Source organism: Kaistella solincola (assembly GCF_000812875.1).
GTDB classification, from domain to species: Bacteria; Bacteroidota; Bacteroidia; order Flavobacteriales; family Weeksellaceae; genus Kaistella; species Kaistella solincola.
On record NZ_JSYK01000002.1, the window covers coordinates 1 to 57,671 of the forward strand.

Annotated in this window: 49 protein-coding genes, 2 tRNA genes and 2 rRNA genes (1 of these 53 running past the window's edge); 16 read left to right on the forward strand and 37 right to left on the reverse strand. The window is 39.8% G+C overall.

Features of this window, described 5'->3' with window-relative positions:
• The 6 genes from OA84_RS00875 to gcvH all read right to left on the reverse strand — a co-directional run.
• Positions 1-2,743: ribosomal RNA gene (locus OA84_RS00875) — 23S ribosomal RNA — on the reverse strand; the annotation flags it as partial.
• 327 nt (positions 2,744-3,070) lie between these two features.
• A tRNA-Ala gene (locus OA84_RS00880) sits at positions 3,071-3,147 on the reverse strand.
• Positions 3,148-3,228: 81 nt separating this feature from the next.
• Positions 3,229-3,302, reverse strand: a tRNA-Ile gene (locus OA84_RS00885).
• A gap of 184 nt (positions 3,303-3,486) precedes the next feature.
• Positions 3,487-5,003, reverse strand: a 16S ribosomal RNA gene (locus tag OA84_RS00890).
• A 1,052-nt stretch (positions 5,004-6,055) separates the two neighbouring features.
• Positions 6,056-6,382: a VanZ family protein gene (locus OA84_RS00895; protein ID WP_039342570.1), complete on the reverse strand. Its 327-nt coding sequence runs from the start codon at positions 6,380-6,382 to the stop codon at positions 6,056-6,058.
• Between the two features lie 25 nt (positions 6,383-6,407).
• On the reverse strand, positions 6,408-6,785 hold the full coding sequence (gene gcvH / locus OA84_RS00900) for a glycine cleavage system protein GcvH (RefSeq protein ID WP_039341062.1): 378 nt from the start codon (positions 6,783-6,785) through the stop codon (positions 6,408-6,410).
• Between the two features lie 234 nt (positions 6,786-7,019).
• On the opposite strand from gcvH, the gene OA84_RS00905 reads away from it, so the two are divergent.
• Positions 7,020-8,306 (forward strand): aldehyde dehydrogenase family protein, encoded by a 1,287-nt coding sequence (locus OA84_RS00905; RefSeq protein WP_039341067.1) that lies wholly within the window; start codon positions 7,020-7,022, stop codon positions 8,304-8,306.
• A gap of 80 nt (positions 8,307-8,386) precedes the next feature.
• Here OA84_RS00905 and OA84_RS00910 read toward each other — a convergent pair whose 3' ends face one another.
• Positions 8,387-10,129, reverse strand: a complete 1,743-nt coding sequence (locus tag OA84_RS00910) for an ABC transporter ATP-binding protein (RefSeq protein ID WP_039341070.1) — start codon at positions 10,127-10,129, stop codon at positions 8,387-8,389.
• Between the two features lie 176 nt (positions 10,130-10,305).
• Positions 10,306-11,040 carry a tRNA pseudouridine(38-40) synthase TruA gene (gene truA, locus OA84_RS00915; RefSeq protein WP_039341072.1) on the reverse strand — a complete coding sequence of 245 codons (735 nt, stop codon included), beginning with the start codon at positions 11,038-11,040 and terminating at the stop codon, positions 10,306-10,308.
• Positions 11,041-11,338: 298 nt separating this feature from the next.
• Here truA and OA84_RS00925 point away from each other — a divergent pair, with 298 nt between their 5' ends.
• Positions 11,339-11,830, forward strand: a complete 492-nt coding sequence (locus OA84_RS00925) for a metallophosphoesterase family protein (protein ID WP_039341078.1) — start codon at positions 11,339-11,341, stop codon at positions 11,828-11,830.
• 11 nt (positions 11,831-11,841) lie between these two features.
• Here OA84_RS00925 and OA84_RS00930 read toward each other — a convergent pair whose 3' ends face one another.
• Together OA84_RS00930 and cdd are read right to left on the reverse strand one after the other, a co-directional pair.
• The gene (locus tag OA84_RS00930) at positions 11,842-12,726 is read right to left on the reverse strand and encodes a Ppx/GppA phosphatase family protein (protein WP_039341080.1); all 885 of its coding nucleotides are present in this window, start codon (positions 12,724-12,726) and stop codon (positions 11,842-11,844) included.
• Positions 12,727-12,735: 9 nt separating this feature from the next.
• The gene (gene cdd / locus OA84_RS00935) at positions 12,736-13,215 is read right to left on the reverse strand and encodes a cytidine deaminase (protein WP_039341083.1); all 480 of its coding nucleotides are present in this window, start codon (positions 13,213-13,215) and stop codon (positions 12,736-12,738) included.
• Between the two features lie 242 nt (positions 13,216-13,457).
• Here cdd and OA84_RS00940 point away from each other — a divergent pair, with 242 nt between their 5' ends.
• Together OA84_RS00940 and OA84_RS00945 are read left to right on the forward strand one after the other, a co-directional pair.
• Positions 13,458-14,015 (forward strand): YciE/YciF ferroxidase family protein, encoded by a 558-nt coding sequence (locus tag OA84_RS00940; RefSeq protein WP_169743472.1) that lies wholly within the window; start codon positions 13,458-13,460, stop codon positions 14,013-14,015.
• Between the two features lie 135 nt (positions 14,016-14,150).
• A complete protein-coding gene (locus tag OA84_RS00945) occupies positions 14,151-15,197 on the forward strand; it encodes an NADH:flavin oxidoreductase/NADH oxidase (RefSeq protein ID WP_039342571.1) in 1,047 nt (348 codons plus the stop codon).
• A 137-nt stretch (positions 15,198-15,334) separates the two neighbouring features.
• On the opposite strand, the gene hemL is transcribed toward OA84_RS00945, so the two are convergent.
• The 5 genes from hemL to OA84_RS00975 form a co-directional block, all read right to left on the reverse strand.
• Positions 15,335-16,618 carry a glutamate-1-semialdehyde 2,1-aminomutase gene (gene hemL, locus OA84_RS00950; RefSeq protein WP_039341089.1) on the reverse strand — a complete coding sequence of 428 codons (1,284 nt, stop codon included), beginning with the start codon at positions 16,616-16,618 and terminating at the stop codon, positions 15,335-15,337.
• A gap of 56 nt (positions 16,619-16,674) precedes the next feature.
• Entirely contained in the window at positions 16,675-17,724 is a 1,050-nt protein-coding gene (locus OA84_RS00955) for a glucosaminidase domain-containing protein (RefSeq protein WP_039341092.1), read from the reverse strand.
• A 103-nt stretch (positions 17,725-17,827) separates the two neighbouring features.
• Complete coding sequence (locus OA84_RS00960; protein ID WP_039341095.1) at positions 17,828-18,736, reverse strand: 1-aminocyclopropane-1-carboxylate deaminase/D-cysteine desulfhydrase; 909 nt, start codon at positions 18,734-18,736, stop codon at positions 17,828-17,830.
• A gap of 20 nt (positions 18,737-18,756) precedes the next feature.
• Complete coding sequence (locus OA84_RS00965) at positions 18,757-19,533, reverse strand: hypothetical protein (RefSeq protein ID WP_039341097.1); 777 nt, start codon at positions 19,531-19,533, stop codon at positions 18,757-18,759.
• Between the two features lie 183 nt (positions 19,534-19,716).
• Entirely contained in the window at positions 19,717-20,052 is a 336-nt protein-coding gene (locus tag OA84_RS00975; RefSeq protein WP_039341101.1) for a hypothetical protein, read from the reverse strand.
• 38 nt (positions 20,053-20,090) lie between these two features.
• Here OA84_RS00975 and OA84_RS00980 point away from each other — a divergent pair, with 38 nt between their 5' ends.
• Entirely contained in the window at positions 20,091-20,279 is a 189-nt protein-coding gene (locus OA84_RS00980; protein WP_039341103.1) for a DUF5522 domain-containing protein, read from the forward strand.
• A gap of 45 nt (positions 20,280-20,324) precedes the next feature.
• Entirely contained in the window at positions 20,325-20,858 is a 534-nt protein-coding gene (locus OA84_RS00985) for a DUF4136 domain-containing protein (protein WP_039341105.1), read from the forward strand.
• Between the two features lie 255 nt (positions 20,859-21,113).
• Here the strand turns inward: OA84_RS00985 and pafA are convergent, their stop codons facing one another.
• Both pafA and OA84_RS00995 read right to left on the reverse strand, forming a co-directional pair.
• Entirely contained in the window at positions 21,114-22,754 is a 1,641-nt protein-coding gene (gene pafA, locus OA84_RS00990) for an alkaline phosphatase PafA (protein WP_052252052.1), read from the reverse strand.
• Between the two features lie 171 nt (positions 22,755-22,925).
• Positions 22,926-23,852 carry a malate dehydrogenase gene (locus OA84_RS00995; protein WP_039341107.1) on the reverse strand — a complete coding sequence of 309 codons (927 nt, stop codon included), beginning with the start codon at positions 23,850-23,852 and terminating at the stop codon, positions 22,926-22,928.
• 279 nt (positions 23,853-24,131) lie between these two features.
• Between OA84_RS00995 and epsC the strand changes: the two genes are divergently transcribed.
• Both epsC and cysK read left to right on the forward strand, forming a co-directional pair.
• Complete coding sequence (gene epsC, locus OA84_RS01000; protein WP_039341110.1) at positions 24,132-24,953, forward strand: serine O-acetyltransferase EpsC; 822 nt, start codon at positions 24,132-24,134, stop codon at positions 24,951-24,953.
• Positions 24,954-25,012: 59 nt separating this feature from the next.
• A complete protein-coding gene (gene cysK, locus OA84_RS01005; protein WP_039341113.1) occupies positions 25,013-25,942 on the forward strand; it encodes a cysteine synthase A in 930 nt (309 codons plus the stop codon).
• 38 nt (positions 25,943-25,980) lie between these two features.
• Here cysK and OA84_RS01010 read toward each other — a convergent pair whose 3' ends face one another.
• The 9 genes from OA84_RS01010 to OA84_RS01050 form a co-directional block, all read right to left on the reverse strand.
• Positions 25,981-26,733 (reverse strand): DNA-formamidopyrimidine glycosylase family protein, encoded by a 753-nt coding sequence (locus OA84_RS01010; RefSeq protein ID WP_039341114.1) that lies wholly within the window; start codon positions 26,731-26,733, stop codon positions 25,981-25,983.
• A gap of 199 nt (positions 26,734-26,932) precedes the next feature.
• A complete protein-coding gene (locus tag OA84_RS01015; protein ID WP_039341116.1) occupies positions 26,933-29,593 on the reverse strand; it encodes a T9SS type A sorting domain-containing protein in 2,661 nt (886 codons plus the stop codon).
• A gap of 659 nt (positions 29,594-30,252) precedes the next feature.
• Positions 30,253-30,915: a phosphatase PAP2 family protein gene (locus OA84_RS01020; protein ID WP_052252053.1), complete on the reverse strand. Its 663-nt coding sequence runs from the start codon at positions 30,913-30,915 to the stop codon at positions 30,253-30,255.
• A gap of 71 nt (positions 30,916-30,986) precedes the next feature.
• Positions 30,987-31,541, reverse strand: a complete 555-nt coding sequence (locus OA84_RS01025; RefSeq protein ID WP_039341118.1) for a biliverdin-producing heme oxygenase — start codon at positions 31,539-31,541, stop codon at positions 30,987-30,989.
• Positions 31,541-33,739, reverse strand: a complete 2,199-nt coding sequence (locus OA84_RS01030; protein WP_039341121.1) for an ATP-binding protein — start codon at positions 33,737-33,739, stop codon at positions 31,541-31,543. Before OA84_RS01030 ends, OA84_RS01025 begins: the two co-directional genes overlap by 1 nt.
• A gap of 46 nt (positions 33,740-33,785) precedes the next feature.
• On the reverse strand, positions 33,786-34,799 hold the full coding sequence (locus tag OA84_RS01035; RefSeq protein ID WP_039341123.1) for a nucleoid-associated protein: 1,014 nt from the start codon (positions 34,797-34,799) through the stop codon (positions 33,786-33,788).
• 713 nt (positions 34,800-35,512) lie between these two features.
• Complete coding sequence (locus OA84_RS01040; protein ID WP_039341126.1) at positions 35,513-38,659, reverse strand: alpha/beta hydrolase; 3,147 nt, start codon at positions 38,657-38,659, stop codon at positions 35,513-35,515.
• 7 nt (positions 38,660-38,666) lie between these two features.
• Complete coding sequence (locus OA84_RS01045; protein WP_039341128.1) at positions 38,667-39,212, reverse strand: hypothetical protein; 546 nt, start codon at positions 39,210-39,212, stop codon at positions 38,667-38,669.
• Between the two features lie 2 nt (positions 39,213-39,214).
• Positions 39,215-39,811: a hypothetical protein gene (locus OA84_RS01050; RefSeq protein ID WP_039341131.1), complete on the reverse strand. Its 597-nt coding sequence runs from the start codon at positions 39,809-39,811 to the stop codon at positions 39,215-39,217.
• A 110-nt stretch (positions 39,812-39,921) separates the two neighbouring features.
• Here OA84_RS01050 and OA84_RS01055 point away from each other — a divergent pair, with 110 nt between their 5' ends.
• Entirely contained in the window at positions 39,922-40,536 is a 615-nt protein-coding gene (locus tag OA84_RS01055; protein WP_156965016.1) for a Crp/Fnr family transcriptional regulator, read from the forward strand.
• 100 nt (positions 40,537-40,636) lie between these two features.
• Here OA84_RS01055 and OA84_RS11115 read toward each other — a convergent pair whose 3' ends face one another.
• The 11 genes from OA84_RS11115 to OA84_RS01110 all read right to left on the reverse strand — a co-directional run bounded on the left by OA84_RS11115 (position 40,637) and on the right by OA84_RS01110 (position 50,980).
• Positions 40,637-41,221, reverse strand: coding sequence for a hypothetical protein (locus OA84_RS11115; protein WP_052252054.1), 585 nt, complete (start codon positions 41,219-41,221; stop codon positions 40,637-40,639).
• Position 41,222: 1 nt separating this feature from the next.
• A complete protein-coding gene (locus tag OA84_RS01065) occupies positions 41,223-42,134 on the reverse strand; it encodes a relaxase/mobilization nuclease domain-containing protein (RefSeq protein WP_039341135.1) in 912 nt (303 codons plus the stop codon).
• Positions 42,127-42,600, reverse strand: a complete 474-nt coding sequence (locus tag OA84_RS01070) for a plasmid mobilization protein (RefSeq protein ID WP_039341140.1) — start codon at positions 42,598-42,600, stop codon at positions 42,127-42,129. Before OA84_RS01070 ends, OA84_RS01065 begins: the two co-directional genes overlap by 8 nt.
• Before the next feature lie 266 nt (positions 42,601-42,866).
• Positions 42,867-43,748 carry a toprim domain-containing protein gene (locus OA84_RS01075; protein WP_052252055.1) on the reverse strand — a complete coding sequence of 294 codons (882 nt, stop codon included), beginning with the start codon at positions 43,746-43,748 and terminating at the stop codon, positions 42,867-42,869.
• Between the two features lie 221 nt (positions 43,749-43,969).
• Positions 43,970-45,208, reverse strand: a complete 1,239-nt coding sequence (locus OA84_RS01080; protein ID WP_039341143.1) for a primase-helicase family protein — start codon at positions 45,206-45,208, stop codon at positions 43,970-43,972.
• Positions 45,205-45,582 (reverse strand): helix-turn-helix domain-containing protein, encoded by a 378-nt coding sequence (locus OA84_RS01085; RefSeq protein ID WP_052252056.1) that lies wholly within the window; start codon positions 45,580-45,582, stop codon positions 45,205-45,207. Before OA84_RS01085 ends, OA84_RS01080 begins: the two co-directional genes overlap by 4 nt.
• Before the next feature lie 112 nt (positions 45,583-45,694).
• Positions 45,695-46,486, reverse strand: a complete 792-nt coding sequence (locus tag OA84_RS01090; protein ID WP_039341146.1) for a hypothetical protein — start codon at positions 46,484-46,486, stop codon at positions 45,695-45,697.
• A complete protein-coding gene (locus OA84_RS01095; RefSeq protein ID WP_039341150.1) occupies positions 46,483-47,730 on the reverse strand; it encodes a site-specific integrase in 1,248 nt (415 codons plus the stop codon). The genes OA84_RS01090 and OA84_RS01095 overlap by 4 nt, the downstream gene beginning before the upstream one ends.
• Complete coding sequence (locus tag OA84_RS01100; RefSeq protein ID WP_233701807.1) at positions 47,727-48,356, reverse strand: helix-turn-helix domain-containing protein; 630 nt, start codon at positions 48,354-48,356, stop codon at positions 47,727-47,729. Before OA84_RS01100 ends, OA84_RS01095 begins: the two co-directional genes overlap by 4 nt.
• A gap of 178 nt (positions 48,357-48,534) precedes the next feature.
• Complete coding sequence (gene dnaK / locus OA84_RS01105; RefSeq protein WP_039341155.1) at positions 48,535-50,433, reverse strand: molecular chaperone DnaK; 1,899 nt, start codon at positions 50,431-50,433, stop codon at positions 48,535-48,537.
• Between the two features lie 160 nt (positions 50,434-50,593).
• On the reverse strand, positions 50,594-50,980 hold the full coding sequence (locus OA84_RS01110; protein WP_039341158.1) for a c-type cytochrome: 387 nt from the start codon (positions 50,978-50,980) through the stop codon (positions 50,594-50,596).
• Positions 50,981-51,115: 135 nt separating this feature from the next.
• Here OA84_RS01110 and OA84_RS01115 point away from each other — a divergent pair, with 135 nt between their 5' ends.
• The 7 genes from OA84_RS01115 to OA84_RS01145 all read left to right on the forward strand — a co-directional run.
• Positions 51,116-51,619, forward strand: coding sequence for a c-type cytochrome (locus OA84_RS01115; RefSeq protein WP_039342588.1), 504 nt, complete (start codon positions 51,116-51,118; stop codon positions 51,617-51,619).
• A gap of 89 nt (positions 51,620-51,708) precedes the next feature.
• The gene (gene nosZ / locus OA84_RS01120; RefSeq protein ID WP_039341161.1) at positions 51,709-53,703 is read left to right on the forward strand and encodes a Sec-dependent nitrous-oxide reductase; all 1,995 of its coding nucleotides are present in this window, start codon (positions 51,709-51,711) and stop codon (positions 53,701-53,703) included.
• 149 nt (positions 53,704-53,852) lie between these two features.
• Positions 53,853-54,440 (forward strand): hypothetical protein, encoded by a 588-nt coding sequence (locus OA84_RS01125; RefSeq protein WP_039341164.1) that lies wholly within the window; start codon positions 53,853-53,855, stop codon positions 54,438-54,440.
• Positions 54,441-54,482: 42 nt separating this feature from the next.
• Entirely contained in the window at positions 54,483-54,896 is a 414-nt protein-coding gene (locus tag OA84_RS01130) for a nitrous oxide reductase accessory protein NosL (RefSeq protein ID WP_039341165.1), read from the forward strand.
• Positions 54,897-54,934: 38 nt separating this feature from the next.
• Positions 54,935-56,173 carry a nitrous oxide reductase family maturation protein NosD gene (nosD, locus tag OA84_RS01135; RefSeq protein ID WP_316930470.1) on the forward strand — a complete coding sequence of 413 codons (1,239 nt, stop codon included), beginning with the start codon at positions 54,935-54,937 and terminating at the stop codon, positions 56,171-56,173.
• A gap of 50 nt (positions 56,174-56,223) precedes the next feature.
• Positions 56,224-56,937: an ABC transporter ATP-binding protein gene (locus OA84_RS01140; RefSeq protein ID WP_039341171.1), complete on the forward strand. Its 714-nt coding sequence runs from the start codon at positions 56,224-56,226 to the stop codon at positions 56,935-56,937.
• Positions 56,934-57,671: the 5' portion of an ABC transporter permease subunit gene (locus OA84_RS01145; protein WP_039341173.1), read on the forward strand. The gene runs 30 nt beyond the window's last position; only the first 738 of its 768 coding nucleotides appear in the window; the start codon lies at positions 56,934-56,936; its stop codon lies beyond the right edge, outside the window. Before OA84_RS01140 ends, OA84_RS01145 begins: the two co-directional genes overlap by 4 nt.

Here is a 57,671-nt window from a genome sequence, read left to right on the forward strand (position 1 = left end):
TAGTACTACTCGGCTATGACATTGCTGCCTTTACACCTATAGCCTATCAACGTTGTCATCTCCAACGACCCTTAAAAGATGTCTCATCTTGAGGCAGGTTTCGCACTTATATGCTTTCAGTGCTTATCCTTTCCAAACGTAGCTACTCAGCGGTGCTCCTGGCGGAACAACTGATACACCAGAGGTTTGTTCAAATCGGTCCTCTCGTACTAGATTCAAGCCCTCTCAAACATCTAACGCCCGCAATAGATAGAGACCGAACTGTCTCACGACGTTCTGAACCCAGCTCGCGTGCCACTTTAATGGGCGAACAGCCCAACCCTTGGGACCTTCTCCAGCCCCAGGATGTGACGAGCCGACATCGAGGTGCCGAACCTCCCCGTCGATATGAGCTCTTGGGGGAGACTAGCCTGTTATCCCCGGAGTACCTTTTATCCTATGAGCGATGGCCCTTCCATACGGAACCACCGGATCACTATGTCCTGCTTTCGCACCTGATCGACTTGTAGGTCTCACAGTCAAGCACCCTTATGCCATTACACTCTACGCACGGTTACCAAGCGTGCTGAGGGTACCTTTGAAAGCCTCCGTTACTCTTTTGGAGGCGACCACCCCAGTCAAACTACCCACCACGCAGTGTCCTTCCGTTAAGAAGTTAGGCTCCAAATAAACAAAGGGTGGTATTTCAACGTTGACTCCACCGACACTAGCGTGCCAGCTTCAAAGTCTCCCACCTATCCTACACATTGTTTATTCAAAGTCAATACGAAGTTATAGTAAAGGTTCACAGGGTCTTTTCGTCCCATTGCGGGTACTCGGCATCTTCACCGAGACTACAATTTCACAGAGCTCATGGTTGAGACAGTGCCCAGATCGTTACACCATTCGTGCAGGTCGGAACTTACCCGACAAGGAATTTCGCTACCTTAGGACCGTTATAGTTACGGCCGCCGTTTACTGGGGCTTCAGTTAATTGCTTCGCTTGCGCTAACAACCTTCCTTAACCTTCCAGCACCGGGCAGGTGTCAGACCCTATACAGCATCTTTCGATTTAGCAGAGTCCTGTGTTTTTGATAAACAGTCGCCTGGGCCTCTTTACTGAGGCCAGCATTGCTGCTGGCGTCCCTTCTTCCGAAGTTACGAGACTATTTTGCCTAGTTCCTTAACCATGATTCACTCTAGCACCTTAGGATTCTCTCCTCGACTACCTGTGTCGGTTTTGGTACGGGTTGCTTCACTTCGGCTTTTCTTGGAAGCACTTTCCCTACAACAACTTCGCCCGAAGGCTAGGTCTTGACTATTCCGTCAGTCTTCAGTAAGTACGGCACTCCGTCCCCTTTTTAGTGTGAGCAAGTATGGGAATATTAACCCATTGTCCATCCACTTCCCCTTTCGGGTTCGCGTTAGGTCCCGACTAACCCTCAGCTGATTAGCATGGCTGAGGAAACCTTAGTCTTTCGGTGAGCGGGTTTCTCGCCCGCTTTATCGTTACTTATGCCTACATTTTCTTTTCTGTCCGCTCCACAAGGCCTCACGACCCTGCTTCTGTGCAAACAGAATGCTCCCCTACCAGATATAACTCAAAAGTTATAAATCCATAGCTTCGGTACTATACTTATGCCCGATTATTATCCATGCCGAACCGCTCGACTAGTGAGCTGTTACGCACTCTTTAAATGAATGGCTGCTTCCAAGCCAACATCCTAGCTGTCAATGCAGTTCAACCGCGTTATTTCAACTTAGTATAGATTTGGGGACCTTAGCTGTTGGTCCGGGTTCTTTCCCTCTCGGACATGGACCTTAGCACCCATGCCCTCACTGCTGCAGAACATTTATTAGCATTCGGAGTTTGTCAGGAATTGGTAGGCGATGAAACCCCCGCATCCAATCAGTAGCTCTACCTCTAATAAACTATATTGCAACGCTGCACCTAAATGCATTTCGGGGAGTACGAGCTATCTCCCAGTTTGATTGGCCTTTCACCCCTACCCACAAGTCATCCGAAGACTTTTCAACGTCAACCGGTTCGGTCCTCCACTTTGTGTTACCAAAGCTTCAACCTGCCCATGGGTAGATCACAAGGTTTCGCGTCTAATCCTACTAACTAAGCGCCCTATTCAGACTCGCTTTCGCTCCGCCTCCGTACCTGAAGTACTTAAGCTCGCTAGTAAAATTAACTCGTAGGCTCATTATGCAAAAGGCACGCCGTCACCCAACTTGTGGGCTCCGACCGCTTGTAGGCGTACGGTTTCAGGTTCTCTTTCACCCTTCTATTCGAAGTGCTTTTCACCTTTCCTTCACAGTACTTGTTCACTATCGGTCTTTCAGGAGTATTTAGCCTTGGAGGATGGTCCCCCCATATTCAGACAGGATTTCACGTGTCCCGCCCTACTCATTTATCATCCAAATATGCCTTTCAATTACGGGGCTATCACCCTCTATGGCTGTTCTTTCCAGAACATTCTTCTAAACATATAAAGACTTTTGGGCTAATCCGCTTTCGCTCGCCACTACTTACGGAATCTCTTCGATTTCTTTTCCTCCGGGTACTTAGATGTTTCAGTTCTCCGGGTTTGCTCTCTAATAAATTAGAGTGACTGATCTTCAACCAGCCGGGTTGCCCCATTCGGACATCTGCGGATCAATTCGTGTGTGCCGATCCCCGCAGCTTTTCGCAGCTTACCACGTCCTTCTTCGCCTCTGAAAGCCTAGGCATCCGCCATACGCCCTTAACGATTTCTTTCCTAATAATATATTAGTTCAGTTTTTTTGTCTAACACAACCGTGTTAAACTAGTTTTATTTAAACTCGGCACTCGAAAGTGCTCGGTTTTCTCTTTGTGATGTTCTTATCGTTAATGTCAATGATCATATATCTTACTACTTCCTTAGTAAACAGAAATTGTTTTTGGCTCTTTCCGTCACTTTGAAACTAAAGTTGTAATACGTGAATAATATAGGTCTCGATCCTATCAAATAACCCGATTACTCAGTTTATTTCGCCTCCTAGCGGCATAATTCTTAAATCTGTAAGTAAATATCTTCTGTTCTTGTTACTTTTTACTGTAACCTGGTGGAGAATAAGGGAGTCGAACCCTTGACCTCCTGCGTGCAAGGCAGGCGCTCTAGCCAACTGAGCTAATTCCCCTCTAGTTGCTGTATGCTTTAAGCCATAAGCCATAAGCTTTATGCTTACTGCCTAAGAAATATTGCCTACCGCTTCAATCAGTAGTCTCGGGCAGGCTCGAACTGCCGACCTCTACATTATCAGTGTAGCGCTCTAACCAGCTGAGCTACGAGACTCTCTCTAATTAATAATTATTAATTAATAACCGTTAATTATCTCTCCTCCCTAATACTAATTTCTAGTGGGTATATTTTATAAATAGCAACCAAATAAAGAAAAACTAAAGCATAACTTCGAGCAAGTGCTCTGGTACTAAAGTACCGTTTTGTTTGTTTATACTCCCCTAACGAAGAGTCTCAAAAATGAGATGTTCCAGCCGCACCTTCCGGTACGGCTACCTTGTTACGACTTAGCCCTAGTTACCTGTTTTACCCTAGGCAGCTCCTTTTACGGTCACCGACTTCAGGTACCCCAGACTTCCATGGCTTGACGGGCGGTGTGTACAAGGCCCGGGAACGTATTCACCGCGCCATGGCTGATGCGCGATTACTAGCGATTCCAGCTTCATAGAGTCGAGTTGCAGACTCCAATCCGAACTGAGACCGGCTTTCGAGATTTGCATCCTATCGCTAGGTAGCTGCCCTCTGTACCGGCCATTGTATTACGTGTGTGGCCCAAGACGTAAGGGCCGTGATGATTTGACGTCATCCCCACCTTCCTCTCTACTTGCGTAGGCAGTCTCACTAGAGTCCTCAACTGAATGTTAGCAACTAGTGACAGGGGTTGCGCTCGTTGCAGGACTTAACCTAACACCTCACGGCACGAGCTGACGACAACCATGCAGCACCTTGGAAAATGTCCGAAGAAGGGTCTATTTCTAAACCTGTCATTTCCCATTTAAGTCTTGGTAAGGTTCCTCGCGTATCATCGAATTAAACCACATAATCCACCGCTTGTGCGGGCCCCCGTCAATTCCTTTGAGTTTCATCCTTGCGGACGTACTCCCCAGGTGGCTAACTTATCACTTTCGCTTGGTCTCTGAAGCTTGCGCCCCAAAAACGAGTTAGCATCGTTTACGGCGTGGACTACCAGGGTATCTAATCCTGTTCGCTCCCCACGCTTTCGTCCCTCAGCGTCAGTTAAATCTTAGTGACCTGCCTTCGCAATTGGTGTTCTAAGTAATATCTATGCATTTCACCGCTACACTACTTATTCCAGCCACTTCAAATTTACTCAAGACCGACAGTATCAACGGCAGTTTCATAGTTAAGCTATGAGATTTCACCACTGACTTATCGGTCCGCCTACGGACCCTTTAAACCCAATAAATCCGGATAACGCTTGCACCCTCCGTATTACCGCGGCTGCTGGCACGGAGTTAGCCGGTGCTTATTCGTATAGTACCTTCAGCTACTCTCACGAGAGTAGGTTTATTCCTATACAAAAGAAGTTTACAATCCATAGGACCGTCATCCTTCACGCGGGATGGCTGGATCAGGCTCTCACCCATTGTCCAATATTCCTCACTGCTGCCTCCCGTAGGAGTCTGGTCCGTGTCTCAGTACCAGTGTGGGGGATCTCCCTCTCAGGACCCCTAAAGATCATTGACTTGGTGAGCCGTTACCTCACCAACTATCTAATCTTGCGCGTGCCCATCTCTATCCACCGGAGTTTTCAATATCAAATGATGCCATTCAATATATTATGGAGTATTAATCTTCCTTTCGAAAGGCTATTCTCCTGATAAAGGTAGGTTGCACACGTGTTACGCACCCGTACGCCGCTCTCAAAGTCCCGAAGGACTTCTACCGCTCGGCTTGCATGTGTTAGGCCTCCCGCTAGCGTTCATCCTGAGCCAGGATCAAACTCTCCATTGTATGTTTGTCTGACTCACTCAAAGTTATTGACGCTTTAGTTTTTCCTTACTTTTTTGGTTGTTATTTGTATGTCAATGATCTCTCTTCTTTTCGCTTTATTTCCAGTCACATCTTCTGTCGTTGTGCGTCTGAATTGCGAGTGCAAAAGTATAAAGTTTATTTTAAATGACCAAATCTTTTTGAAGAAAATTTAAAAGTTTTTTTAACCCCTAATCTCAACTCCTAAAATTCAATCCCGCTCCAACTTCGCTCCCCATCTCTCTCGATTTGGGACTGCAAAGATAAGAACATTTTTTTAATCTGCAAGCTTTTTTTTAAATAAAATAAAAAAACTTTTCGTCTCTTCATTTACTCTCTATCTTCCTGCCCTTCTACTTCGCTACTCTGTTTTAGAGTGGTGCAAATATACAGACACCTTACATACCATGCAACCCTTCCCTAAAACTTTTTTCATAAAGTTTACAAACTTCTTCCTAACTTCCTACTCCACAATAATTTATTCAAACTTCAAAGTTATCCACTTTATCTGTTCCCATAAGTTTGAGCATCCTTTTCTACTATTTCTAGACTTGAACCTGCAATCTAAACCCAAAAAAACCGCCTCTTTAGCACCGTATTTTTCCGGATCAAACCTAAATATGAAATTTTGCCGGCGTCTAAAGCCAGAAAATTGCCGCAAATAGCAGGAATTTTTTTGAACTTAATTCCGAAGCTTATATAAAACGAAAAAGTAACTTAGAATATTGTGAGAAAATTGCCAAAATAACCGGCAAAATTTAAAATGATAAACGAGGAAAAAATTTCACTTCAGCTACACTATTATATATAGAAGCAAAGGACCTCAACACAACCGGCAGAAAAATTAAATAATGTGAAAAATTTTAAATCAAAGATTCCACCACACTATTATACAGAGAAGAAAAAAAACACCAAAACAACCGGCAATAAATAAATTGGGAAAATGAAAGATTAAATCAAAGGATATTTCACCACTGTCTATTACATATGTATAGTATAAAAAAGGTGGATATTACCGGTAAAAATTTACCCGCTTAAAAAGAAACTTTTTTCAGCTGCTGGAAAACCCAATAGCCCATAAGCACGCCAACAGTATCGGCAATAAGATCCAAAAATTCCAGCGAGCGGCCAAAACCCATCTCGTCCTGCAGAATTTCGGTTAAAAGACCATAAATAATCATGATCTGTAAGAAGTAAGAAAACTTAATCCGCGGAAACGCGCACATAAAGCAAAAGCCCAACAACGCGAAAATACTCAGGTGTAAAATTTTATCAATTCCGCTGAACATGAAAGGAAATTCCATGTTTTCCACACCCGGACGCAAAAGCATATAAGTAAGAAATGCCCAGTAAATGGGCAAAATCTTACTAAATATTTTTGAAATTTTATCCAAGTGAAGCCTGGTATTCTTCAGCACTCAACAATTCCGAACGGTCGGCATCGTCTTTCAGCTCCAGCTTTATAATCCAGCCAGCTCCATACGGATCGGTATTTAATAGCTCCGGCTGATCTTCCAGCTCGCTGTTGAACTCAGAAACAGTTCCCGAAAGCGGCAAGAAAAGATCGGAAACCGTTTTCACAGCTTCTACGCTTCCGAAAACGTCGCCCGCGGATAATTCATCGTCAACCGAGTCTACATCCACGAAAACAATATCGCCCAATTCGCCCTGCGCAAAATCGGTAATCCCGATGGTTGCTGTGTTACCTTCAATCCTAACCCACTCGTGGTCTTTGGTGTACTTTAATTCGGCCGGTGCATTCATTCTGTTAATTTTTATTGCTCAAAAATAATTAAAATATTGCGATCCTCAAAGTATTACAGCCATTTAATACTGTTTCTAAATTATGACTAATGAAACCGGCTTTAAATGATGAATTTCAAAATAATCACCATTGCCGCACTCGATGAATTTTTCCCTCTCAATTCCTTAAATTTGTGAATAGCTGATTTACAAAAATCACATCCAAAAAATTCACTCTCTATATATAACAGAAAAATGGACATCAATAATAAATTACAGACCGCGCAGGAAACTTTCGAAACCTGGAAAAAGGTCCCGTTTCCCGAAAAGCAAAAATTGCTTGCTGAAATGGCAAAAATTCTGGATTTGGAAGCGGAAAATTTCGGAAAAATTATCACCACCGAAATGAACAAACCCATCACGCAGTCCATCGCGGAAATTCACAAATGCGCTTTGATGATTCGCTATTACGCGGAAGCGGAAAATATTCTTCAACCTGATAAAGTGGAAACAGAATTCCGCGTTTCGGAAATTCAATTTGTGCCTAAAGGTGTAATTTTAGGCATAATGCCGTGGAATTTTCCATTCTGGCAGGCACTACGTTTCGCTATTCCCGCAATTTTAGCCGGAAATACAGTGGTTTTAAAGCATGCTTCCATTTGTTTCGGCAGCGGAAATGCTATCGAAGATTTATTTTTAAAAGCCGGTTTTCCCGAAGGCGTTTTTCAGAATCTTGAAATTGGTCATGCCGAAGTGAAAAAAGTGCTCGAAAATCCCATTGTTAAAGGCGTCAGTTTAACCGGAAGCGAAAAAGCCGGTGGCGAAGTTGCCGCGATCGCCGGAAAATACATTAAAAAATCTTTGCTGGAACTGGGCGGCAGCGATGCATTTATCGTTTTAGATGACGCCGATTTTCAGAAAGCCGCAGAAAGCGGCGCCAATTCCCGACTCGCAAATTGCGGACAAGCCTGCAATGCCGCGAAACGTTTTATTATTCAAGAAAATATTGAAGAAGAATTTCTGCCGATTTTCATTAATGAATATCAGAAATATGTTGCTAGTAATCCTTTCAATAAAGAAACCAATCTCGCGGGAATGGCGCGCCCAGATCTTGCCGATGATTTGGAAAAACAATATGAAAAAGCCCTGAAAAACGGTGCTGAAATTATTTTGCCACTCAAGCGCATTTCGGAAAACGAATTTATTCCGGGCTTAATCAAGGTAAATTCCGGAAATCCAATTTTGCAGGAAGAACTTTTCGGGCCGGTTGGAATGGTGATGATCGCCGATGATGATCAGCACGCGGTGACTTTGGCGAATGATATTACGTTCGGTTTATCAGATTCTGTCTGGACGAACGACAAAATAAGGCAGCAGTTTTTCATCGATAACTTGGAAGCCGGAACCATCAGCGTGAATAAAAGCTCGAGTTCTGATCCGCGCTTACCTTTTGGCGGCACAAAATCTTCCGGCTACGGAACGGAACTTTCGCTCGTTGCACTGAAAGAATTTGTAAACGTGCGCACAGTAGTTGGAAATTAAAATATTTCTATAACAGAAAAATCCGGTCATTTAGCCGGATATTTTTTTGATTAAATTTTAAAAATTTCTGCTGAAAACTTCTATTCCGCTTCAACTTCAACTTTTAGCTGCGCGCGGTACAATGTGGAATAATAGCCGTTTTGCGCCAATAATTCGTCATGTTTTCCTTCTTCCACAATTTTACCCTGATCCATGACAATAATTTTGTCCGCTTTTTCGATGGTAGAAAGTCGGTGCGCAATGATTATCGAAGTTCTGTTTTTGGTGATTTTCTCCGTAGCGCGCTGAATCAATTTCTCGCTTTCATGATCGATTGAAGAAGTAGCTTCATCCAAGATTAAAATTTTCGGGTCCGAAAGATAAGCGCGCAGGAATGACAGCAATTGTCTTTGTCCTAATGAAATCGAAGAACCACGCTCGCGCACGACATAATCGTAACCGCCGGGCAAACTTTCGATGAACTCGTCAACCTCGATATCTTTAGCAACCTTTTTTATTTTTTCCAACGTCACCGACTCATCACCGAAAGCCAGATTTTCGTAAATACTGCCGTGGAAAAGAAAAACATCCTGCAAAACAACACCAATGTGGCTGCGCAAATTATAAAGTTCGTAATTCTTTAGATCGACATCATCCAGGCAAATCTGTCCCGAATTTACATCATACAATCTGGTGATTAAGCTTATAATGGTAGATTTTCCGGCGCCGGTCGCGCCCACAATAGCCACGGTTTCACCCGGATTTACCTTAAAACTAATTCCCTTTAAAACTTCCTGTTTTTCATCATAGGAGAAATGAACATCTCTAAATTCAATTTTTCCTTCAAAATGCGACTTTGCAATTGTTCCGGTATTCGGCATGGCAAAATCTTCATCCATCACACCCAAAACCCGTTCAGCACCCACAATTCCGCGCTGAATATTGTTAAATCTGTCCGCGATCTGGCGAAGCGGACGAATAAGCATTGAAATATATTGAATAAATGCGATCACCGCGCCGGCTTTTATGGTAATAAAACCGCCGTAAAGCAAGATGAATCCTATAAAAAGCGAAGAAATAAGCTCTACAACCGGGAAAAAAAGTGAAAATATAAAAACCGTTTTCAGCAATGCGCTTTTCAGCGTGATATTAATATCATCAAATTTTTTAAATTCAGCTTCTTCTCGGTTAAAAACCTGCACAATTGACATTCCGGAAAGTCTTTCCTGAACAAAAGAATTCTGGTTTGCAGTCCACGTTCTTTCATCACCGAAAGCTTTTTTCAGCCGTTTCTGGAAAAACCGCGTAATCACGACCATTAAAGGTAAAATCACAAGCGAAATATAACTCAGGTGAACATCCACCTGGAACATCATCACCAACACAAAAACGATGCGCAAAATATCACCGAAAACCATTAAAAATCCGTCGGTGTAAACGGTTGCAATTGTTTCTACGTCGCCAACAGCGCGCGTTACAAGCTGACCAATTGCGGTTTTATCAAAGAACGAGGTTCGGAAATAAATGAGTTTATGATACAGCCGTTCGCGGATATCGCGGATTACATTCTGCGAAATAAAATTTGAAAAATAAACCAGGAAAAAATTCAGAATGGTTTCACCAAAAACCAGTGCAATCAGGATATAAATGTGTTTCATCATCAGCCCTTTGTCGCGCAGCTCAATGATATCCGTGTCCACAATCAGCATCGTAAGGTAAGGCCGATAGGTAGAAATTACCGAAAGAACAATGGAAATCGCCAGCGTAAGCAAAAACCAAGACCGAAATTTCATCCCGATTACAAAAAGCCGCTTTATTATTTCCCAGGTCGATTGTTTCTTCATTTGTTCGTAATTCTCTGCAAAAATACGGAAAAGTTTGGTGAAGGCGGGGCGAAGGATGATCTATGGAGGATGAAGTTGATAGTTAATAGTTAAAAACTTTCCACTGTCGACCGTCAACTGTACACTGACTACTGATCACTAACTACTGACAACTGATCACTGACCACTCTCAACTCTCAACTAAAATCGTATCCAACCTCAACCAAAAACAACCCTTGCGCTGGCGCCGAAGTTCCGGCGGAATTGCGGTTTTTTTCAGCAATTATGCGGTCCAGATCTTCCGGTTTCAGTTTTCCGTTTCCGATTTCCACCATCGTTCCGACAATCGCACGCACCATATTTCTTAAAAAGCGGTCTGCTGAAATTGTAAATTTTAATTCCGAATTATTTTGCTCCCAGAAGGCCGAATAAATTTTGCAGTTATTGGTTTTATTTTGGGTGTGAAGTTTGGAGAAACTCGTAAAATCCTGATGTTTCAGCAGAAATTCGCACGCTTCATTCATTTTTTCAACATCCAACGTTCGCTTCCACATTTGCCACGCAGAATCCTGCGTAAACGGATTTTTTTCCAGCGAAATATAATATTCATAAGTCCGGAAAGTCGCATCAAACCGCGCGTGAAAGTCATCTTTAACCCGAAAAATTCTTTTCACCGCAATATCTTTTGGCAAAAAACTGTTCATTTGATAGCTGAAATTTTCGCCCACGCTTTTTTCCACATCAAAATGCGCGAACATTTTCTTCGCGTGCACGCCCGTGTCGGTGCGTCCGGCGCCGGTAATTTTAATTTTTTCACGCAAAATCGTGGAGAAAGCCTTTTCCAAAACCTCCTGCACGGAAATTTCTCCCGGCTGAATTTGGTAGCCAAAGTAATTTTTTCCCGAATACGAAAACTGAATACAATACCTCATTGCGTGCAAATTTACGGAATTTTTAGGAGCAAGAAAGCTGGGTTATGAGCCCGAAGATGGGTTCCCGCTTTCCATTGCTCCCGAACTTTCGGGATCCATTGCAATCGGGGCTACAAGTCAGGTTATTTCTTCTTTTACAAAAAAATTCCGTGCTATTTGGAGGTTTTTTTTCCGTTTTAGAAAAATCATTTTTCCATCCAAATTTTAAAGTAAAAATTCGCTGCTATTTGAAGGTTTTTTCGATTTTCCAAATGCATTTCTTTTCGAAAATTTAAATAAAAAAGAAGAAATTTACCGCATGAAAATACTTCTGCTTTCAGATTCGCATTCTTATTTGGACGACCGGATTTTAGATTATGCCAAAAACGCTGATGAAATTTGGCATTGCGGCGATTTCGGAAATCTGGAAGTCATTGAAAAGCTCGAAAAAATAAAACCTTTGCGCGGCGTTTACGGCAACATCGACGGTACAGAAATCCGCAAGATTTTCCCCGAAGTTTCGCGCTTTACTGTGGAAAATTTAGAAGTTTTGATGGTTCACATCGGAGGTTATCCCGGGAAATACACACCGTTGGCAAAAGCAGAAATTGAGATCAAAAAGCCTCAACTTTTTATTTCCGGACATTCGCATATTTTAAAAGCGATGTACGACCAGAAAAACAAATTACTTCACCTGAATCCCGGCGCCGTGGGAAAAGTGGGCTGGCACCAAATGCGCACCATGATGCGTTTTGAAATCAACGGCGACCAGATTGAAAACCTGGAAATTATAGAACTCGGCAAAAAATAACCGGCTAAAAGCTACTTTTTTTGCAAATTTTCGTAAATGCTGTGGACCAAACCATCAGCAACAGAAATTTTGGGAACAAATATCTTTTCAATTTCGCTCCACGCCATTACGTTGTTGTAAATCTGCAAGGCCGGCACCAAAACATCAGCGCGGTCTTCACGAATGTTAAATTTGCTCATCCGCTCTGCCACCGAAAGTTCCTTCATTTCTTTATAATATTTTTTTAGAAATGCGCTCGACATCGGTTTTCCGTCTTTCGTTTTACTCATCGAAAATATTTTGTTGATGTTTCCGCCGGAACCAATCCCTACAATGGGTTTTGTACTGTTGATGTTTTTCCGGATTTCTTCTTTCATCTGCTTCCACAAATCTTCCGAAACCAAACCATTCAACAAACGAATTGTACCGATGTTAAACGATTTTTCATACGCCATTTCCCCGTTTTCGTAAAACATCAGTTCGGTTGAACCGCCGCCCACGTCAATATAAAGATAAGCGCAGCTTTTGTCGAGCGAATCAGCAACGTGATTTTCAAAAACCAATCCTGCTTCTTCGTCACCTGAAATTATTTCGATAGAAATTCCCGACGATTCCTGCACTTTTTTAATAATTTCCGGGCCGTTTTTAGCGTCGCGCATCGCGCTGGTGGCGCAGGCACGGAAATGTTCCACCTTATAAATTTTCATCAGATCGCTGAAAATTTTCATCGAATCGGTAATCATTTTTTCGCGTTCCGTACCGATTTTTCCGGTGGTAAAAACGTCCATTCCAAGGCGCAGCGGAATGCGCAACAAATTCAGTTTGGTGAACTGCGGTTTTCCTTTTTTAGGTTCCGTTACTTCGTTAATTAAAAGTCTCGCGGCGTTACTTCCTATGTCGATGGCAGCAATTCTCATTCAGAAAATTTAAAGATAAGAGGCGTCAAATGAAAACGGCAACAACTCGCGAATGGATTTTGTTTTGTAAATCGCACCACCAAGTGAAGCGAAATAAATTTCGATCTCGTCTTTCTGCTTGGCTTCATATTCTAAAATTGCCTGACGGCAAGCGCCACACGGCGGAATTGGGATTGAAGTTGAAGCATTTCTGGGCGCACCTATGACGAAAAGTTTTTTAATTTTTACATCCGGGAAATTTGCTCCGGTGTAAAAAATCGTAGTTCTTTCAGCACACAATCCTGAGGGATATGCAGCATTTTCCTGGTTACTTCCGGTAATAATTTCGCCGTTTTCGAGCAAAATTGCACAACCAACTGTAAAATCGGAATATGGTGCGTACGCGGTGTTTCGCGAGGACATTGCTTTATCGAAAAGTGTTTTTTCCATTTCGTTCAGTTCGCCGTAACTGTCAATCGATTCGAACGTTATTGTATGTTCTTTTTGCATGTAATAAAAATAGAGGAGTAAAGATAACTGATTTTTACAAAATTTACAGGTTTTCACTTTATATATGGAAAAGAAACAATCGGCACGAAATTTAATGAGATGAAGTTTAGAAGTTATATTCCTGTGTAATAGATATAACACAAAAATACCGTGAAAAGACTCCCCTTGCTCTGTAACAGATTTTGTAGTATTGCGTCGTAAATTTTCCGGTTCCAATGGTTAACAGCCGGAAAGCTTTGCTTATGAAAAAAAATAATAAGCGGGTTGCACCCGTGATTAAAGATATGCCGCTGAGCTCACGTTCAGAATTAGAAATTTTCTTTTTAAATTCCCTCCAGGAAATGTATGACGCGGAAAATTTAATTGAAGAAGAATACAGCAAAGTAGAAAATAATATTTCGTCCTCAGACCTACATGGAATTCTAACGGAACATTTTGGAATTCATCTTAAGCACCTGAGCAGACTTCGCAAAATCTTTGAGTTCAAGGGCGATTTGCCAGAACGAAAAAAATGCGAGGCTATAGATGCTATATTGTGCGAAGCTGTAAATCATTTGGCGCATTTTGCGGATGATCTTCAAAACTGGGAAGTTGCACTTGTTCTTGTGACGCAAAAACTTACCTATTATAAAATCGCAACCTACGGCGGCCTTGCGCATCTTGCGATAAAACTGGATTATCCGAAGGCGGCAACACTACTCGCAGTCTGCGTTCAGGAGGAAGAAGAATTTATTGCCAATCATCTTAATGGAATATTCAATGCGTACCTTACGTCACACATAGATGTTCGTAAAAACTGAAAAAAATAACCCTTTTAGCGGCTTATATTTAAAACCATTTAAAATAATTATGTTTTGGAGAGCTATAATTTTGTAAGCCTCTAACTACTCAACGTGAGTTTTCATAAATTTGGCTTGTTAAAAAAGTTATTTATGATATTATACACTCCGATCAAATTCAGAAATCTAGAACTTCAAAACCGTTGGGTAATGTCGCCAATGTGCATGTATTCCTGCGAAAACGGTTTGCCGAACGATTTTCATTTCGTGCATTATGCAAGCCGCGCACAAGGCGGCACCGGACTTCTAATCGTGGAAGCAACCGGTGTTGTGCCCGAAGGCAGAATTACACACAAATGTGCCGGACTTTGGAACGATGAACAGGCGGAAGGTTTTAAAAAAATTGTCGGTTTTATCCACGAAAATTCTAAAACTAAAGTCGGAATTCAGTTAGGTCATGCGGGTAGAAAAGCTTCTACCTGGAACGGAAAACAACTTTCGCTGGAAGAAGGTTGGCAAACTGTTGCGCCGTCGGAAATTCCTTATGCTGAAGGTGAACGGCGTCCACATGCGCTCACCATTCCCGAAATTAAAAAACTGGTTCAGGATTTTAAAGATGCTGCGCGCCGCGCTTTAGACGCAGGTTTTGATTTAATTGAAATTCACGCTGCACACGGCTATTTAATTCACCAGTTTATGTCGCCGCTATCAAATGTGAGAACCGATGAATACGGCGGAAGTTTCAAAAACAGAATGCGCTTTTTGCTGGAAATTGTGGATGCGGTGAACGAATTGCTTGATGAAAATAACCCGCTATTTGTACGAATTTCCGGAACGGAATATGCTGAAAACGGTTGGGACATCGACGAAAGTGTGGAACTCGCAAGAATTTTACAAACTAAAAATGTCGATTTAATGGATGTTTCCAGTGGCGGAAATATTCACGGTGCGAAAATCAACTTATTTGACGGTTACCAGGTTCCGCTTGCGGCAAAGATTAAGCAAGAAACCGGCATGAAAACCGGCGCTGTAGGTTTGATAAAAACCGCCGAATTAGCCGAAGAAATCTTGAAAAAAGGTGAAGCTGATTTAATATTTGTGGCTAGAGAAATCTTGAGAAATCCGTATTTAGCAATCCAAGGTTCTTTTGAAGCGGACGCCGAGTGCGATTTTCCAATACAATATGAACGCGCGAGAATTTAATTCTCGTTAAAAAATAAAAAAGCCATTACAAGTTGAATGGCTTTTTTTACTAATTTATTTCTAAAAAATTTGCTCCTAAAACGGCAATTTTTTTCGTTTTGTAAAATAGAAAAAAATGCCTGATCAGCCCGGAATTTTTATGAATATTCAAATTTTTGAATCACTTCCAAAGTTTTGCTGATTTCCTTTTCGGTAATGGCCGAAGAAATAAACCAGGTTTCATAACCGCTCGGCGGAAGATAAATTCCGTTTGCCAAAAGCTGGTGGAAGAAATTATTGAACAAAGCATGGTTTGCTTTCGCTGCATCGTCGAAATTAGAAACCGCGTTGATGTGGAAAAAAACGCTCATCATCGCTCCTTTTCTGTTGATTTTGTGTTCAATACCTTTTGAATTCAAAATTTTACCGATTTCAAAATCTAAAGTTTCTGTAGTTTTATTTAAATTTTCGTAGAAGTTTTCATCATTTTTAATGATCTGCAAAGTGGTTAAACCAGCACGCATTGCAAGGGGATTTCCACTTAAAGTTCCCGCTTGGTACACCGCGCCTTTTGGTGCAAGATGGTCCATAATTTCGTTTCGGCCCGCAAAAGCACCAACCGGCAAACCTCCGCCGATGACTTTTCCGAAAGTAACCAAATCTGCTTTCACATTATAAACTTCCTGCGCACCACCGAAAGCCAAACGGAAGCCGGTCATCACTTCATCGAAAATGAGCAAAGCGCCGTTTTCGTCGCATAAAGCACGTAATTTTTGAAGAAAATTATTTTCCGGCAAAACGCAGCCCATATTTCCGGCAACCGGTTCCACGATAATTGCGGCAATTTCACCTTCGTTAAGGCGGAATAAATCTGCAACTTGTTCAATATCATTATATTTCGCGGTTAAAGTATCTTTTGCTGTTCCCGGAGTTACGCCCGGAGAGTTCGGATTTCCGAAAGTTGCAGCGCCACTACCCGCTTTAATTAAAAAAGAATCGGAATGTCCGTGGTAACAACCTTCGAATTTGATGAATTTATTCCGTCCGGTAAAACCACGAGCCAAACGGATTGCGCTCATACAGGCTTCTGTACCTGAAGAAACCATTCTGATCTGGTCGATATTCGGCACATTTTCTACAATATATTTTGCGATTTCAGTTTCAAGTTCAGTTGGTGTTCCGTAGGAAAAACCCTTTTCTGCCTGCTTTTTTATCGATTCCAAAACTTCCGGGTGTGTGTGCCCTAAAATCGCCGGCCCCCAGGAATTTATATAGTCAATATACTGATTATCATCAACATCCGTAAGATATGCACCCTGCGCCGATTTCATAAAAACCGGTACGCCACCGACGGATTTGAAAGCGCGGACCGGTGAATTTACACCGCCTGGAATATATTGATAAGCCTCATCGAAGAGCGCTGAACTTCTTTGGTATAACATTTTTTAATAGTTTCTTTAAGTGGAAAATTGAAAGTTGATAATTGATAATTAACAATTTATTTCCGTGGTTTTTTGCTTTGCAGATACATCAGTTGTCCGGCGCGGGGTTGCTGACCGAAGTCCATTCTGTTTTTGGAATATAATTTTTTAAGCTTGATGCCGAATTTTTGTGCAATATCATGCATTGATTCACCGGCTTGCGCCTTATATTTTGCAACATTTCCCGAAGATGATTTTGATTCTAAAAACAAAATATCATTTCTGCGAAGCTGATTTCCGTCGAGTTCATTCCAGCTCATCAAACGGCTTTCTGAAATTCCGAATTTCTTGGAAATGGCTTCTAAAGCGACATCGTCTGGAATTATTACGAATTTTTTACCGCCATTTGGATGACTTTTTATTAAAATAGATTTCAGGGTTTCCGCTCTTTCTACCAGTTTATCTACGTTTTTCTGCTGTTTCGCGTAGGAAACCTGCTCATACGGAACTTTTACGGTTACGGGTTTGGCAGAAACGCGGCTTTGATCCAGCTGCGCCATAAAAATTTTGTCGTTTTTCAGCTCCGGATACATTTTCAAAACAGCGTATAAAACTTCTTTTGAATTGGTTTTGTCGAATTCATAAAGCTTATTCTTTTCAATTTTATCGATGAGAATATAAGCGTAGCGCGGATTGGTTGCGTAACCGGCTTTTTTTAAACCGTGCGCCCAGGCTTTATAATCCGTCATGTCCAGCTTGAATAGGTTCACGTAATATTTACGGAAAGCCAGAAATTTCGAGTGATCTTCGTAAGAATCGCGCGGATCGTCGTAAACGCGGAAACATTCATTGGGCGCGTCATCGGTGTGTTTCATTGTTTTCCCTGTCCAGTCCTCCTTGCATTTAATGCCGAAATGATTGTTTCCCTGCTGCGCCAAACGGCTTTGTCCGCCACCGGTTTCCAAAAGTCCCTGCGCTAAAGTAATTGAAGCCGGAATTTTATACTTTTCCATTTCTTCCACGGCGTACGGCGCGAATTTCTGGATATATTGCTCATCTGTTTTCCAGGTTTGCGCATGAAATTTTGCAAAAATTATAACCGTAAGAGCAAAAAATATTTTCTTCATATATTATTTTTAATGACTTCGAAAGATTTTCTAATCATCCGTTGGAAGCTTGTTTTCAGGAAACCTATTTCCAACAATTTTAAGCAAAAAATTAGGCGGTAAATTAACCTATTTTTATCAATTCTCTTTTCTGCTTTTTCAGCAATTCATTAGCGCCAAAAATTCCCTGTAAACCGCCGGTGTGAAAGGCTAAAATCTTGCTTCCAGGCTGGAAATAATCGTTTTCAATCATTTTAAAAAGGTGACGCATCATTTGTCCGGTATAAACCGGATCGAGCTGAATGTCAAATTTCGCTTTAAAATTATTGATAAAACGGATATTTTCTTCGCTTATTTTACCATAACCGCCGTCGTGCGCTTCCAGAAGTTTGAAATTTCTCCGTTCCGAAAGTTCAAAAACAGTTTCATTCAAAGAAGAATCATCGACTGTTTTAAAACCTAAAACCTGCTGATTTTCCTCTGCAAACTTTGAAATTCCGGCAACTGTTCCGCCGGTTCCGACTGCGGTGCAAAGATAATCAAAACTTTTTGTTTGCTCCGGAAGCATGTGCTGAATTCCGTTCACCGCAAATTCGTTAGTGCCGCCTTCGGGAATAAGTAAAGCACCGGGAAATTCCTCAGAAAAATTCCGGCTTAAAAGCGCCTTTTTTCGGTAAACTTCCCGAGGTACGAAGCGGAACTGCATTCCATTATCGTGTGCCAGTTTTAAAGTTGGATTTTCGCGCCATTTTTGCTGTAGTTCTTCACCGCGGATAATCCCTAAAGTTGGAATATTTTCTTCTTTTCCGAGCGCGGCGACCGCGGCAATATGGTTTGAAAAAGCGCCGCCAAAAGTAATAAGCAAAGGATTCTCCGGGCTTTTTGCGAGATAATTATTAATGTTATAAAACAACTTCCAATATTTATTTCCGGAAATGTGCGGATGAATCAGGTCTTCTCTTTTCAGGAAAAGCTGAATATTTTTTTCAAGAGGAATTTCGGTGATGGGAATTTGAATGGAGGGAATTTTCATAGTAATTTTCAAATCTATTACTAGTCCACCACTTTTCTAATGTAATAAGAATAAACTTTAACATTTTCATTATAAATATAATCATATCCATCACCACTATTTGAGGATTTTTTAAGCTCCAAAATTGGTGAGCTAATTTCAGTAATAACGTCAATTTTAAAGCTGTTTTTTTTATACCTTCTTGCATTTATATCTAACTGCAACAGATCCCCAACATACAACCTATTTGAATACGGCAAAAAGTTATCACCATCACCAACGCTTGTAAATCCCAGTTCGTTTAATTCATTAATAAACATAGTGTAATTATGGTGGTTAGTTGTTTCTATAGAAAGCTTTGTATCTCCAGAAGACTTAAAATGAAATATGCAATCTGAATCTTCACTGCCGTTTCTGTACTTTATTACAGTCCCTTCGTTAATATCTTCCACTGCCTTTGCAATAAAGTCTGTTCCTGTATCTGTTAAAACGTTTACTTTTTTAGACAAAAAAAACCAATTTTTACTTTCCAAAAAATTTTCAGCTTCAGTAATGTTTAAATTGGAAAGATACATAAAGTCTTCAACGCCTATATTTAAGGTTGCTCGAAAAGGTTTTTTATCTATATTTAGAAGTCCAAGAGAAATTTCATTTTCTCGCCCGGAAGAATTATTCATCGGTTCAGCAGAATCGTAATCACTTCCAACATTGTTTGAGGATTGTTGTTCAATTTGTGGCGTTTCAGACTGGGTTTCGACGTCATTACAGTTTTGAAAGAAACAAAATGCGAAGACCAAATAAAATAGATTTGCTTTCATGTAATGTATTGGGTATATTTCACTAATTTAGCAAAAGTTAACGAAATGTAATTATCAAGAACTACTTTTATCGTTAATAGTTTCGGAAAATTCCGCGCCCCAAATTGAACATAGCTCTCCGCCGCCGCGGAAGCGGAATCCGTCGACAAGCTCAGGATGACAAGGCGGAAAAAAGCGCCCAAATTATTGCTCCAAAAAATACTTCCGGAAGCTCCAGAATTTTCGGGTTTTCAAATAATCCAGATCGTTTTCCATTGCATACGCTTCGCGCTCAAATGAAATGGATTTGTACGCCAGAAATTTATTTTTCAGCTTAAAAACCAGGTAATAATACTCGACGACGTACCAGATATAAAAGAAAATGACGAGCAGTTCAGCCTGCTGGCGCAAATGGATTTTCTCGTGATTCAGCAAAACCGCATCCGCACGCGACTCGGGTTTCCGCAAAATGATGAAGGGAAAAAGGGTGATCCCTGAAATTTTCGTATTTTTGAGAAGTCGTTGCCAAATGAAGACCATGTGACAAAGATATTAATTTGGCCGAACCGATTTAACTTATGTACCCGAAAAATATCAAAGAAAACGTAGACTTTTATTATAACGAGCAAGGCTATAAAGTGTTTACCGAAACCTACCACCTGAAACGCGGCTATTGCTGCAAAAGTGGCTGCAAACACTGCCCGTACGGCTATGATAAAAAAACGGACACCTTTAAAAAAAGTGGTAAAAACGGAAAAAAGCCGTAAAAAGGCCCGAAAAAAATTTTAAAAACAAAAAAAACATACAAGGTCATGAGCAAAAAATATATCTTACTATTATTGGCTTCTGCCACGCTGGGACTTACTTCCTGCAGCCCTTTTCAGGTGAAATCTGATTACGCAGAAACCGCAAATTTCAATACCTACAAGACGTATAAATTACGAATTGATGATTTGAAACTCAACGATATTGACAAAGACCGTGTGCTGAACGAGGTTTCCAAGCAACTGCAAACCAAAGGTTTAAGCGTTTCTGAAACTCCGGATTTAATTGTGAACGTGAAAGCAAACCACAAGAAAATTCAGGACATCCAGGGAACACGACCTTTCGGAATGTACGGCTGGGGCGGACCTTTCGGTTACGGATTTGGTGTTAACAGAACCTGGACTTCCAATTACAACCAAGGTTCACTGGTACTGGATTTAATTGACGCGAGAACGCAAAAACTGGTTTGGCAAGGAACGGGAAGCGGAATTTCTGTAGACTCACCGAAATCTAAACAAAAGCAAATTCCCGAAATCGTGGCTGAAATTATGGCGAATTATCCGCCAGATAGAAGTAAGTAATTTATTTTGAAATATAAAAAAACCGCTTTTAAAGGCGGTTTTTTTTGTTTTGAATTTTATAAAAAAAAAATTGGCCGTTAAAAGCGGTAATTTTTTCATTTTATGTAAAAAAAGATTCCTGAATTTTTTGACGTTTTAGCGGCGAATTTTTTCATTTTGGAAAACCAGAAAAAAATGCTGTTTTAGCCAGAAATTTTTGTTGGAACTTTCCTAAAATAAGGAAAGTCGCTAAAAGGCGGCTTTCTTTTAATTCTGTTATTTCCCAATGGCTTCTACAATTGGATTCCCAATGTTCCCGCTTGGAAACTGAATTCGCAATAACGACGATAACGTTGGTGCAATATCTGTCATGTGATACTCTTTGTTGGTTTCGCCCGGCTGAATCCCCCAACCCATAAAAATTAAAGGAATGTGAGAATCGTAGGAATTCCACGCGCCGTGCGTAGTTCCCAGTTTAGAATAAGTCGGCAACCAGGAATCGCGGTAAATCACCTGAATATCGCCGCTGCGCTGCCAGGTGTAACCGTTTACGATTCGGGAACGTAAAGGCTCCGGAATTGTTGCTGCGCCGGCTTTTTTCATATCCACCGCAAATAAAACCGATTTGTCTTTGTTTAAAATATCGATGAGATATTGTTTTACTTCGTCAGCATTTAATTTATTGTCATCAATGACCTGATCATCCAGATAAACCTGATTATTGGTTACTTTTGAAACCAATTTATCAGCTTTGAATTTGGTTTTCAGCTTTTCATTAAATTCTTTGTTGTCTTCGCCGTAAAATCCGGTCGCCATTTTATGTTCTGCCATAAAACCTTGTGCATGTGCGCCACCGTGATCAGCAGAAAGAAAAACAGTGTACTGATTTTTACCGACGGTTTTATCCAAATATTTGAAAAAATCCGTAAGGTCGCGGTCTAAGCGCAAATAAATATCTTCAACCTCAATGGCATTGGGACCAAATTTATGTCCGCCGTAATCGGTGGAAGCTAAATTTACGGCAAGAAAATCGGTTATGGCATCGGCGCCCAAATTTTCACCTTTGATGGCTGCTTCCGCAGCTTTTATTGTCAAGGTATTTCCAAATGGTGTAGAACGGATGACGTCGCGGTTTGCCTGATAGTCTGCAGCAAGGTTACTGTATGGAAAAGTTGGTGTTTTCGCGCTGCCAAGAAGTCCTTCCCACGGTGAATTATCCGGTGAACTTTCGATATATTCAGTGATCGGCAGCAAAGTATTCCAACCATTTTTTACCAATTGATCAGGATTTTTCTGCGCATTGAAATCTTTCATCCATTTTGGTAAATCATTCATATAATAAGTGCTGGTGATGAAATTTCCGGTGGAATCATCAAACCAATACGCGCCAGTCGGATTGTGGCCCGCAGGTAAAATGGAAGCGCGGTCTTTCAGTGAAACTCCAACAACTTTAGCCTGAAAATTGGTAGCCAACATCAGTTCATCCGTAATTGTGGTTGACCATAAATTTTTCGGTGAATGGCTGCCCGATTTTGTGCTTGTGCTTCCAACGGGCTGCACGCTTTCATCGGTTGTACAGTACACATTTTTTCCGGTTTTTTTATCGAACCAGTCGTTACCGGCGATGCCGTGAATTGCAGGAACGGAACCGGTATAAACCGTTGTGTGACCAACCGCGGTATAGGTCGGCACGTAATTAATATGAACATTATTCAGCGAATAACCTTCCTTCAGCAACTTTTTAAAACCATCGTTCTGGTATTTATCGTAATAGCGGTAGAGATAATCCCAGCGCATTTGGTCTACCACGAGGCCGACGACCAGTTTTGGTCTTTCCAGCTGTGGAGCTTTGCTTTTTTGGGCAGAAATGCCAGTAGAAATTACGGCAAGAAAAATGGCACAAACATTTTTAAACATAATAAAAATTTAATGATGGTCGAATATTAAAGACAAATTTAAGGGTTTAAATATTAAGACCAAATGAACTTTTGGTGAAATACATTTGCTAAATCACAAAAAAACGGTCTTTTTGCCCGGAAAAAAAACGCACCTTATAAAAGATGCGTTTTTAAATATATTTTTAATTCCTTAGAACTTCAAATCACCATTCACTTCACGAACTGCTTTTGCAGCGGTGGCGAATTTTTCTTTTTCAGCGTCTGTTAAACTGATTTCCACGATTTTTTCAACGCCATTTGCGCCGATAATTGCCGGAACGCCAAGACAAATATCGCTTTGACCATATTCACCGTCCAGCATCAGCGAGCAAGGAATCATTTTTTTGTGGTCGCATAAAATTGCCTGAACCATCACAGAAACCGCGGCTCCCGGTGCATACCACGCAGAAGTTCCCAATAATTTGGTTAAAGTTGCACCACCAACTTTGGTTTCTTCTTCTACGTAAGCCTGTTTTTCCTCGTTCAAGAATTCAGTTACTGGAACGCCATTTCGTGTTGCTTTGCTCATCAAAGGTAACATTCCGGTGTCGCTGTGCGCTGCGATTACCATTCCGTCAACGTCTGAAATCGGGCATTCCAACGCTTCTGCCAATCTGTATTTGAAACGTGCAGAATCCAGCGCGCCACCCATTCCGATGATTTGGTTTTTCGGTAATCCGGAAGTTTTGTGCACCAAGTACGCCATTGTATCCATCGGGTTTGAAACTACGATGATGATGACGTCCGGTGAATGTTTTACCAAATTTGCAGTTACGTCTTTAACAATTCCGGCATTGATTCCGATCAATTCTTCACGAGTCATCCCCGGCTTTCTTGGAATTCCGGAAGTAATTACGGCAACTTTAGATCCTGCAGTTTTGCTGTAATCCCCTGTTGTGCCTGTAATTTTGGTATCGAAACCATTCAGAGAAGCGGTTTGCATTAAATCCATCGCCTTACCTTCGGCAAAACCTTCTTTAATATCAACCAGAACAACTTCTGCTGCGAAATCTTTCATCGCGATGTATTCTGCGCAACTTGCGCCTACTGCTCCTGCTCCTACTACGGTAACTTTCATAATTGTAAATTTATTTTTTTAATGATGTATGGAACCCTACGGCTTCATTAATTATTTTTTATCCAAAGAAAAACGTAAAAATTAGCCGTTTTAACCCGGAATTTTTTATGAACCCAAATTTACAAAATGTTAAAGTTTTGACCAATTTTGTTCCGATGAAGTTTTAAATAAAAAATTCGGCCTTTTTCTCATCTAAAAACTGAATTGCTGCCATCGGTTTTTTTTACCTTACATCAACGGTTTCAAGGCTGATATGTTCTAAATTTGTTTAAAATATAGATGATTATGGGTTTCACAAACCGACTTCACGAAGGCTATTCCAACCGAAAGTTTGATATCGACAAGAAAAAAATTGAGAGCTTTATCGACCGATTTTTCCGTTTTATCTTTTTTTTAGAACTTCAAAGATGTTCGGAATACAGTGACATTGAAGCACGTTTGAACAGTTTTAAAAGCGAGTTTAATGAAATCCTTTTTTCCGTAACCGCAAAAAATGAAGAAGCGGAAACAGAAATTTTCTTTAAAAGTTTCCCCGAAATTTATGAGTCGCTTAAAAACGATGCAAAAGCAATTTTCGATAATGATCCCGCGGCGCAAAGCATTGAGGAAGTCATGTTTTCCTATCCCGGTTTTTTTGCCATCGCCGTTTACCGTTTCGCACACGAACTTTATAATAATAAAATTCCTTTAATCCCGCGCATCTGGACGGAATTGGCGCACAGTAAAACCGGCATCGATATTAATCCCGGCGCAAAAATCGGGGAGAATTTCTTCATCGATCACGGCACCGGCATCGTCATCGGTGAAACTACGGTCATCGGAAATAATGTTAAAATTTATCAGGGCGTCACCTTAGGCGCGCATTTTGTCGCTAAAGAACTGGCGAATGTAAAGCGCCATCCGACAATTGAAAACGGCGCTGTAATTTATGCAAATGCTACTATTCTCGGCGGAAATACTGTGATTGGTGAAAATTCTGTCATCGGCGGAAACGTTTGGATCACCGAAAGTGTGCCTGCGAATTCTGTGGTTTTTCACAAAGGTCAGGTTACGGTAAAAAATAAATTTCCGGCAAATGAGCCTATTATTTTCAGTATTTAAAAATTAAAAAAAGCACATTTAAACCCCGAAAAAACATTAAAATCTTAAAAACCCATTTTATGAAACTGAATAATATATTAGAAGCCATCGGCAATACGCCAGTTGTAAGATTGAACAACATTTTCCCGGATCACGAAGTCTGGATGAAACTGGAAAAGCAAAATCCTGGCGGAAGCATCAAAGACCGCATCGCTTTGGCAATGATTGAAAAAGCGGAAGAGGAAGGCAAAATCAATAAGGACACCGTAATTATAGAACCGACTTCGGGAAATACCGGCGTTGGTCTGGCGATGGTTTGCGCGGTGAAAGGTTATAAACTGGTTTTGGTAATGCCTGAAAGTATGAGTGTGGAGCGTAGAAAACTCATGAGTTCTTATGGAGCGCAGTTTGTGTTGACGCCAAAGGAAAAAGGCACTTCGGGCGCAATTGCGAAAGCAACCGAGATGGCGCAGGAAATAGAAAACTCGTGGATTCCTCAACAATTTGAAAATGAAGCTAACCCGGAAATTCACGCAAACACTACCGCACAGGAGATTTTGAATGATTTCCCCGAAGGTCTTGATTATTTGATTACCGGCGTGGGGACCGGCGGTCATATTACCGGCGTAACCGAAGTTTTAAAGGAAAAATTCCCAAATCTTCAAAGTTTTGCGGTGGAACCGAAAGATTCCGCGGTGATTTCCGGCGGTCCGTCCGGTCCGCACCCGATCCAGGGAATTGGTGCCGGCTTTGTACCAAAAGTTTTGAATACCGAAATCCTGAGCGGAGTTATACAGATTGAAAAAGACGAAGCTTTTGAATTTACAAAAAGACTCGGCAGAGAAGAAGGAATTTTAGCCGGAATTTCCACCGGATCTTCAGCTGCGGCGGTTTCTAAAAAACTAGCTGACATCCCGAAAGGCTCAAGAATTCTTACTTTTAATTATGACACCGGCGAACGCTATTGGTCGGTGGACGGGCTTTTCGAAGAAAACGAATATCAAGGCTAAATAAAATTCAGCTTTAGAAAAATCAAAAAAATCCTGCTTTAAGCGGGATTTTTTTCTGCATACAGTTTCTGGCATTTGGGGCAGATGTAAGTTTTGCGTTTTACTTTTCCCATTTTGTCAATCACGACAAGTTCCGATTTGTCTTTCGGGCAGATTTTTTTGCCGTAAATCAGGGCTTTTTCTTTAACGTCATCGGTTTTAATGCGATTTAAGAATTCTTCAGCGTAGTCCACCACCATTTTTAGCAGGAAAACGAGCTTTTTTTCCGGTATATCTTTAATAATACTCGCTGGGTGAATTTTCGCGTGATACATCACCTCAACACGAATTATATTCCCCACGCCTGCAAATAAGGTTTGATCCATCAAAACATCACCGATTGTCTCGTTAGCGTGCTTGGTCTGCAATTCATTAATAATAAATTCCGGGTCAAATTCAGGTTTTAAAATATCGGTTTTGAAATTGAAATGATCGCGTGGTTTTCCTTCATATAATTTGGTTTTCGCGATATAGAAGTTGATTTCTTCGGAACCGAAATGCAGCGCAAAACTTGCATTCACTTTTTTTCGTTTGTTCACCAACATACGTCCGAAGAGGCCAAGATGAACGCCAACGAAGAAATCTTTAAATACAAAGAGCAGGTTTTTGCCGTAGGTTTCAATATCTTCAAGTTTGATATTAACGATTTTGGATTTGTCCATTTCGCCGTAGCCTGAAGCTTCGGTAACGGTTTTACCTTTGTAGCGAAGCAGCTTATTTTTCAGCGAAAGTATGGACGGTCCTTCTGGCATATTGTGTTTTTTAGGCGTTAAAAGCGGAAATTTTTCTGAATTTCTAAACTAATGATATTTCAGAGAAAGCATCTTTCGAATTTACGGAATAGGTATTTACTGCACAAGATTTGTAAAATATTTGCCGCTGAAACGGCATTTTTTTCAAAATAAAAAGACTGCCTTTGCAGACAGTCTTCCTAATGATGAGTTTTTATGGTTATTTTTTAATAATGAGTTTCAGCGTTTTTTCCATGGTTGCAGTTTTCACTTTCACGATGTAAACTCCACCCGGAAGCATATAATTGCTGGCACTTACGCTGGCTTTGTTACCATTTCTGACCACTTTGCTGCTGTAATCTGCCATCATTTTACCACCAAAATCGAACACCTGAACGACAACCGTACTATTACGGTCTGCATCAAATTTAATATTGAATTCTCCGTTCGACGGATTTGGATAAAGTGTGACTTCGCTTGCAACTTTCGGTAATTCCGGAGTTACAACTGCTGCCGATGCGACGACTGTGTTTGAAGCATCAGGACAAGGGCAGGTTAACAATCCATTATCCACTTTTCCACCGTCGTAATTGTTGTTTATTCCGTCCACCATTCCATTGATTTCAGCAGCAGAATACGTTGACATTCCACCCAAAGCTTTGTTGGCTTCAGCAAGAACCTGGTAAACGCTCCAGCCTGCGAATGTGCCTGAAACCACTACCATATCACCAAGTTTTTTTGTGGATGGTGAGAAGCTTGCGACATACTCATCAAATCTGATGTTTAAAGTAAGCGCTACGGTTTGACCTGCTAAAACATTGCTATAAGAAGCACCAGGATTCGTCATGGTTCCCGGATTCAGCGCTCTTGGTGTTGATCCGCTTGGCAAGAAATCTTCAACTGCTTTTGCAGAAGTAAGTTTCAACCATTTGGTGCCTGCACCTACTGTTAAACCTGTTTGGAAAGCACCTGCAAAATATTGGTCTCTGTAAGCGCCCCAGTTTTTACCTGCAGCTTTCGCGCCCCAGCCGCCTTGAGTTACAGTGGTAAATTTACCGCAATCAATTGCTTTCACGGTACCACTTGCAGTAGCTGTACAGCCGTTCGCATCGGTTACGGTTACGGTGAACGGTCCTGCCGGTAATTTAGCAGATGAGCCGGTTTCACCATTGGACCAAAGGTAAGTGTACATTGGTGTTCCGCCGCTTGCTGCTACGCTAACGTTATTTGCGGAGCTTGAACATGGCACTTCTGTAATCGTCAGTTTAAGTGATAATGGGGTTGGTTCATTGATGGTAATGGATTTTGTGGCTTCACAACCATTTTCGTCCTTCACGGTATAGGAATAAGTTCCTGCTTTTACGGTAAATGTTCCGGTCCCGGTAAAGGCACCAGTTCCACCAGTTGCTGTTACGGTTACCGTTGCATCACCACCATTGCAAGCAATTGGAGTTGCCTGAATATCTACCATAATTGGTCTAGGTTCAGAAATGGTTATTGATTTTGTGGCTTCGCAACCGTTTTCATCTTTCACGGTATAGGAATATGTTCCTGCTTTCACGGTGAATGTTCCGGTTCCTGTAAAGGCACCAGTTCCACCAGTTGCTGTTACGGTAACTGTGGCATCGCCGCCGTTACATGAAATTGGAGTTGCCTGAACATCCATTACAATAGCGTCCGGCTCTGATATCGTAATTGATTTCGAAGCTTCACAACCGTTTTCATCTCTTACTGTATAAGAATACGTTCCGGCTTTCACGGTAAATGTTCCAGTTCCGGTATAAGAAACAGTTCCGCCGGTTGCAGTTACCGTTACGGTCGCATCACCACCGTTACAGGAAATTGGTGTTGCCTGAACATCTACAACAAGTTGTGTTGGTTCGGAAATAGTAATGGATTTTGTTGCTTCGCAACCGTTTTCATCTTTTACAGTATAAGAATACGTTCCCGCTTTTACGGTAAACGTTCCGATTCCGGTATACGAGCCGGTGCCACCAGTGGCTGTTACGGTAACTGTAGAATTACCACCGAAGCACGAAATTGGAGTTGCAGAAACATTAATATCTAATTTATCAGGTTGCGTAATAGTAACGGTTTTGCTGGTAGAACAACTGCCGTCTGTCACGGTAAAAGTATAGGTGCCAGCGCCTTTTGCAAAATCACCTGTACCCGTTGTAGCAGAGGAGCCACCGGTAGCTGTAACATGAACCATCGTGGTACTACCGAAACATTTTATAGGATCGTAATTCACCTGAATTTCCAGCATGCAACATTTCAGATAACCTAAATCTCTGTTTCCTTCGTCATAATTTTCATTTATTGCAGTCGCAGCTTCATTAAACTGTGTAGCGGAATAAGCTGATGTACCACAACCGCCCATAAAATTATTGGCCATCTCTAAAAACTGATTTACCGTTTTTCCGGCAAACGGACCGCTCATAAAAACATATTCACCTAATGTAACGGTCGGTGAGGAAAAGTTAGAGTCATAACTGTCAAACTGAACCGCCAACATTACAGAAACCAACTGGCCCGCTAATGTATTTGAATAGCTGGCACCCGGATTGGTATAGTTTGCTCCCAGAGCGGACGATGTTCCACCAGAAGGTAAAAAATCGGTTACGGCCGCTGGCGAGGTCAGTTTTAACTGATAGCCGGTAGCGCACCCTAAAGTAAGGCCGTCAGGAAAAGCTTTGTTAAAATTATCATACATGTAACTCACATGAGGATTATCCGGATTGGGTGCACCCCAACCGCCCTGCGTAAGTGTATAGCCCTGACAGTTAGTGGTCTGGGCTGAAAAGTTGGTAGTAGACAGGAAGAACAAAAATAACAAACTGGAGAGTTGTTTAAACTTTTTAAAATAAAAATGTGTATTCATCTTTAGTGTTTTAAAAATAAGATAGAGGGTAGAGCGTCGAAGCTCAGAACTTTCGTCGTGGAAAAAATACCGAAAAATAAATGCGATTAGTAGCGCCCCGATGGGAAACTATTCAATTAACCGGCGACGTTGCGTACTCCACTTAATAAGAGGCTTTAGCACCAACCGTTCACTTAAAGTGTAGTTTTTGCAGTGATTGATCTTGTAATAAATCGATGTCATAATACAAAACTTGAGGAATTAAATCCGGAAAAAATCTGTTCAGATGAAACCAATTAAAGGGTATAGAAAATCGGATTTAAAATCCTGTGAAAGCGTACTTTCAAAAAAAATGTCACAAACTGCAGATAAAGTAAACGATGCCAACTTTACGAAGAATAAAATAAATTTCCTTTTTTCATGCTTATGGTGTTTTTTGGTTTTTTAGTAATTCAAAGTTAGAGACTTATCAACCAAGTAAAATTGGTGATTAGACCCAAAAACATCTAATAAACAACGGTATCTTCACTAAAAGTAAAAATTTTGCAAATTTTGGCAAAATTTTTTTCCTTTTGATGAAAGAATAATAAGAATTTTTACACAATTCGGGAATTTTGGTCAAAAGCTGTTTAAGCTAAAATTAAAAAAAATGGTAAAAAAGGCGGAAATTTTTTATCAATTCAATAAATCGGCAACCATTTCCGGAAGGTGTAAATCATCAGAAAAAGCCAGGAATAACCGAGACAAACGCCGCCCAAAACATCGCTGGGATAATGCACGCCCAGGTAAATTCGGCTGAAACCAATCATCAGTGAAAGTAAAACCAGAAACGTCATCATCGCGTATTTCCAGATTTTCGGCAAATCGGTTAACCAGACAAAATACGCCAGGATGCCATAAAAAATAAAACTGAAAGTAGCGTGACCACTCGGGAAACTGAAGCCTTCTTCCGGATTCAGCAGTGGATATGGCGGGCGTGGTCTGGCAAAAAACATTTTCATTAAATAAATAATCAGCAATCCGCCGCTGCCTGCGACAAAACTGAAAAAAGCGCGCCGGTAATCCTTCACCAAAATAAAAATAATAATGAGCGCCGGATATGCAATTTTCATCAACGACACTGAGGAAAGCTCAGTAAACGCTGACATATAGCCGGTTGCGCCGGGATTGATGAGGTGATAACGCACCAAATCGAAAATTAAAAAATCTACCTTCTCTTCCTTTTCCAGCAGAACTTCGTCCGTAATTTCCGCAAAAATAAACAGCGCGAGTGCAAAAAAGAACAGCGAAAGCAAGAGTTTCGCTGAAGAATTTTTATAGAAATTTTTGAAAAAATCAATCATTTAGCGGCAAATTTTTTCGAAATTATCAAAATCCGTGCTTAAAGCAGTTAAAAAATGTGAGTCAGCAATTGTTAATCGGGCAAATTTAGCAAAAAGCCGTAAGCTTTTTCAGCGCCTCGCAGACAAGCATCTTCATATTCAAGTTTTATTTCGCGATCCAGAACTTCTTTGAAAGTTTTCCAGTACGAGCCGGTGTGGGAACCGTAACACCTGAAATAATGAAACGGAGCATCAGCAAACTCGCCGGATTTGGAAAGCTGTTTTGCAATCATGTTTCCGCCCAAGGTAGAACCTTCCATAACATAAAAAATTCCGAATGCTTCCGCAAGATTTTTTACTGAAGCTAAATTTCGTTCAGGTGGTAAAGGCACACCTAATTCCATCATGTCGGTTTCTGCCAGCTTCAGTTTGCGGCGGCTTTCCAAATTCAAAAAATCTGCTGCTTTTGCCGGAATAAAATTAAAAACTTCATTCTCGAATGAATTCAGCATTTCGTAGTTGTAAAAAAGCAACTTGCGATAATCATTTAAATCAAAAGTGCCTTCAAATATTTTCGCGGAATTGAATTTTTCTTCAGTTAAATCGTGCAGATGGCGGGTTCCGGATTTGAGTTTTTCAGAAATCATTAAAGCGATCGTGGGTTTTGGAAAGTCAGTTTGAAAATAGTCTCTTTTGCAGCTGTACTTTTATAGGATATATTGCCGCCAAGACGTTTCATAATGCGGTATACAATGGAAAGACCAACGCCGTTGCCCTGAAAAGCCTTGGCGTTTTCCATACGGCTGAAAATCTTAAACATTTTCGACTGGTCTTTTGCTGGAATACCGATGCCGTTATCTTTAATGGTATATATAACTTTATCGTCTTCTTCATAACCGTAAATTTCCACTTTAGGATTTTCACTTTTACTCGAATATTTCACCGCGTTACCGATGATGTTCAGGAAAACCTGTTTCATCATGGTTTCATCACCGAGAACATTAGGAGTTTTTCCGATGATTACTTCGGTACTTTCACTGATGGTTAGCTGTGCATCTAAGCATATTTTTCTGATGACAGAAGCTGTTTCCAGTTCCTTGAGTTCTATTTCCGAAGATTTTGCCTTGCTGAGCTGCAGTACGCCACGCATCATATTTTCCATGCCAAGAACTTCTGCCAGGATACTTTGAACTCTTTTCTGAACTTCGGGATTATCATGATGCGCCCGTTCAAGCAATTGTGCATTAAGCTTCATGACGGTGAGTGGCGTGCCAAGGTCGTGAGAAATGGTGTAAGAAAAACTGTCGAGTTCTTCGTTGAGGTTTCGCAGCTCGTCATTCAGCTCCTGAACTTTTCGGAACTGGCTGTACGTGGTTTCAAGAATCGACGCCACTACTTTTTTAGCAGCGATGATATCGCGGTTTTTCCACGGCGTCGCCTTTCCTTTGATATCTTCAATATAAGTCGCAAAAGATTTTCGTGGCGAAATTACGTATTGCTGATCACCGTTCAGGACAGTTTCTCCCGTGTCTTTCGAAGGATTTCCTGCCCAAAGCAACTGGGTGTCTACTTTCTGCCGGAACCAGATTAAAAGTTCGTTGCGATCATCATCTGTAAAGCCGAACATCACTCCCGCTGCGTTTTCCAGGGGCCCCATATTTCCTTCATGAGTATTACTGAAGTCATTGGTGGAATAGAAATTCTTTAGTGGATTTTCACGTGCATATTTGACGATGTTCAGAACTTCTTCATCCGAAGGCACCAAGCCCGCCGTGCGAATATGATGACCAACCACTACTGCCAAACCATCCGCGTGCGGATAATTTCGCATGGTTTCAATATTACTGAAAAGCGATGATTCAAGGTCGTCGAATTTTGAAAGAGAAGATTTTAAGTATTTAATCTGATTTTCAAGCTCAATGCTGTCATTCAGCATCTGGCGTGATTTGAAAGATGCATACGCATTCGCAGCAATAACTGTAAACACCTCAGCACGGATTCGGTTTACCAGGTCGATATGTTTAGCCTTCACATTTTGGCAGGTCACCATGCCCCAAAGCTTATTATCAATAACAATTGAGGTACTGAAACTGGACTCTACACCCGTATTTTTCAGATATTGACCATGCACCGGTGACATCGCCCGTAAGGCGGAATAGGTAAGGTCAACAGGCTGTTCCAGCGTAGTAAGGATTGGTACCGGCGTAGAAAGAACGTTGCTGAAAATCCTTTTTCGCTTTTTCAGATAAAGTTCACGTGCCTGACGCGGAATATCACTTTCCGGATAATGCAGGTTCATAAAACTTTCCACACCGTTTTTAATTTTTTCAGCAATTACTTTTCCGCTGCCGTCATCCAGAAATCGGTACACCATCACGCGGTCATAATCTATCGCTTCCGCAACGGAAACCAACAGCTGCTGCCAGATTTCTGCTGAGTTTGTCGCATTGCTGATGCTCTCGTACTTTTTAGTAACGAAAGTCCGCGTATGAAAATGCTCGGTTACCTTTTCAATTTCCAGAAAAACCACCGACTGGTATTTATAAATCGTAAGGTGATAACCGTTACCGTTGATGGTGAGTTTATCTAAGAAAACATCTACTTCCTTCAGCGTCTCAAAATCAAGATTTTTCAGCACAACTGAATCCAGAAGCGGCTCAAAGGCACTGCAATTTTGCTCTAAAGTTTGGCCCAGGACATTTTCATTTACACTAAAAATGTCGGAAATATTCTGGCTTAAAAAGGTAATGGTTTTTCCTGAGGCATCTAACCCGATCAAATAGCCGAAATCCTGAATATGACCGGAAATGTGGATTTTCTCGTCGTGGCAATCGACTAAATTCATAAAAAAGGATTATAAAAAGGTGTGTTTGCAAATTTAAGAATTTTTTTTATTGTTCTTCGTCGAAGTAAAGCCGGTAATATTTTCCCCTTTCATCGCTGCCCTGCTCTATCATTTTTCGGTCGCCGTGCACGTAAATGTGGAAGTTTTTGTCGAGCTTGATGATGCTTTTAAAACCGCGGCTTTGCTTTTTCACGGCTGCTTCATTAATCGCAAAATCTTCGGAAATAGAAACCTGCATTTCCTGCTCGTAATCAGATTTAAAATTGCCAAAACTTTCTATTACATTTTCGTCCTGCAAAACTTCTTTTGTAAATTCTTCGTAGTCGAATTTCTCTTTTTCCTTGAAAAAATTGATGGATTTATTCAGAAAATCTGCCTGATCTGCTTTTGTAGTTTCAAATTCCTGCGGAAGCTGTTTCGTGATATATTCCTTGTAAACCGCGAGTGTTTCCTGCGTATGGAAATATTCGTCGTCGCGCTGCTTAACTTTCAGAAAATCTTCAAACCAATAATATTGATCACCGTTTTTGTTGTTATCCACCACCGAAACCGCGTAGCCAGATTCTTTAAAACTGTTGTAAATAATACAGCCTTTATCGAGTTTTGAAAGTGAAATTCCGTAATCTTTTTCGATTTCAAAAGTGTCGCCTTCGGGTTGAATTTTCAGAAACGGGCTTTTATTTTCGGTTTTAAAAATACCGATAGAATCTATTTTTTCACCATTTTTTTCTTCACCTTCGAAATAAGCGATGAAAAGCTCACCCGCCTGCACACGCGGATTTTCAGCAATTCCGTAGAGATGTTCGGCGATGTTTTCCGATTCGAAAATAAACCGGCTTTTATCCTCGAAAATTTCCGATGCCGAACTGAAAACCGGATTGTTCACCAGATAAGTGTCGCTGTAAAACTGGTATTGCTCTTCGGATTTAAAGGATTTCAGGAAAAAATCTTCCAGCATTTCGGTCATATTTTCTTCGAGCGGATATTCGGCCTGGGAAAGTATCATCGGTTCCTGGTTGATTTTATTTCCGACTTTGTGGATGATAAGTTTGGTGAGCATTGAATAGAATTTTGGACTGCGAAGGTAAGTGTTTCGAAAAGAGAAGACAAAAAAAATTACCGCTTAAAAGGGTGAATTTTTCTGTTTTAGCTATTTCGATATTTTCAAAAAATCTCTCCTTTTAGCGGCGTTTTTTTTTGTTTTAATGTATCAAAAAATATGAAAAAGTTACCGGTTTTAGCGGCGTATTTTTTTGATTTAAATAAAAAGATAAATTAGAAAATTTTGCTGTTTTAACAGCCAAAAAAACCGCAGCAACTAAGTTACAGCGGTTTTATAAATATTGAAGTTTTCTTATTTCACTTCTTCAAAAATAACTATATATGAAAATCAAATAGTTACGAATTTGAGGTACAAATAAGGAAATAAAAATCAGATTCTAGACTTTGTGATCAAGATTTTAACAAATAGCTCGATTAAAAAGAATTTTAACTTTAACATTGACTTAAATATTTTTCATTTCAATGCCGGCACCCATCCTTAAACCTCAGAAACTTATCAGCATCCTTTGGGTTTTTCTTCATCCATTTGTTCATCAACTCGGTGTTGTGCTGAAGCTGCTGGTTATCCTCGGCTCTACAATTAGTTACCTCCTCGTGGAACGCACATCGTAAACCTATTTATTTGCCTTACGTTATGTGGAAATTTTTTTGAGATAAAAAGTTATTAAATATTGATAATAAAAACTCGGCTAATTGACCGAGTTTTTTAAATTATTCTTTAATTATTGTTTGATTATGTACTATATTATTATTTTTTATAATTCTAACGTAATAGACCCCTGTTAAGAGTCGACTCACATCAAATTCTGAGTCTGTGGTTTCAAAAGCAATATTGCCTTTAGTGTCAGCTATTTGAGTTTTTATGTTTCTAAATTTTTGATCATCCATAGTTCTATTTGATCCACTACAAGGATCTATAATTCTGTAATTGTTTTTACTATTGTTAGTTTTTACAATTCTATATCCATCACATGGATCAGGAGCAGGAGGAGTAATCCCCTGGATAGTTTCATAGGTTCCACAATTATTTGTTGCTAATATCTTTCTTTCTATATACCAGTTATAACTTGGTCCATGAGCCAAACCTGAATCACAATTTGAAGAAATGGATCCACCTGTGTTGGATATAGTAGCACAGGTTATTGATGTAATTCCCTGTTCCTGCAAAGTTACCTCAGGATTGGTGCTTTTTAGGGTATAATATACATAATTTCCGTTAGGATTTAATTCATAATATACCGATGGCTTTCCTACCCAGACTTTCTTCACTAACGGGGCAATAGAAGAATTAGGAAAAGAAGCTGTAATTTTCATCAAACCATTGTTGGTAGCTTTTACTGTGATTGAATTTGAATTTTGGGAAATAATTGAGCCGTTTTCAATGTTCCAGTTGATTGCTGTAGATAATCCACAAACATTCAAATTATAAATAGAGGTATCATTGTTACAAAGTAAAGTATTGCCATTAATAAGTAAATTTTCAGATCCTATGGCAGGAGGAGGAATCTCATTCCCATCTAACCAGCCTATTAACCATGCAACCATATTAGGGGTAAATGAAATATGGTCCATATTTTTATCTTCACCATAATAACTGTCGAAAGGCGTTTGTCCTGTGCACACCAAATTTTTATTTATAGGCTGATACCAGTCGCTAAAACCGGAAGTATCTAAAGCCGAGTGAGTTGAGATAAAAGATTGTGGATTAGTTGGAGTTTCTTCAGCATTTGGGATATAATATCTTCTGCGTTGTTTCATTTTCCTCAGTGTCTGGGCAGATTGAACTTTAAAATCATTTATAGCATTGTAATATCCTCCTGGCACAGCATCAAGCGAGCCTTTGCTGAAACCGTTAGGTCTTGATAGTTCTAATGATCCCCAAACTGGTAAACCCAACTTGGCAGAACCAATATGATATAATAAATTTGACTGCTGATATTCCGGCTGAGCAAGTTGTGTAGATCTAAATGTATTAATTGTCCAATGAAAAAATGCCCACGACAAATCAATATATCCACGCATGTCCAAAATGGTTTGCGTGGGGGTGAGATTTTTCGTCCCGGTAATAGAACCATTTACAATCGCTATCTTTTTAAGGTTCAACGGATATCCGTTAGAACCTTGTAGGCCGTTATTATGAAGATTTTGTTGATAGCTGGTGTAATAAGGTGAAATACCTCCATTTTGTCCATATAACTTTTCTTCTGCGTGTTCTATAAGCATTTGTCGTGCAGCAGGCGTCATCAGTTGTTTTTCATAATTACCTTTAGCTTCTTCCATACCTCTGTTATAGCCTAAAAATGCAATGCTTCCCTGTAAAGCCAAAGAAATGTTGGCACCTTGGTGCGGGCTGTCCATACTAATCCATAATTTAGCATTATGATCCCAATAGGTATCGCCGGTTTCCTGCTGTTTCTTTTCCATGTAGGCTAATGCATAGCGGGTAATTTGTCCGCCCATGCTTGGCCCCACCACTACGGCTTTTTCTGTAATGCCTCTGCTATGCATGGAAGCGTTTACATCCTGCAAGAAACTTACAAAAGACATGGCATTTCTTTCTATGAAATCTGCACCATAATCCTGAATAATCTTATCGAAATTATTAGGATCGCGCTCTGTTGGCAGATTGATAATAATGACATCATAACCTTTTTGGGTTAAAATATCCGTTAATTTTTGAGGAGTTTCATTTGGATTATTCGGATCTATCTTGTAGCTCATTAGATCGTAGATAGATTTATATTTGCTTCCAAAATTATTACGAGTGTCTTCATCTAATAATTTCTTGCAGTTTTCATCACAGTCGATGGCTTCTATCCTTCTCTTATCCCCTGGGTCGAAACCGTCAATTACGATAAACGGCTTTTTCACGCGGTCCATCCCGCAAACTCCCGTCTGGTTATCGTTGGCATAAAAGATTTTGTATTCCATTTTTCCGTATTTAGGGGCAGTTTCTCCCCATGCCTGATACGGAATTTTAGAAGTGTACGGAATAACATTGGTTTTTACAGTGCACGAAGTGGCAGCATAAGTGGTGTAAGTGCTTTGTGGGAAGGTCACGAGAATAGAGCCATAGGTAGTAAAGGTAGAGCCATCTTCATAAGTGATATTAAAAGGGATTACTTTTTCTCCAGGATTAGAATAGTTTACCGAAAACACCGCGGTATTAACAGAGCCGTTTGTGATAAGGTTTTGATTTATGCCGTCTCCGAAATTTGCCGTTAAATTTGTAATTTTCTTGCCCTTATTGAAGTAAATATCCGGGTTAATTTGAAAACTAACCACGCCGCCTTCTGCAGAAACAGAACTTTTTTGTGGAGCAATCATCACCAGATGTTTGATAAAGGCAGAAGGTTTGCCCGCTATGGGCTGGAATAGGCCGTTTTGAAAAGTCAAGCCCCCGTTACTCTCATTTTCGGAATCGTAAAACAAAAAATCGAAGTCGGTATTGATGATGCCAATTTGCACTGTATTTAGCGTGGTAGTTCTCGCACTAATGTTTTGCATTATCATTTGAGGATTTCTTTTTGCCTCCAATGCCGAAGCGCTTAAAAACTGAGATTGCGAGCTTGCTTGATACAGCTCCGACATCGCCTGCAAAAAAAGTGCGGCATCTGCCGTATTATAATCCGCATCATTAAACTGATACAAGTTGGCAAAGGAATCTACCATACTTAGGTTGATACCAGTAGCAAGGTAGGGAACACCGGTTTGCGGGTTAATGTTTTGCTTTACGACAGCAGTAGCATCTCTGTAAAATGCTTGCTGCTGCTGCTGGGTTTGCTCTGCGGATGGAATAATCTGAGCATTCAGATTAGCCACTAACGCTATTGCTAAAAGTTTTAGAGTTGTTTTCATAGTTATTTTATTTAGTTAAATCAAATCTACCTTCTGTAATCTCAATAATGTCATTGGGATTATCCTTATTTTTAAGTTTACCATAAAATGTCCCAGAAATAATCTTACTGTCATTTCTAGTAAATGTAATTTTACCACTATCTTTCATCGAATCGTAAAAGCGACCATTCTTTTCAGCTGCCATATACAATCTTTCTTCGTTTGCTGTGGAATAACCCCCATTCACTTCCTCAAAACTAAATGTACCTAATTGACTCATAAATGAGATGGGTATTTTTATAATAACACCGCCTCTCCCATATCGAGCATCTTTTGCTTCTATATTTCTTCCTTTATCATAAGAAAATACCAATCCTTTTAGTGTCTCTCCTCCTGGCGGCCCTTGTTGTGTGGCATCCTGTGGGATCATAATTTGTCCGTTTATTTTGCAGCCAAAAGTCCATGCGCCGGTTTGCGTTTCCGGCGGCAGCTGCGGGTTGTAATCTTCTTTGCTTCTGTCCGTGCACGCCATTGCGCTTAAGCCTATGAGCAGTGCGAGTAATAGGTGTTTCATAATTAGGGAAAGTACGTGTTATAAATTGTTTGTTTTGTGAAATCAAATCGAGCACTAGTCAAATCAATAACATCCGCCGGGTTTGCTTCATTCTTAAGTTTACAGGAAAACGTTCCAGAAATAATATCCGCGTCGGATCTGGTAATGTTTATGCTTCCACTGTTCCCAATTGAGTGATAATAGATTGTCTTATTATTTTTATAAATAAACGCTGTTACCAGAGTGTGTTCTGCAACAGACGAACTTAATTCACCATTACTCTCCATAATGGGGTACATACCCGTCTTGAGTGGTAACATGTTATTTGTATTTTTAATATATATGTAGATATATGCAGTTTGTGTTTTACTGTCTCCCACCGAAATTTCACAATATTCTTTATCTTCAGTAAAGCAGACTCCAGCTTTTTGTGAACCTGGTGGTGAGTAACCTGTTGGTGTTCTGGGGATCATCACCTTTCCATCGATAATTGCCCCAAAGGTATTTGCCCCAGTCTGCGTCTCGGGTGGGAGCTGTGGGTTATAGCCATCGTTTGAGATTCGGTCTGTGCAAGCCATTGCAGTAAAGCAGATGAACAGTGCGTAGAGAAGATGTTTCATAATGTAACCTTTTAAAATTTTTTTACTAAAGTTAGAATGTGTACAAAGAAAAAAACTTGATTGAAATCAAGTCTCTAAATTTTTTTTATCTTAGTGTTAAACATTTCCTTATGCAAGAACCCTTCGATTTCCTGATCTCCTGCGCACAAAAAATTGGCCCGTTATCAACGCAGGACGTCGCGGAGATAAAGCGCTGTTTTACCTTGCATAGTGTAAAAAAAAACGAGGTGTTCTTGCATGCGGGTCAGCCTTGCAACCGGATCTACTTTGTGGTAAACGGGCTGATTCGCACCTACCATTTAAACCCAAACGGTAGCGAGTTTACACGGGTGGTGGTACCGGAGGGACAGTTTTGTACAGTTCTGGCCAGTTTCAATGATCATCTGTCCTCACCTGCTTATTTTCAGGCTTTGGAGGAAGCGCAGCTTTTGGGAATTACGGAGCATGACTTCCGCAAGCTGGTCTTAGTGTCGCCGAAAATTCAAAACATCTATCTAAAAATTCTTGAGGATTATCAAAATTTCCACATTCACCGAATGGAGTTCCTAACCCAATGCAACCCTAGACAAAAGATAAAAATTTTCCATAAAGAAAATCCAGGCCTTGTCACGCGGCTAAGCAAAAAAGTCATCGCTTCATACCTTCAGATTACGCCAGAGACATACTCCCGCTACTTGAAAAATTTCAACATGAACTCACTTTGTAATCAAACCTCAGCTGAATGATTTATCTCGGTTGGATAAAGTTTTTATACTAGTATTTTTCGCCGGATAAACGAATGGTGAACTACCCTCTTAAATAAACTGGACAAATTGAATTTTACATTCACCTACTCTCATACCCATCTTTAAACCTCAGAAACTTATCCGCCTCCTTTGGATTTTTCTTCATCCATTTGTTCATCAGCTCGGTGTTGTGCTGAAGTTGGTTGTAGTCCTCAATTTTGTAAATTGCTTTCCCGTTGTTGTGTATTTCGTCTAGAATTTCCTGTCGCAGTTCGCTTTTCGAACGGATGCTTGCAGAATAAAATTGACGGGAAAAATAAAAGGATGTTAACAGAATCAGGAATGAAAATACCAGAACTCCGATTCCTACAAGTAAAAATCGGTATTTCTTCTGAAAGCCATTGAGGGTTTGCACCGCCTCTTCAGACAGATCGACTTTATTGAGTTCAGAAAGCCGGACCAGAAACGCTTCCCTTTTCTCGGCTTCTTTATTTATGAAACCGCCGGTTTCGTGGAATATCTCTTCTACAGCCTGCAAGGCAAATTCTGTTTCCGTAAGCCGTCTATTGAGATCTTCAATTTGACCGCTTGAGGTGGCCGATTGTTCTGAATTCAGTTCTAATTCTGTGATGACTTTTTTCAGCAGCGCATATATCTCACTGAAGGCCGTGTTTTCGTTTTCCATTTTATCTAAATTTTCGTTTTTTTCTTCTTAATAATTCATCATCAGGTGCGGTGTAGGTGGGTTTCAGAAACTCATCGATGGTTTTCTGGATTTCCTTCAAAACATTGATTTTTAAGTTTTCTGTTTGTGCGATTTCTTTGAGCTGGCCGGACGTGTGTCTGTTCAGCTCACTTCTCTGCTGATTGGAATCCAGAATGGTTTTGATGTCCGCAATCCTGAGTTTATTCGCAATCTCAGACAGTTTGAATCCGGGTTTATACTGCCGTTCGGTTTGGTGGTTGATGTCCTCATACCGCACTATCCGCATCCCTGAAATTCCTACTTTGACATTCTGCGAGAGCGTCACCCGATAACCGAGTTGATGCATTTTACCGATCAGTTCATCGAAGGTCCTGGCTGTTTTCAGGCAGCTAGTCAATGCGGCATACATCTGCTGTTTTTTCTCCCTGCTGATTTCAATGTCGGTTTTGAGATTAAGTTCCCTGCAAACCTCACGCACCGCTTTTCCAAACTGCTCGCCGATCTTGTGTGCTTTGATGGTATTCTTACCCTCGGTATTTACCCTGTTGACGATGAAGTGAATATGCTTTTGCTTCGTGGAAGAATGAATGTCCAGCCGGATTTGATTTTCATCAGTTACTCCCACTTTCTTCAATGCTCTCAGCGTGATATCGGTTAACTGTTGATTGGTCAGTTGATCTCCGATGGATTTTTCAGGAGAAATGTAACCGGTCAATGCCCAGTTTTTCACATTCTTATTTCTGTCGGCGATCGCTTTCATTTCCCTGAACTGTTTTTTAGGATCCTCGCTCAGCAAATTGTTGCTGTAAACCATCTGTGCCATTCCTTTGTCGTTTCCATTATATTCGACGGCTATTTTCGATATTCGTCTGGTGGTGGCGCTGTTATTCATCGTCGTGGAAATTTTCTTCAGTCGTGAGATTCTTTTTGCTGTATAGGTATTTGTAAATAAGTTGAGTCACCTTTTCCACAGACTTTAGGATTTGTGAGGTATGATCCAGCTTTGAGAATTCCCGGTGGCGTAATAGGTTCTTTATTCTTATAAAATGATTTCCATATTCGAGCAGGATCTTGTCCGTCTCAAATTCTTTTATTCTTAATTCTTTTTCGGTGATCACATATCTTGAATATTTTGAAAGTGTCAGGTTGAGCCGGGCAGCTTTTTGTGAGGCTTCTTCGTATTCCTTCTCGGTCAGTCTGGTGGATACCACTTTTGTGAACTGTCCGGAAGTCTTCTTTTTCAAACCTCCTTTTCTGCCAATTTCCTGAAAGTATTTTTTTCTGTTTGCGATCGCTTTTTTCTTTTCCAGGTCTTTGAAAATTTGTTCAGCGAATTGTTTTAACGGGTCATTTTCCATCTTGCGTTTTTTCTTTTTGGAAGCAATTGTGTTTTATTTTTCCGTGTTATAGTTGTCTGTGTTTTTATGAGATTCTCTACTTTGATTTTCTTAAATGAAAGTTCCCTATCATAGTTTTCGACGGTAGGAGAAAACCAAAAAGTTCCAATTTTACGATGAGCGGTGACGCTTATTGTAAACATTGGGTACTTTTTGCACTACCATCTAACCATATTTTGACTGCCACCTTTTTACGCAGGTCTGTCGTAGTTTTTTTCCTGCTTATATCACCTTCTTTTTAAAGATTTACGATGATCATTTTGTGTGTTATTATGAGTCAACCAATCATTCAAATCTTTAAAATCGGAATACAAAACCCGACAATCTTCCGCTTCATCATTTTCATTTTTTATGATTTCAACGGCGCGATTTCCGGCTTCGTCATTGTCAAAATAGAGGTCTATTTTTTCATAATTTTCAAGTGAATTTTTAATCTTATTTATCATTGAAACTGAATTCAAAATCATATAATCTGAAGGTTCATTTTCTAACGATTCTTCAATATTTTTAAAGGAGAGAAAATCTAAAAAACCTTCTAAAATCAGAAGCGATTTTGAGTTATTTTTTATGGTGGTAATATCTTTTTTACCCAAACAAATTTTGGTATAAGCGTTCCGGATTTCATATCCATCGGAATCATTTTTAAAACAGATTCCAAAATATTTTTTATCATTCATTTGATAATGAATTTCCTGAATCAAGTGTTTTTGATTTTCTACTTTTCTACTTTTTAAATATTGTAATAATGCAGGATGTTGAATTTCTTTCACCTCTACTATTTCATAAGTTTTGGGAAGATTCTCAAATTTCTTTTTAGAGAAAATTTTTTGATTTTGAAAAGAAGAGAAATTCTGATTTTCTGCCCACTTCAAAACTTCAGAAATTGGAGCGTTTAAATATTTCTTCATGAAATCGATATTGTTCCCACCAATTCCTTCGGAAAATAAATACCAATAATTGAGGTTTTTATTAATTTTAAAAGAGGCATTGTTTTCTTTGGAAAAAGGATTTAGAAACCACGCTTCTTTTTCATTTTGTTTTGTGGGAAAATGCCCAAGAAATTGCAGGACTTCATCCACCGATATTTTATTAAATTGTGTGCAGTTCATTGCTGTAAAGTTTAGGGGTTGAGTTTGGGGAAAAATTTGATGAATTGATGAGGAAAGGTTGTATCTATTTGTTTAACAGAAAGTTAATCACTCATCAAACGCTCATCGTCTCATCAAACCTGTATTTTTTCACTCATCAAACTCTCATCAAAAAAGACGATATAGAAATTTGATGAGGCTTTTGATGAGTAGTAACTAATTGACTTTCTTTTCATTATCAACTAACTCATCATTTCATCAAATTTTTGAGATATAAAATTTCTTTTTATGGTAAAATAGCGTCCCAGTTTATTTTGTTGATAAAAACTTCCGCCATAATCCATGTCGTATTTGATGTAAGCCAAAGAATTTTTTTGCGGCTCTAGTTTCCAGATTTCCTTTAATAATTTTCGAACATCATTGATGGTCCAGTAACTGTTTTTGAACATTTTATTGAGCATATTCAAAATATCTTGCGGGACAGCATTTATTTCCGGGTCTTCTACACTTTCAAAAAATTCAAACAGTAATTCAATGATCCGGGATTCTAGTTTGTTATTATTTTTCCAAACTAATTTCTGCAAAGCAGTTGTGCGGAGTTCCGTGTGAGTAAACCACATTCGTGTTTTCTTCTGGCTGTGAAATGGTCTTTGAATCAAGTAGTTTAAAAAGTAAGGTATTTCAGCATTAAGATCGCGTAGAAATTCAGTTCTTTCAGATTTGATTGGTTTGATTTTTAGAATCCAGAACCGAACTTCGTTTTCATCAATCTGAATAAAATTATCTTCATTGTTGGAACATAGAATAAACTTCGCAAAAAAATCGACTTCCTCCCGGTCTTTTCCTTTCGCTTCTTTTTTATCTTTATCTGTGGTGGAAAGATATTTTAAACGTTCAGTAATCTCTTTTTTATCAAAGAAGACTTCATCAATTGCCACAATTAGCATTGATGTCCAATCTGCGTTAAACTGACTTCCAAATGAATCTCCTTTGATGTACGTCATATTCAATCCGAAAATACATTTGAGCCATTTTATAAATGTTGTTTTTCCGGTCACTCTTTCTTTGCTGACCAAACAAAGTATCGGGAGAATTTGTGTAGGATATAGAAGTAAAATTTTTAAATAGTCCAATCCTAATTCTATTTGTTCACCGAAAATATGCTGCATAAAATCCAGGGAAAAAGGAATTTTTTCTTTAATGGATTGAAGATCTACTTTTTCACCATTTGGTTGAAAAGGCATTTCATTGTACACGTTGTAGAATCCTTCAATGACTTGTTGATAATGTAAATGGCTTGGAATACAGCAAAAGCCATCAAATTTCGGTACGCTTGAAACGTATGTTTTTCCGTGGTCGCTTATGATTGTTTCTCGATTCCAGCGAACGAGAATTGAGACTTTATCACCAGAAATCAGCGGCTTTTCAATGGTTTTGTAGTAGGAAGTTCCTACTCTTAAATAAGGGACTTCTGTGCTCATGATTTAGATTTTAGATTAAATTCTGCTGAAGTTTTTCTAAAATTCTTTTTGAAATCTGCAGTTGCTTCAGATTCGATTTCCTGCAAAGTTTTCTTCCTTCCTTTGGAAATCCATTCCAATAGTTCGTCCTCGAAAAAATAAAGTTTCTTCCCATTTTTATAGCAGGGAATTAATCTTTTCCGCACAAGCGTGTAAACTGTAGGTTTCGCTTTTCCGATTATTCGGCACGCTTCTACAATGTCTATTGGGATTCTTTTTTGAGGAACTTGCTGTGGCTGCTTTACTTCTACCAAAAGTTTTATTATAGCAATTTCGCTGACCAGATGCGCCACTGCTTTTGGCAGATTTTCGAATGAGATTTCATTACTCTCCATAACTGTTGTTTTTGATTGTTATGGTGCAAAGAAAAAAAGTGATTCCTCTGTGATGGCCGTAAACACGCAATCACAGAGGAATCACTTAAAATACACTTCGTTTTGTGATTTTTTATGTCTTTTGGTAGTCTGCCAGGTTTTCTTGAATTTTTATAATGCCTTTTTTAGGTTCATCTTTCAAATGGGATTTGATACTTTCTAAATCAATATCATCAAGCGAAACGAAAACATTTTTTAATAATTTTGAAACCTCCTCCTGTTTTATGGGTCTGAAATGATTCCAGATATTCCAGCCGAAGTGATAAAGGTCCAGATTTGTTAAGCCCTTGGTGTAAATAGAAATATTATTAAGAATATCTTCTTTTATTGAATATAAATTTACCGCGTCGCAAAGTGCATCAAGATCTTCATCCTTTAAGTATAAAGCAAATTGATTTCGAGTATAATCTAAAGCGAGTTGTAATTTTTCACTTTCAATCTGTTGCTTTTGCTGAAGTTGGTTTTTTCTTATAGATTCAAGATTTACCTTTTCCGAAGTTTGATCCTTAATATCTTCCTTTGAATCTTGAATTAACTGATTTGCTGTATTGTCATCAATTATTTTTTTTTGCCCAATTGTAATATTCTCATGATTTTTAGTTTGAATAAGATCTACAGTAGAATTTGTGGAATTATTCTTTTTGCGAAATATTTTTCTAAATCCAACAATTATGACATCAAGAAACAAAATGATAATCGCATAAAATAAAATACTTAATGCTGTAATTGACCAAAATACAATATTTGCGGTATACTCATCACCACCTTTACCAATAAAAGAGATTCTTGCTAACGCTCCCACGACTACACATACCACCAGGACCGAAAGGTAAATAACAATATATTCAAAATATTTCAAGTTCATTTTTGTAAGTTTTTTAAATGAATTGCTTTTGATGCTTCATTTTTCTTTTCATCAACAACCTTTGCATAAACCTGCGTAGTTTTTACGTTCGTATGCCCAAGCATTTTACTTACCGTATAAATATCAGTTCCACTTGAAAGTTGTAATGTAGCGAATGTATGTCGGAAATTGTGGAAAGTTATTTTTTTAGTAATTCCTGCGCTTGCAATCCATTTTTTAAGTGGACGAGAAATCCAAGCTGGGTTTGTTAAATCTTTAAACACCAATTCATTCGAAGAACCTACGTCACCGCAAAGTTGTAAAGCTTGTTTAGACATTGGCATATATTCAACACCTTTGGTCTTTTTTTGCGTGAAGTTTATTCGTGCCTGATCGTTTTCAATCTTGATTTCATTCCAAGTTAATTTTTGAATATCGGAATGTCGCAAACCTGTCAATGCAGAAAATAGCGCTGCACGTTTTAGAACATCAAGTTCGCATGGTGTTTCAACTAAAGTATTGAGCTCTGCTAACGTTAAATATTCTCTTCTCGCTTCTTCATGCGGAATTGATTTAATTTTAGCCGAAATATCAGTTGTAAAATATCCATCGATAAATGCTTCTTTCAATGCGGCTTTGAAAACAGAAAAATAGGTGGAAGCTGTATTTTGAGAAATTATCGCTTCTTTATTGCTACCACTTTTTGCAGTCAACAAATACGATTTGAAATTTTCACAGAATTTTGTGCTAATCTGTGAAAACATAATTTTTTCACCTCCGAAATCTTTTAGAAATTCTATCGAGCGATACCAATTGACTTGAATAGATTCGGAATTGTTTTTATGTCTTTTATTGACAAGCAAATCAAAATATCTTACAAAATTCTCCTGAGATTTTTCTTTTTGCCCCTGCTGAATTATATCAAGCTCGTTATAAAGTTCAAGGTTATCGTATTCTCTCTGTCTCAATTTTCGAAATGAATCTGCGTAAAACATGGTCTCGCGGTCGTTTTCACTTTTACAAACGATAATTCCATTATCATCTCTTTTGGGTTTAAACGAAACTGAATTTTGTGTTGTCCGTGCCGGTCTTTTCTTGTCAAAATCGACAGTTGTTACGCTTCGGTTCAAATATTCCCGAATTCTTTGAGGATCATTTTTACCTGGAATCATCACTGGGTAACTTTCCAAATAAATGAACCATTCTTTTCGGAACTCTGCTTTTCGCAACCTAACTGTAACTTTGGTTTTTAATAATTCTTTCATTTTCCGTCAAAAATTTTATCAATTAAATTTTTAGGTGCATACACAAAACTTCCCACCTTTTTAGTGGGGATTTTGTTTCTTCTAATTACACTATTTACCGTTCCAGGATCAGCATGGAATTTTGCACTTATCTCAGAAATCGTGTAGCAATTCCCTACTTCAAAGTTTGGTTTTTCAGGGACTTCTTTGGACTTATCTGGGATTTCTACAGCTGAAAACAAATCTTCCAAATCGGATCGCTTAACTCTAGTTAATCTTGCTCCTACATTGACCCCGTTTATGATGCCTCGTTTAATATATCTATGCACTGTGTCTTTAGAAATTCCAAACATGATAGTTGCTTCTGCCACTGAAATAAATTCCCGGGATTGCACTTCTGCAATTTTATTCGCATACTTTTTTAATAGTGTTTCTTTTTCTACTTGTTCTTTTTCCTTCTTTTTACGCTCTTTTCCTGATTTATTAGCACAAGAAACAGAGCAAAAACGAGTTGTAACTGTCTTTGCTTCGAAGGGTTTTGAACACTGTTCACAAACCCTTGGTATTTTTAATTTACTAAATCCCATTCTGAAATAACATCCTGAACATCTTCCGTTTTTTAAGTTTTTAAATGAATTAAGACGCATAAGACGCACATTAAATCTAAATAACGCTCGGTACAAGTCCGATACAAAAATACAACAAAAATCGACTAATATCGACTATTATAAAAAAATGTTAAAAACAAAAAAATCGCTGTAAACATTACGTTTACAGCGATTTGGTAATTTATTTCAATCGATGTTAATCGATGATAATTGCTACTTACTTGACTTCTTCGAAGTCTGCATCCTGAACGTCATCGGCTCCGTCATTGCTTTGCGGATTTCCCTGCGCTTGGTCGGCACCTGGTTGCCCTGCATTTCCGGCAGCATACATTTCTTCGGAAGCAGCCATCCATGCAGCGTCTAATGCTTCAGTTTTGGATTTAATGCTGTCCATATCTTTCGCTTCGAAAGCAGTTTTCAATTCTGCGTGAGCAGCTTCTACAGCAGCTTTTTTATCAGCAGAAAGTTTATCACCAAACTCTTTCAATTGCTTTTCTGTCTGGAAAATCAATCCGTCAGCTTTGTTGAAGATTTCAACTTCTTCTTTTTTCTTCGCATCGGCAGAAGCATTTTCTTCCGCTTCACGCTTCATTTTTTGGATTTCTTCTTCTGAAAGTCCGGAGCTTGCCTGAATTTTAATAGACTGCTCTTTTCCGGTTCCTTTATCTTTTGCGGAAACGCTAAGAATACCGTTTGCATCGATATCGAAGGTTACTTCAATCTGAGGAACACCACGTGGTGAAGGTGGAATATCTGTTAAATCAAATCTACCGATTTCTTTGTTGTCATTAAACATCGGTCTTTCGCCTTGTCCAACTCTGATGGAAACTGCTGGCTGATTGTCGCTCGCGGTAGAGAAAACCTCTGATTTTTTGGTTGGAATCGTGGTATTTGCTTCAATAAGTTTGGTAAATACAGAACCCATTGTTTCAATACCTAAAGAAAGTGGTGTAACATCTAATAATAAGACATCTTTTACATCACCGGTTAACACTCCACCCTGGATTGCAGCACCTAAAGCTACTACCTCATCCGGGTTTACGCCTTTTGAAGGTGTTTTACCGAAGAACTTTTCTACCTGCTCCTGAATAATTGGAATTCTGGTAGAACCACCAACTAAAATTACTTCATCGATGTCTGCGGTTGTAAGTCCGGCATCAGAAAGTGCTTTTTTACAAGGTTCCATGGAGCGTTGTACCAAATCAGCAGCTAACTGTTCGAATTTCGATTTGGTTAAAGTTTTCACCAGGTGTTTTGGTCCGGTAGCTGTAGCTGTAATATAAGGAAGGTTGATTTCTGTCTGGGTAGAAGAAGACAACTCGATTTTTGCTTTTTCAGCAGCTTCTTTTAATCTTTGAAGCGCAATTGGATCCGCTTTCAAGTCTACACCTTCTTCGGTTTGGAACTCATTTGCCAACCAGTTGATGATCACATCATCAAAATCATCACCTCCTAAGTGCGTATCACCGTTTGTGGACAATACTTCGAAAACGCCGTCACCTAAATCAAGGATAGAAACATCGAAAGTACCGCCACCTAAATCGTAAACCGCGATTTTCTGGTCTTTGTGGCTTTTATCTAAACCGTAAGCCAATGCTGCAGCGGTTGGCTCGTTGATAATTCTTTCTACAGTTAAACCAGCAATTTCACCAGCTTCTTTTGTAGCCTGTCTTTGCGCATCATTAAAGTAAGCCGGAACAGTAATTACTGCTCTAGTTACTTCCTGACCCAGATAATCTTCCGCTGTTTTCTTCATTTTCTGAAGAATCATTGCAGAAATTTCCTGTGGTGTATATTCACGGTCGTCAACTTTTACTTTTACAGTATCGTTAGGACCTTTTACTACTTTATATGCTACTCTACCAATTTCAGTGGCGTCATCTTTAAAATGTGTACCGATAAATCTTTTGATTGAATAGATTGTTTTTGTTGGGTTGGTTACCGCCTGTCTTTTTGCAGGATCACCTACTTTTCTTTCGCCATCTTCTGTAAAAGCTACGATCGATGGTGTGGTTCTTTTACCCTCTGCGTTTGGGATAACAACAGGATCTTTACCTTCCATTACCGCAACGCATGAGTTGGTTGTACCTAAGTCAATTCCGATTATTTTACTCATATCATTTATTTTTAATTATTACCATTATTTGTTCAGGCAGGTTTTCTCCAATTTTATACCAACAAAAAAACTATGACAAATTGACATAATTGCGATACTGACAACGAAAAAGGCATTTTATATTGCTATAAAATGCCTTAATTAAGCGTGAAAAATATATTTATTTTTTTAATGTCAAGATATAAGCAACCATTTTTTTCGCGTTTTCCTGGCTCATTCCGGCGTGAGGTGTCATTGGGATTTCGCCCCAGTTTCCTTTTCCACCTTCAATGATTTTGCCTGCAAGCATATCAATATCCGCTTCGGTATATTTATCTGCTACTTCCTGGTAAGATGGTCCCACCACTCTTACGTCCATTTTATGGCAAGTAAGGCAGTCGCCGCCTTCAATTAATGCAAGACCTTCATGCTTGCCGGCAGCTGCAGAATCTACTACTGTATTTACAGGTTCTTCCAACATCACATTAGAGTCCAAATTAGGATTTACTTCTTTTTTATTACATGAAACAATTGCGATTAAGCCGCATATCATCAGATACTTTTTCATTCGAATATAATTTAAATCTATTTAATTTCTCAGGAGCACAAATTTCACGATAATTATCATACTGCGTGTATGACTACGGTCATAATGCAAAGTTACAAAAGATTACTACTTTTGACTATACAAAAAAATAAAATAATGAAATCACTAAAGACAGTTGCAATTGCAGCATTAGCGTTCACCTTATTCTCTTGTGGGGGTGACAAGAACACGGATACGATCCCAACGGCATCTACTGAAACCACAACAACCACGGCAGCGGAAAGTGCAGCACCGACAACAGCGGATGCAGCAACTTATGATCCAAACCGCGGTTTAGGAAAACATGAAAACGTTGACGTTAGCAAATTTGATCCAGCGATGGCTGCAGCAGGTAAAAAAATTGCAGAAGTAAAATGTACTTCTTGTCACAAACCTACAGACGAAAGATTAGTTGGTCCAGGTTGGTTAGGAGTAACTAAAAGACAAACTCCGGAATGGATTATGAACTTTATTTCAAACCCAGATCCAATGATCGACGTAGATCCTGAATTACAAAAACAACTTGAGCTTTGTTTGGTAAGAATGCCAAATCAAGGTTTAACCGATACTGATGCCCGTGAAGTTCTCGAATACATGAGACAGATCGACGGCGCAAAATAATTTGCTCTACCGATGAATGGTAAAGCACACTTTCTTTACCATTCATCTTTCCTGTTCCTTTCTCTTCTGAAAGAATAATTAATCCATATATGAAAACTTACAAGAAAATTGCAATTGCAGCCTTTGCTGCGGTTAGTATCGTCGCATGTAAACCCAAGGGCACCAAAAATGTGGTCTCCGGTGATGCTGCTGAAAAAGTTTACGTTGCACCAGGGCAGCATGATGAGGTTTACAACTTTGTCAGCGGTGGTTTCAATGGCCAGATCAGTGTAGTAGGACTGCCCAGTGGCAGAACGCTGAAAATAGTTCCTGTTTTCTCGGTTCACCCGGAAAACGGTTATGGTTTCAGCGAAGAAACAAAACCAATGCTGGAAACTTCACATGGTTTCGTGCCGTGGGACGACCAACATCACCTTTCACTGTCACAAACCAATGGTGAAATTGATGGACGCTACTTGTTTGCCAACGCAAACAACACACCGCGTGTTGCCAAAATCGACCTGAAATCCTTTAAAACTACTGAAATTCTGGAGATTCCAAACTCTGCCGGAAATCACTCCTCACCTTTCTTAACAGAAAATACGGAATATGTAGTTGCAGGAACACGTTTCGCAGTGCCAGCAGATGGTAACGGCGATGTGCCGATTGAATCTTTCAAAGAAAACTTCAAAGGATATCTTTCTTTCATCGGAATCGATAAGGAAGATGGAAAAATGGATATTACTTTCCAGATTGAAGCACCGGGCTTCAACTTTGACCTTTCACACGCCGGAAAAGGGAAATCTCACGGTTGGTTCTTTTTCTCTTGCTACAACTCAGAACAGGCAAATACACTTCTTGAAGTAAATGCCTCTCAAAATGAGAAAGATTTCATCATGGCGGTGAACTGGAAAAAAGCTGAAGAATATCTGAAAGCCGGAAAAGCCAAAAAAATGGCCGTAGAATACGCGCATAACACGTATGACGAAACTACACACATGGCGAAATCAGAGATTCTAAAAGAAGTTTCTGTACTTTCTGCTAAAGAACTGAAAGACATCGCGTATTTAATTCCATGTCCGAAATCTCCACATGGTTGCGATATCGATCCAACTGGTGAATACATTATCGGTTCCGGAAAATTGGCAGCTTTAATCCCGGTTTTTAGCTTTGATAAATTAATGAAAGCTATTAAAGACAAAAAATTTGCAGGTGAATTTGATGGAATTCCAATTCTAAAATATGAAGATGTTTTACATGGCGAAGTTCAAAAACCAGGTTTAGGACCCTTGCATACCGAATTTGACGGCAAAGGAAACGCCTACACGTCCATGTTTGTATCTTCGGAAATCGTGAAATGGGACATTAAAACCTTGAAAGTTTTAGACAGACAGCCAACATTCTACTCTACAGGTCACTTGATGGTAGTGGGCGGCGACAGCAAAAAACCTTACGGGAAATATTTGGTTGCTTACAACAAAATCACCAAAGACCGTTATTTACCAACCGGCCCGGAATTGGCGCAGTCTGCCCAGCTCTTCGACATTACGGGTGATAAAATGAAACTGCTGCTGGATTTCCCGACAATTGGCGAGCCACACTACGCGCAAGCCGGTCCCGCAGAATTATTTACCAAAAACCAGGTTAAATTCTTCAAACTCGAAGAAAATAAGCACCCTTATGTAACCAAAGGAGAAGGTGAAAGTAAGGTCGTTCGGGAAGGAAATAAAGTACATGTGTACATGACTTCTATCCGCTCACATTTCTCACCAGATAATATTGAAGGTGTAAAAGTCGGTGATGAAGTGTACTTCCACGTTACTAACCTCGAACAGGATTGGGATGTACCTCACGGTTTTGCAATCAAAGGTGCGCAAAACGCCGAACTCCTCATTATGCCGGGTGAAACCTGCACACTGAAATGGGTTCCGCTGAAACCGGGAATGTACCCAATGTACTGTACCGACTTCTGCTCCGCTTTACACCAGGAAATGTCGGGCTACGTAAGAGTCTCTCCGGCAGGCAGCAACACGCCGCTGATCTTCTCCTTAAATAACAAAAAGGACAACGCGCAAAGCCCTGTGAAAGCAGCTGAAACAAAATAACAATTTTAAAAAAAGGGCAGTTTAACTGCCTTTTTTTTGTTTTTATGATTTGTCTCAGTTAATGGATTTTTCCCTCATTTTGCTCAGAAAAAGTCCCGACCTTTACTTAGGAAATCATAGAAAAAATGCCTTTTTAACAGGAAAAAAAAATGAAAACACTTCCTCTTCATCAATGGACAAAAGTCACGCTCATCATCTTAGGAATTGCTTTGGCAGTCGCGATTTTTGTGCCCATTTGGTCAATTTATCTGAACGCGCCACAATACCCCGAAGGACTTGCGATGTTCATCCACTCCAATAAAGTGAGTGGTGAATATCAAATCATCAATGGTTTGAACCACTACATTGGCATGAAAGAAATTCACGCTGATGAATTTTGGGAATTTAAAATTTTACCCTATGCGTTGGCATTTTTTGCCGCATTGTGTTTGCTAGCCGCTTTCCTCAACAGCCGAAAAATTTTGTATGCTGTAACGGCCATTTTTCTGCTTTTCGGTATCGGTTTCGTCATCGATTTCTGGCGCTGGCTCTACGATTACGGCCACAACCTGAATCCGAACGCTGCAATTATCGTTCCCGGAATGTCTTACCAACCGCCATTGTTGGGCTATAAACAGCTACTTAATTTCGAAGTATGGTCTTACCCGAATATTGGTGGCGGCATCATGATCGGCACCGGAATTATTTTGATTATCTTAGCATTTGTAGAATTTCGCTCAGCTAAAAAAGCCGCCTAAATTTTGCCGTTAAAAGCCACAATTTTTTAAAAATCTAAAGACATGAACTTATTCAAAAAAAGCCTCTTCCTTGCCGGAATTATTTCATTAGCCGCTTGCGCGGAAAAAGGTCCTGCGGAAATCGCCGTTGGTACAGACCAGTGCGACAACTGCAAGATGACAATCACCGAACCGAAATACGCCACGCAATTGTTAACCGAAAAGGGCAGAATTTATAAATTTGATGACATTGCTTGTCTGCGCGATTACGAAGTCACCAATTCAGAAAATACCGGAAACGCCACCGTTTACGTGGCCGATTTCCCAAGCGGAAAATTTGTAGAAAGCAGCACGGCCACTTTTATTAAAGGCGGCCAAATTAAAAGCCCAATGGGTGGAAATACACAGGCGTATTCCGACAAAACTGCAGCAGAAAAAGCAGCTTCAGAACTCGGCGCCACACTTACAAATCCATAATATCAAAACTGAAGGATTCGTCTGCAGTTAAGATGAAAATGAAAAAAACATCCTTTTTACCGTTATTTTTTCTCTTTCCGTTTTTTGCTTTTTCCGCAGTTTTCAAGGTGGGCAAAAACGAGGAATTTAAAACCATAAAACAAGCTATCGCCGCCGCAAAAAGCGGCGATACGGTTGTCGTTCAAAAAGGAATTTACCGCGAAGGCACCATCAATCTGGAAAAACCGATCGTATTATTGGGCATCGACCGCCCGGTTTTAGACGGAAATTTCAAAGGAGAAATCATCACTTTCCGTGCAGATAATATCGTGCTGAAAGGTTTTAAACTCATCAACAGCGGCCGCGATGAAATTCAGAGTATCGCCGCGGTTCATATTTATACCAGCAGCAATTCGGTCATCGAAAATAATATTTTCGAAAATAATTATTTCGGCATTTATGTTCAGCGCGGTTACCGGATTTTAATCAATAAAAATAAAATCACCACGGCGCGCGGCACTTCTCAGGAAAATGTAGGCGACGGAATTCACCTGCTCGGCAGCCGCGAAATTTGGGTGAAAAATAATTACATCAGCGGACATAAAGATGGTATTTACCTCGAAAAAAATGTAAAATGTTACGTTTACCACAATCTTTCTCGTGATAATCTGCGATACGGTCTGCATTTTATGTTTTCAAATGACAGCGTGTATACCGCGAATGTTTTCGATAACAACGGCGCTGGCGTAGCCGTAATGTACGCGATGAATGTCAGCATGTACCACAACAAATTCATCAATAACTGGGGCGACAGCGTGTACGGACTTTTGCTGAAGGAAATTTCTTACAGCAAAATCCGAGGAAATGTTTTCCAGAACAATACCACGGGAATTCTTGCCGACGGCGCCACCAAAATCGACTTTTACAACAACCAGTTTGAAGACAACGGCTGGGCGCTGAAAATCAACGCCAACTGCATGGAAAACCGCGTCTTCCGAAACAATTTCATCAACAATACTTTTGATGTAAGCACGAGTGGTTCCGTGGTGATGAACGATTTCCGCTTTAATTTCTGGGACAAGTACGAAGGTTATGATCTGAATAAAGACAAAATTGGTGATGTGCCTTTTCATCCGCTGAGTTTATATTCGGTTTTGGTGGAACAAAATCCGTCTATTATGTTGCTTTTCCGGAGTTTTCTCGTGGATACTTTAGATAAAATGGAAAAAATACTTCCAACACTTACACCGGAAAGTTTTGTGGATGAAAATCCTGTATTAAAACCTGTAAAAATTTAGGGCTTTAAATGCCAATTTTTTTAAAATGATGATGTGAGCATCTGAATGATATGATTGAAATAAAAAATTTAACCAAGAAATTTAACAAGTTCACCGCGCTGGATGATGTGAATTTAAAATTTGAAAATGGACATTCCATTGCGCTGATCGGTCCGAACGGCTGCGGAAAAACCACCATCATTAAATGTATTTTAGGTTTAAATGTCGTGGAAACTGGCGATGTTTTGGTTGACGGAAAAAGCGTAAAAGAAGATTACCGCTACCGCGAAATCATTGGTTATATGCCGCAGATTGGTCGTTATCCGGAAAATATGACCATTGAAGAAACCATAAAAATGATCAAAGAAACCCGGAAAAATTCTGAGGAAGAACTGGACACGGAACTTCTGGAAGCCTTCGATCTGAAAAGCATTTATAAGAAAAAAATGCGCACGCTGTCGGGTGGAACTACCCAAAAAGTAAGCGCCGTGCTCGCGTTTCTGTTTAATCCGAAAGTCATCATTCTCGATGAACCGACTGCCGGCCTCGATCCGCTGGCTACAGAAATTCTGAAAAATAAAATCCTCAAGGAAAAAAATAAAGGGAAACTCATCATTATCACTTCGCATCTTTTAAGCGAACTCGATGATATGATTACCGAAATCGTTTTCATGAACGAAGGAAAACTTCTCGTGCATCAATCCGTGGAAGAACTGAAAACGCAAACCAATACCGCAAAAATTTCCGACGGCATTATTTCCATTTTAAAAGCGATGAAAAAATGAACAAAATAGCACGCTTTATTTTATTTGATATTTTAAAAAACAAAATCGTAATTCTTTACACGGTTTTGCTTTTCATCATTTCCTGGTCGGTTTTGGGACTTGAAAGCAATTACACCAAAGCAACTTTAAGTTTGCTGAACGTGGTTTTGCTCGTTGTTCCGCTTGTAAGCATAATTTTTTCCACGATTTACGTATACAACAGCTCGCAGTTTATTGAACTTTTGCTGAGTCAGCCAGTGCCGCGCGCGAAAGTTTGGTTTAATCTTTTTTTAGGCCTTTCTACGGCATTAATTTTAGCTTTTCTGCTCGGTTGCGGAATTCCTATTTTGCTATATTCATCAATAGAGACCGGTGCGTCACTGATAATTACCGGAGTTTTTCTGTCGATAATTTTTACCTCATTAGCAATGCTTGCAGCGATTTCCAGCCGCGACCGCGCGAAAGGAATCGGTGTTTCCATTTTTATCTGGATGTTTTTCGCCATTATTTACGACGGAATTTTACTCGTGCTGATGTTCCAGCTTGGCGATTATCCGATTGAAGGAATTATGGCCACTTTAGCAGCAATAAACCCGATTGGTTTGTCCAGAATTTTTGTGCTTTTGCAGCTGGATGTTGCCGCGATGTTGGGTCAGGCAGGTGCGATTTTCAAACAGGTTTTCGGTTCCGGTGGCGGCCTCGTTATTTCAATGATCATTTTAACCTTGTGGACGTTCGTTCCGTTTTTGTGGTCG

Coding starts and splice junctions, on each gene's coding strand:
- gcvH (WP_039341062.1), bottom strand. CDS start 6,785: ATGAATGCACCGGCCGAATTAAAGTACACCAAAGACCACGAGTGGGTT.
- OA84_RS00905 (WP_039341067.1), top strand. CDS start 7,020: ATGGACATCAATAATAAATTACAGACCGCGCAGGAAACTTTCGAAACC.
- OA84_RS00910 (WP_039341070.1), bottom strand. CDS start 10,129: ATGAAGAAACAATCGACCTGGGAAATAATAAAGCGGCTTTTTGTAATC.
- truA (WP_039341072.1), bottom strand. CDS start 11,040: ATGAGGTATTGTATTCAGTTTTCGTATTCGGGAAAAAATTACTTTGGC.
- OA84_RS00925 (WP_039341078.1), top strand. CDS start 11,339: ATGAAAATACTTCTGCTTTCAGATTCGCATTCTTATTTGGACGACCGG.
- OA84_RS00930 (WP_039341080.1), bottom strand. CDS start 12,726: ATGAGAATTGCTGCCATCGACATAGGAAGTAACGCCGCGAGACTTTTA.
- cdd (WP_039341083.1), bottom strand. CDS start 13,215: ATGCAAAAAGAACATACAATAACGTTCGAATCGATTGACAGTTACGGC.
- OA84_RS00940 (WP_169743472.1), top strand. CDS start 13,458: ATGAAAAAAAATAATAAGCGGGTTGCACCCGTGATTAAAGATATGCCG.
- hemL (WP_039341089.1), bottom strand. CDS start 16,618: ATGTTATACCAAAGAAGTTCAGCGCTCTTCGATGAGGCTTATCAATAT.
- OA84_RS00955 (WP_039341092.1), bottom strand. CDS start 17,724: ATGAAGAAAATATTTTTTGCTCTTACGGTTATAATTTTTGCAAAATTT.
- OA84_RS00960 (WP_039341095.1), bottom strand. CDS start 18,736: ATGAAAATTCCCTCCATTCAAATTCCCATCACCGAAATTCCTCTTGAA.
- OA84_RS00965 (WP_039341097.1), bottom strand. CDS start 19,533: ATGAAAGCAAATCTATTTTATTTGGTCTTCGCATTTTGTTTCTTTCAA.
- OA84_RS00975 (WP_039341101.1), bottom strand. CDS start 20,052: ATGGTCTTCATTTGGCAACGACTTCTCAAAAATACGAAAATTTCAGGG.
- OA84_RS00980 (WP_039341103.1), top strand. CDS start 20,091: ATGTACCCGAAAAATATCAAAGAAAACGTAGACTTTTATTATAACGAG.
- OA84_RS00985 (WP_039341105.1), top strand. CDS start 20,325: ATGAGCAAAAAATATATCTTACTATTATTGGCTTCTGCCACGCTGGGA.
- pafA (WP_052252052.1), bottom strand. CDS start 22,754: ATGTTTAAAAATGTTTGTGCCATTTTTCTTGCCGTAATTTCTACTGGC.
- OA84_RS00995 (WP_039341107.1), bottom strand. CDS start 23,852: ATGAAAGTTACCGTAGTAGGAGCAGGAGCAGTAGGCGCAAGTTGCGCA.
- epsC (WP_039341110.1), top strand. CDS start 24,132: ATGATTATGGGTTTCACAAACCGACTTCACGAAGGCTATTCCAACCGA.
- cysK (WP_039341113.1), top strand. CDS start 25,013: ATGAAACTGAATAATATATTAGAAGCCATCGGCAATACGCCAGTTGTA.
- OA84_RS01010 (WP_039341114.1), bottom strand. CDS start 26,733: ATGCCAGAAGGACCGTCCATACTTTCGCTGAAAAATAAGCTGCTTCGC.
- OA84_RS01015 (WP_039341116.1), bottom strand. CDS start 29,593: ATGAATACACATTTTTATTTTAAAAAGTTTAAACAACTCTCCAGTTTG.
- OA84_RS01020 (WP_052252053.1), bottom strand. CDS start 30,915: ATGATTGATTTTTTCAAAAATTTCTATAAAAATTCTTCAGCGAAACTC.
- OA84_RS01025 (WP_039341118.1), bottom strand. CDS start 31,541: ATGATTTCTGAAAAACTCAAATCCGGAACCCGCCATCTGCACGATTTA.
- OA84_RS01030 (WP_039341121.1), bottom strand. CDS start 33,739: ATGAATTTAGTCGATTGCCACGACGAGAAAATCCACATTTCCGGTCAT.
- OA84_RS01035 (WP_039341123.1), bottom strand. CDS start 34,799: ATGCTCACCAAACTTATCATCCACAAAGTCGGAAATAAAATCAACCAG.
- OA84_RS01040 (WP_039341126.1), bottom strand. CDS start 38,659: ATGAAAACAACTCTAAAACTTTTAGCAATAGCGTTAGTGGCTAATCTG.
- OA84_RS01045 (WP_039341128.1), bottom strand. CDS start 39,212: ATGAAACACCTATTACTCGCACTGCTCATAGGCTTAAGCGCAATGGCG.
- OA84_RS01050 (WP_039341131.1), bottom strand. CDS start 39,811: ATGAAACATCTTCTCTACGCACTGTTCATCTGCTTTACTGCAATGGCT.
- OA84_RS01055 (WP_156965016.1), top strand. CDS start 39,922: ATGCAAGAACCCTTCGATTTCCTGATCTCCTGCGCACAAAAAATTGGC.
- OA84_RS11115 (WP_052252054.1), bottom strand. CDS start 41,221: ATGGAAAACGAAAACACGGCCTTCAGTGAGATATATGCGCTGCTGAAA.
- OA84_RS01065 (WP_039341135.1), bottom strand. CDS start 42,134: ATGAATAACAGCGCCACCACCAGACGAATATCGAAAATAGCCGTCGAA.
- OA84_RS01070 (WP_039341140.1), bottom strand. CDS start 42,600: ATGGAAAATGACCCGTTAAAACAATTCGCTGAACAAATTTTCAAAGAC.
- OA84_RS01075 (WP_052252055.1), bottom strand. CDS start 43,748: ATGAACTGCACACAATTTAATAAAATATCGGTGGATGAAGTCCTGCAA.
- OA84_RS01080 (WP_039341143.1), bottom strand. CDS start 45,208: ATGAGCACAGAAGTCCCTTATTTAAGAGTAGGAACTTCCTACTACAAA.
- OA84_RS01085 (WP_052252056.1), bottom strand. CDS start 45,582: ATGGAGAGTAATGAAATCTCATTCGAAAATCTGCCAAAAGCAGTGGCG.
- OA84_RS01090 (WP_039341146.1), bottom strand. CDS start 46,486: ATGAACTTGAAATATTTTGAATATATTGTTATTTACCTTTCGGTCCTG.
- OA84_RS01095 (WP_039341150.1), bottom strand. CDS start 47,730: ATGAAAGAATTATTAAAAACCAAAGTTACAGTTAGGTTGCGAAAAGCA.
- OA84_RS01100 (WP_233701807.1), bottom strand. CDS start 48,356: ATGCGTCTTAATTCATTTAAAAACTTAAAAAACGGAAGATGTTCAGGA.
- dnaK (WP_039341155.1), bottom strand. CDS start 50,433: ATGAGTAAAATAATCGGAATTGACTTAGGTACAACCAACTCATGCGTT.
- OA84_RS01110 (WP_039341158.1), bottom strand. CDS start 50,980: ATGAAAAAGTATCTGATGATATGCGGCTTAATCGCAATTGTTTCATGT.
- OA84_RS01115 (WP_039342588.1), top strand. CDS start 51,116: ATGAAATCACTAAAGACAGTTGCAATTGCAGCATTAGCGTTCACCTTA.
- nosZ (WP_039341161.1), top strand. CDS start 51,709: ATGAAAACTTACAAGAAAATTGCAATTGCAGCCTTTGCTGCGGTTAGT.
- OA84_RS01125 (WP_039341164.1), top strand. CDS start 53,853: ATGAAAACACTTCCTCTTCATCAATGGACAAAAGTCACGCTCATCATC.
- OA84_RS01130 (WP_039341165.1), top strand. CDS start 54,483: ATGAACTTATTCAAAAAAAGCCTCTTCCTTGCCGGAATTATTTCATTA.
- nosD (WP_316930470.1), top strand. CDS start 54,935: ATGAAAAAAACATCCTTTTTACCGTTATTTTTTCTCTTTCCGTTTTTT.
- OA84_RS01140 (WP_039341171.1), top strand. CDS start 56,224: ATGATTGAAATAAAAAATTTAACCAAGAAATTTAACAAGTTCACCGCG.